The 56,440-nt window shown below is 74.1% G+C and carries 52 protein-coding genes, 2 pseudogenes and 1 riboswitch (1 of these 55 only partly in view); of the genes and pseudogenes, 34 read left to right on the forward strand and 20 right to left on the reverse strand.

Annotation, left to right across the window (positions count from 1 at the left end):
* The 4 genes and pseudogenes from L6E12_RS11785 to L6E12_RS11800 all read right to left on the reverse strand — a co-directional run.
* Positions 1 to 1,047, reverse strand: a pseudogene (locus L6E12_RS11785) (hypothetical protein); the annotation flags it as partial.
* 183 nt (positions 1,048 to 1,230) lie between these two features.
* Positions 1,231 to 3,648 carry a right-handed parallel beta-helix repeat-containing protein gene (locus L6E12_RS11790; protein WP_236227931.1) on the reverse strand — a complete coding sequence of 806 codons (2,418 nt, stop codon included), beginning with the start codon at positions 3,646 to 3,648 and terminating at the stop codon, positions 1,231 to 1,233.
* 223 nt (positions 3,649 to 3,871) lie between these two features.
* Positions 3,872 to 4,423 carry a type VII secretion system-associated protein gene (locus tag L6E12_RS11795; protein ID WP_236227932.1) on the reverse strand — a complete coding sequence of 184 codons (552 nt, stop codon included), beginning with the start codon at positions 4,421 to 4,423 and terminating at the stop codon, positions 3,872 to 3,874.
* A 23-nt stretch (positions 4,424 to 4,446) separates the two neighbouring features.
* Complete coding sequence (locus L6E12_RS11800) at positions 4,447 to 7,080, reverse strand: hypothetical protein (RefSeq protein ID WP_236227933.1); 2,634 nt, start codon at positions 7,078 to 7,080, stop codon at positions 4,447 to 4,449.
* Positions 7,081 to 7,294: 214 nt separating this feature from the next.
* Between L6E12_RS11800 and L6E12_RS11805 the strand changes: the two genes are divergently transcribed.
* The gene (locus L6E12_RS11805) at positions 7,295 to 9,256 is read left to right on the forward strand and encodes an Hsp70 family protein (RefSeq protein ID WP_236227934.1); all 1,962 of its coding nucleotides are present in this window, start codon (positions 7,295 to 7,297) and stop codon (positions 9,254 to 9,256) included.
* Positions 9,257 to 9,290: 34 nt separating this feature from the next.
* Here L6E12_RS11805 and L6E12_RS11810 read toward each other — a convergent pair whose 3' ends face one another.
* Positions 9,291 to 9,497, reverse strand: a complete 207-nt coding sequence (locus L6E12_RS11810; protein WP_236227935.1) for a hypothetical protein — start codon at positions 9,495 to 9,497, stop codon at positions 9,291 to 9,293.
* 303 nt (positions 9,498 to 9,800) lie between these two features.
* Between L6E12_RS11810 and L6E12_RS11815 the strand changes: the two genes are divergently transcribed.
* Positions 9,801 to 10,310 (forward strand): sigma-70 family RNA polymerase sigma factor, encoded by a 510-nt coding sequence (locus tag L6E12_RS11815; protein WP_236227936.1) that lies wholly within the window; start codon positions 9,801 to 9,803, stop codon positions 10,308 to 10,310.
* A 262-nt stretch (positions 10,311 to 10,572) separates the two neighbouring features.
* Here L6E12_RS11815 and L6E12_RS11820 read toward each other — a convergent pair whose 3' ends face one another.
* The 3 genes from L6E12_RS11820 to L6E12_RS11830 form a co-directional block, all read right to left on the reverse strand.
* A complete protein-coding gene (locus L6E12_RS11820) occupies positions 10,573 to 12,228 on the reverse strand; it encodes a DUF6461 domain-containing protein (RefSeq protein WP_236227937.1) in 1,656 nt (551 codons plus the stop codon).
* A gap of 91 nt (positions 12,229 to 12,319) precedes the next feature.
* Positions 12,320 to 12,931, reverse strand: a complete 612-nt coding sequence (locus L6E12_RS11825) for an AAA family ATPase (RefSeq protein WP_236227938.1) — start codon at positions 12,929 to 12,931, stop codon at positions 12,320 to 12,322.
* 582 nt (positions 12,932 to 13,513) lie between these two features.
* The gene (locus L6E12_RS11830; RefSeq protein WP_236227939.1) at positions 13,514 to 14,689 is read right to left on the reverse strand and encodes an alpha/beta hydrolase; all 1,176 of its coding nucleotides are present in this window, start codon (positions 14,687 to 14,689) and stop codon (positions 13,514 to 13,516) included.
* A gap of 187 nt (positions 14,690 to 14,876) precedes the next feature.
* Between L6E12_RS11830 and L6E12_RS35365 the strand changes: the two genes are divergently transcribed.
* The 5 genes from L6E12_RS35365 to L6E12_RS11855 all read left to right on the forward strand — a co-directional run bounded on the left by L6E12_RS35365 (position 14,877) and on the right by L6E12_RS11855 (position 20,584).
* Entirely contained in the window at positions 14,877 to 16,811 is a 1,935-nt protein-coding gene (locus L6E12_RS35365) for a histidine kinase (protein WP_236227940.1), read from the forward strand.
* Positions 16,804 to 17,487 (forward strand): response regulator transcription factor, encoded by a 684-nt coding sequence (locus L6E12_RS11840; protein WP_236227941.1) that lies wholly within the window; start codon positions 16,804 to 16,806, stop codon positions 17,485 to 17,487. Before L6E12_RS35365 ends, L6E12_RS11840 begins: the two co-directional genes overlap by 8 nt.
* A 59-nt stretch (positions 17,488 to 17,546) precedes the next feature.
* Positions 17,547 to 17,691, forward strand: a riboswitch (cobalamin riboswitch).
* A 195-nt stretch (positions 17,692 to 17,886) separates the two neighbouring features.
* Positions 17,887 to 18,768 (forward strand): ABC transporter substrate-binding protein, encoded by an 882-nt coding sequence (locus L6E12_RS11845; protein WP_236227942.1) that lies wholly within the window; start codon positions 17,887 to 17,889, stop codon positions 18,766 to 18,768.
* The gene (locus tag L6E12_RS11850) at positions 18,765 to 19,793 is read left to right on the forward strand and encodes an iron ABC transporter permease (protein WP_236227943.1); all 1,029 of its coding nucleotides are present in this window, start codon (positions 18,765 to 18,767) and stop codon (positions 19,791 to 19,793) included. Before L6E12_RS11845 ends, L6E12_RS11850 begins: the two co-directional genes overlap by 4 nt.
* Positions 19,790 to 20,584: an ABC transporter ATP-binding protein gene (locus L6E12_RS11855; protein ID WP_236227944.1), complete on the forward strand. Its 795-nt coding sequence runs from the start codon at positions 19,790 to 19,792 to the stop codon at positions 20,582 to 20,584. Before L6E12_RS11850 ends, L6E12_RS11855 begins: the two co-directional genes overlap by 4 nt.
* 41 nt (positions 20,585 to 20,625) lie before the next feature.
* On the opposite strand, the gene L6E12_RS11860 is transcribed toward L6E12_RS11855, so the two are convergent.
* A complete protein-coding gene (locus L6E12_RS11860; protein ID WP_236227945.1) occupies positions 20,626 to 20,781 on the reverse strand; it encodes a hypothetical protein in 156 nt (51 codons plus the stop codon).
* Positions 20,782 to 20,976: 195 nt separating this feature from the next.
* Between L6E12_RS11860 and L6E12_RS11865 the strand changes: the two genes are divergently transcribed.
* Positions 20,977 to 21,525: a DUF998 domain-containing protein gene (locus L6E12_RS11865; RefSeq protein ID WP_236227946.1), complete on the forward strand. Its 549-nt coding sequence runs from the start codon at positions 20,977 to 20,979 to the stop codon at positions 21,523 to 21,525.
* Between the two features lie 99 nt (positions 21,526 to 21,624).
* Here the strand turns inward: L6E12_RS11865 and L6E12_RS11870 are convergent, their stop codons facing one another.
* Both L6E12_RS11870 and L6E12_RS11875 read right to left on the reverse strand, forming a co-directional pair.
* Positions 21,625 to 22,983, reverse strand: a complete 1,359-nt coding sequence (locus L6E12_RS11870) for a hypothetical protein (protein ID WP_236227947.1) — start codon at positions 22,981 to 22,983, stop codon at positions 21,625 to 21,627.
* A gap of 453 nt (positions 22,984 to 23,436) precedes the next feature.
* Positions 23,437 to 24,762, reverse strand: coding sequence for a hypothetical protein (locus L6E12_RS11875; RefSeq protein WP_236227948.1), 1,326 nt, complete (start codon positions 24,760 to 24,762; stop codon positions 23,437 to 23,439).
* 101 nt (positions 24,763 to 24,863) lie between these two features.
* Here L6E12_RS11875 and L6E12_RS35080 point away from each other — a divergent pair, with 101 nt between their 5' ends.
* Both L6E12_RS35080 and L6E12_RS35085 read left to right on the forward strand, forming a co-directional pair.
* On the forward strand, positions 24,864 to 25,691 hold the full coding sequence (locus L6E12_RS35080) for an acetylxylan esterase (RefSeq protein WP_304523872.1): 828 nt from the start codon (positions 24,864 to 24,866) through the stop codon (positions 25,689 to 25,691).
* 49 nt (positions 25,692 to 25,740) lie between these two features.
* On the forward strand, positions 25,741 to 26,346 hold the full coding sequence (locus L6E12_RS35085) for a TetR/AcrR family transcriptional regulator (RefSeq protein WP_308074717.1): 606 nt from the start codon (positions 25,741 to 25,743) through the stop codon (positions 26,344 to 26,346).
* 38 nt (positions 26,347 to 26,384) lie between these two features.
* Here L6E12_RS35085 and L6E12_RS11895 read toward each other — a convergent pair whose 3' ends face one another.
* Positions 26,385 to 26,675, reverse strand: coding sequence for a barstar family protein (locus L6E12_RS11895; RefSeq protein WP_236227949.1), 291 nt, complete (start codon positions 26,673 to 26,675; stop codon positions 26,385 to 26,387).
* A gap of 96 nt (positions 26,676 to 26,771) precedes the next feature.
* Between L6E12_RS11895 and L6E12_RS11900 the strand changes: the two genes are divergently transcribed.
* The 4 genes from L6E12_RS11900 to L6E12_RS11915 all read left to right on the forward strand — a co-directional run bounded on the left by L6E12_RS11900 (position 26,772) and on the right by L6E12_RS11915 (position 29,473).
* A complete protein-coding gene (locus L6E12_RS11900) occupies positions 26,772 to 26,957 on the forward strand; it encodes a PspC domain-containing protein (protein WP_236227950.1) in 186 nt (61 codons plus the stop codon).
* 504 nt (positions 26,958 to 27,461) lie between these two features.
* Positions 27,462 to 27,818 (forward strand): hypothetical protein, encoded by a 357-nt coding sequence (locus L6E12_RS11905; protein ID WP_236227951.1) that lies wholly within the window; start codon positions 27,462 to 27,464, stop codon positions 27,816 to 27,818.
* A 181-nt stretch (positions 27,819 to 27,999) separates the two neighbouring features.
* Positions 28,000 to 28,830, forward strand: coding sequence for an SAM-dependent methyltransferase (locus L6E12_RS11910; protein ID WP_236227952.1), 831 nt, complete (start codon positions 28,000 to 28,002; stop codon positions 28,828 to 28,830).
* Between the two features lie 421 nt (positions 28,831 to 29,251).
* Positions 29,252 to 29,473: a three-helix bundle dimerization domain-containing protein gene (locus tag L6E12_RS11915; protein ID WP_236227953.1), complete on the forward strand. Its 222-nt coding sequence runs from the start codon at positions 29,252 to 29,254 to the stop codon at positions 29,471 to 29,473.
* Positions 29,474 to 29,542: 69 nt separating this feature from the next.
* Here L6E12_RS11915 and surE read toward each other — a convergent pair whose 3' ends face one another.
* Positions 29,543 to 30,310 carry a 5'/3'-nucleotidase SurE gene (gene surE / locus L6E12_RS11920; RefSeq protein ID WP_236227954.1) on the reverse strand — a complete coding sequence of 256 codons (768 nt, stop codon included), beginning with the start codon at positions 30,308 to 30,310 and terminating at the stop codon, positions 29,543 to 29,545.
* A 10-nt stretch (positions 30,311 to 30,320) separates the two neighbouring features.
* Positions 30,321 to 31,250: a PfkB family carbohydrate kinase gene (locus L6E12_RS11925; protein WP_236227955.1), complete on the reverse strand. Its 930-nt coding sequence runs from the start codon at positions 31,248 to 31,250 to the stop codon at positions 30,321 to 30,323.
* Positions 31,251 to 31,345: 95 nt separating this feature from the next.
* Between L6E12_RS11925 and L6E12_RS11930 the strand changes: the two genes are divergently transcribed.
* Positions 31,346 to 32,545 carry an amidohydrolase gene (locus L6E12_RS11930; RefSeq protein WP_236227956.1) on the forward strand — a complete coding sequence of 400 codons (1,200 nt, stop codon included), beginning with the start codon at positions 31,346 to 31,348 and terminating at the stop codon, positions 32,543 to 32,545.
* Positions 32,546 to 32,553: 8 nt separating this feature from the next.
* Here L6E12_RS11930 and L6E12_RS11935 read toward each other — a convergent pair whose 3' ends face one another.
* A complete protein-coding gene (locus tag L6E12_RS11935) occupies positions 32,554 to 33,711 on the reverse strand; it encodes a CdaR family transcriptional regulator (protein WP_236227957.1) in 1,158 nt (385 codons plus the stop codon).
* A 108-nt stretch (positions 33,712 to 33,819) separates the two neighbouring features.
* Here L6E12_RS11935 and L6E12_RS11940 point away from each other — a divergent pair, with 108 nt between their 5' ends.
* The 4 genes and pseudogenes from L6E12_RS11940 (at position 33,820) to L6E12_RS11955 (ending at position 37,142) form a co-directional block, all read left to right on the forward strand.
* The gene (locus L6E12_RS11940) at positions 33,820 to 34,908 is read left to right on the forward strand and encodes a ferredoxin reductase (protein ID WP_236227958.1); all 1,089 of its coding nucleotides are present in this window, start codon (positions 33,820 to 33,822) and stop codon (positions 34,906 to 34,908) included.
* Positions 34,909 to 34,936: 28 nt separating this feature from the next.
* Positions 34,937 to 36,130 (forward strand): acyl-CoA desaturase, encoded by a 1,194-nt coding sequence (locus tag L6E12_RS11945; protein WP_236227959.1) that lies wholly within the window; start codon positions 34,937 to 34,939, stop codon positions 36,128 to 36,130.
* 327 nt (positions 36,131 to 36,457) lie between these two features.
* A pseudogene (locus L6E12_RS11950) lies at positions 36,458 to 36,538 on the forward strand (polysaccharide lyase family 7 protein); the annotation flags it as partial.
* Positions 36,539 to 36,728: 190 nt separating this feature from the next.
* Positions 36,729 to 37,142, forward strand: coding sequence for a nuclear transport factor 2 family protein (locus L6E12_RS11955; RefSeq protein ID WP_236227960.1), 414 nt, complete (start codon positions 36,729 to 36,731; stop codon positions 37,140 to 37,142).
* 66 nt (positions 37,143 to 37,208) lie between these two features.
* Here L6E12_RS11955 and L6E12_RS11960 read toward each other — a convergent pair whose 3' ends face one another.
* Together L6E12_RS11960 and L6E12_RS11965 are read right to left on the reverse strand one after the other, a co-directional pair.
* Positions 37,209 to 39,932, reverse strand: a complete 2,724-nt coding sequence (locus L6E12_RS11960) for a PKD domain-containing protein (RefSeq protein WP_236227961.1) — start codon at positions 39,930 to 39,932, stop codon at positions 37,209 to 37,211.
* Between the two features lie 216 nt (positions 39,933 to 40,148).
* Complete coding sequence (locus L6E12_RS11965; protein WP_236227962.1) at positions 40,149 to 41,528, reverse strand: fibronectin type III domain-containing protein; 1,380 nt, start codon at positions 41,526 to 41,528, stop codon at positions 40,149 to 40,151.
* Positions 41,529 to 41,796: 268 nt separating this feature from the next.
* On the opposite strand from L6E12_RS11965, the gene L6E12_RS11970 reads away from it, so the two are divergent.
* The 4 genes from L6E12_RS11970 (at position 41,797) to L6E12_RS11985 (ending at position 43,953) form a co-directional block, all read left to right on the forward strand.
* Positions 41,797 to 42,693: a hypothetical protein gene (locus tag L6E12_RS11970; RefSeq protein WP_236227963.1), complete on the forward strand. Its 897-nt coding sequence runs from the start codon at positions 41,797 to 41,799 to the stop codon at positions 42,691 to 42,693.
* A gap of 257 nt (positions 42,694 to 42,950) precedes the next feature.
* Complete coding sequence (locus L6E12_RS11975) at positions 42,951 to 43,292, forward strand: helix-turn-helix transcriptional regulator (protein WP_236227964.1); 342 nt, start codon at positions 42,951 to 42,953, stop codon at positions 43,290 to 43,292.
* Positions 43,289 to 43,759, forward strand: coding sequence for an SRPBCC domain-containing protein (locus L6E12_RS11980; protein ID WP_236227965.1), 471 nt, complete (start codon positions 43,289 to 43,291; stop codon positions 43,757 to 43,759). Before L6E12_RS11975 ends, L6E12_RS11980 begins: the two co-directional genes overlap by 4 nt.
* Entirely contained in the window at positions 43,756 to 43,953 is a 198-nt protein-coding gene (locus tag L6E12_RS11985) for a hypothetical protein (protein WP_236227966.1), read from the forward strand. The genes L6E12_RS11980 and L6E12_RS11985 overlap by 4 nt, the downstream gene beginning before the upstream one ends.
* A gap of 57 nt (positions 43,954 to 44,010) precedes the next feature.
* On the opposite strand, the gene L6E12_RS11990 is transcribed toward L6E12_RS11985, so the two are convergent.
* Positions 44,011 to 44,226 (reverse strand): hypothetical protein, encoded by a 216-nt coding sequence (locus tag L6E12_RS11990; protein ID WP_236227967.1) that lies wholly within the window; start codon positions 44,224 to 44,226, stop codon positions 44,011 to 44,013.
* 189 nt (positions 44,227 to 44,415) lie between these two features.
* On the opposite strand from L6E12_RS11990, the gene L6E12_RS11995 reads away from it, so the two are divergent.
* The 3 genes from L6E12_RS11995 to L6E12_RS12005 all read left to right on the forward strand — a co-directional run bounded on the left by L6E12_RS11995 (position 44,416) and on the right by L6E12_RS12005 (position 46,109).
* Entirely contained in the window at positions 44,416 to 44,694 is a 279-nt protein-coding gene (locus tag L6E12_RS11995) for a hypothetical protein (RefSeq protein WP_236227968.1), read from the forward strand.
* A 186-nt stretch (positions 44,695 to 44,880) separates the two neighbouring features.
* A complete protein-coding gene (locus L6E12_RS12000) occupies positions 44,881 to 45,297 on the forward strand; it encodes a hypothetical protein (RefSeq protein WP_236227969.1) in 417 nt (138 codons plus the stop codon).
* Positions 45,294 to 46,109, forward strand: coding sequence for a pentapeptide repeat-containing protein (locus L6E12_RS12005; RefSeq protein ID WP_236227970.1), 816 nt, complete (start codon positions 45,294 to 45,296; stop codon positions 46,107 to 46,109). Before L6E12_RS12000 ends, L6E12_RS12005 begins: the two co-directional genes overlap by 4 nt.
* Before the next feature lie 118 nt (positions 46,110 to 46,227).
* Here L6E12_RS12005 and L6E12_RS12010 read toward each other — a convergent pair whose 3' ends face one another.
* Complete coding sequence (locus tag L6E12_RS12010; protein WP_236227971.1) at positions 46,228 to 47,085, reverse strand: SDR family oxidoreductase; 858 nt, start codon at positions 47,083 to 47,085, stop codon at positions 46,228 to 46,230.
* A 90-nt stretch (positions 47,086 to 47,175) separates the two neighbouring features.
* On the opposite strand from L6E12_RS12010, the gene L6E12_RS12015 reads away from it, so the two are divergent.
* On the forward strand, positions 47,176 to 47,748 hold the full coding sequence (locus L6E12_RS12015; protein ID WP_236227972.1) for a TetR/AcrR family transcriptional regulator: 573 nt from the start codon (positions 47,176 to 47,178) through the stop codon (positions 47,746 to 47,748).
* Positions 47,749 to 47,766: 18 nt separating this feature from the next.
* On the opposite strand, the gene L6E12_RS12020 is transcribed toward L6E12_RS12015, so the two are convergent.
* Positions 47,767 to 48,792, reverse strand: a complete 1,026-nt coding sequence (locus tag L6E12_RS12020; protein ID WP_236227973.1) for a GTP-binding protein — start codon at positions 48,790 to 48,792, stop codon at positions 47,767 to 47,769.
* Positions 48,793 to 48,972: 180 nt separating this feature from the next.
* On the opposite strand from L6E12_RS12020, the gene L6E12_RS12025 reads away from it, so the two are divergent.
* The 7 genes from L6E12_RS12025 to L6E12_RS12050 all read left to right on the forward strand — a co-directional run.
* Complete coding sequence (locus tag L6E12_RS12025; protein ID WP_236227974.1) at positions 48,973 to 49,521, forward strand: hypothetical protein; 549 nt, start codon at positions 48,973 to 48,975, stop codon at positions 49,519 to 49,521.
* Between the two features lie 225 nt (positions 49,522 to 49,746).
* On the forward strand, positions 49,747 to 50,325 hold the full coding sequence (locus L6E12_RS12030; RefSeq protein WP_236227975.1) for a DUF4232 domain-containing protein: 579 nt from the start codon (positions 49,747 to 49,749) through the stop codon (positions 50,323 to 50,325).
* A 55-nt stretch (positions 50,326 to 50,380) separates the two neighbouring features.
* On the forward strand, positions 50,381 to 50,512 hold the full coding sequence (locus L6E12_RS34735) for a hypothetical protein (protein ID WP_255683137.1): 132 nt from the start codon (positions 50,381 to 50,383) through the stop codon (positions 50,510 to 50,512).
* A gap of 104 nt (positions 50,513 to 50,616) precedes the next feature.
* The gene (locus tag L6E12_RS12035) at positions 50,617 to 51,795 is read left to right on the forward strand and encodes a hypothetical protein (RefSeq protein WP_236227976.1); all 1,179 of its coding nucleotides are present in this window, start codon (positions 50,617 to 50,619) and stop codon (positions 51,793 to 51,795) included.
* The gene (locus L6E12_RS12040; protein WP_236227977.1) at positions 51,789 to 53,267 is read left to right on the forward strand and encodes a vWA domain-containing protein; all 1,479 of its coding nucleotides are present in this window, start codon (positions 51,789 to 51,791) and stop codon (positions 53,265 to 53,267) included. Before L6E12_RS12035 ends, L6E12_RS12040 begins: the two co-directional genes overlap by 7 nt.
* A complete protein-coding gene (locus L6E12_RS12045) occupies positions 53,257 to 54,003 on the forward strand; it encodes a hypothetical protein (RefSeq protein WP_236227978.1) in 747 nt (248 codons plus the stop codon). The genes L6E12_RS12040 and L6E12_RS12045 overlap by 11 nt, the downstream gene beginning before the upstream one ends.
* 162 nt (positions 54,004 to 54,165) lie before the next feature.
* A protein-coding gene (locus L6E12_RS12050; protein ID WP_236227979.1) for a hypothetical protein crosses the window boundary here: on the forward strand, positions 54,166 to 56,440 show its 5' portion. Its footprint extends 356 nt past the window's final position; 2,275 of the gene's 2,631 nt are visible here — the first part of the coding sequence; the start codon lies at positions 54,166 to 54,168; its stop codon lies beyond the right edge, outside the window.

The raw sequence follows: 56,440 nt of genomic DNA on the forward strand, positions 1-56,440 counted from the left end.
GGGCAGCGGGCCGGGGGCGGCGCCCGCGGAAGACGAGTGCAGGACCAGGCCGGAGGGGACCACCTCGGCGACCACGCCCGCGGGCACGCCGTCGAGCGGGCGGTAGGCGCGAACCCCGTGGCGCACCCAGCCCCGGGGGGCGGGGGCGATTTCCACGACCTGCTGCCCGCCGCCGTTGGTGAGCTGGCGCAGCAGGGTGGGGAACGGGCGGAACACGGGGTCGCCGTCGGCGGCCGGGACGGCCGTGGAGGTGGCGTCGACCGGCATCCCGGTGGTGAACAGGACGTCCGCGCCCGCCTTGGCGGCCAGGTCGCGCTGCCAGGCGGACGCGCAGACCTCCGGCACGGCCGGGACCAGCACCGCCCGGACCGTGCCCAACCTGAGCAGCACCGACGCGACGGACGCGGGGGTGGGGACGGTGTCGCCGCCCCCGACGACCATCCTCGGGAAGCGGTGGTCGCCGACCACGGTGAAGGCGGGATCGGTCGCGTGGACCGGTTCGGGGTTCCCGGCGCGCACCAGGATGCCCGCGGGCACGGGTTCGACGACGAGGTCGGCAACGGTGACCGGGGTGGTGGGCAGCACCGACTCCCACGGTGCGGCGGGCCAGCGCGGGCCCGCGTACTCGGGGTCCGCGCCGGGGCGCACGCGCCACCAGCCGGAGGCGCCGGTGCCGTGGCCCGCGTACAGCACGGCGGGTCCGGTGGCCAGGGGGCCGTCCGGGGCGATGACGTCGACGCCGAGTTCGCGGGCCAGCCGCTGGGCCGCCGGGTGACCCGCGAGGCCGGGCAATCCGAGCCACAGCGACGTCGCCCGGACGTCGGCGAGGACCGAGCGCAGCAGGGTGGGGAGCAACCGGGCCAGGGTCTTCTCCTGGCGTGCCCGCTCGGAGACCACCACGAGCAGTTGGCCCGCCACGGCGGGTACCCGGTGCAGCACCGGGTCGTGGCCGCGGGCGCCCTCGTCGCGGTGGCGGAGCAGCACGTGCGCGCCGATCGGCTCGGCGACGAGCGCGTCGAGCGCCTCTTGTGCGAAAAGCCGGTGCATCATCACTCCCGCCGTTGGACTGTGTTTATTTCTCCCGCCACCCGCCCCCTCTTCCCCACCCGGCACCGTCCCCGACTTGGCAGGGCGGGTCCGGCACGGTCCCCGACTTGGCGGGGCGGGTCCGGCACCGTCCCCGACCTGGCAGGGCGGAACCGACGCGATCCCAGTGGCCACGTGCCGGTCCTAGGACGCGGGGGCCGGTCGGGCGACCGCTTCCAGGTCCTCGACCGTGAGCAGGGTGAGGTCCACCGAGTCGGCGGTGGTGCTCGTGGCCAGGCGGGAGGCCTGGCGGTCGGTCATCCGCTCGAACACCCGGCGGGCGGTGCGGCCGTTGCCGAACGTGCCGTCCTTCGGGATGTCCTCGAAGTACCGCAGCAGGGCGTCGACGGCCTCGTCGTCGAGCCGGTAGTCGTGCCGGGCGCACTGCGACTGGACGATGGTCACCAGTTCCTCCGCGGTGTAGTTGGCGAACTCGATGGTCCGGCTGAACCGCGACTCCATGCCGGGGTTGGCCGCCAGGAAGCCCGCCATCTCCTTGGAGTAGCCCGCCGCGATGACCACGATCTCGTCGCGGCGGTCCTCCATCAGCTTGACCAGGGTGTCGATCGCCTCGCGGCCGAAGTCCGGGCCGCTGCCGCCGCCTCCCTGGCTCAGCGTGTACGCCTCGTCGATGAACAGCACGCCGCCGAGGGCGCTGGTGAACGCCTCGGTGGTCTTGATCGCGGTGCCGCCGATGATCTGCGCGACCAGGTCTGCGCGGGCCACCTCGACCAGGTGCCCCTTGGCGAGCACACCGAGCTGGGCGAGGATCTGGCCGTAGAGGCGGGCGACGGTCGTCTTGCCGGTGCCGGGGGCGCCCGCGAACACCAGGTGCCGGGCCATCGGTGGGGCCGACAGGCCCGCGTCCTGGCGGCGCTTGGCCATCTTGTTGAGGTTGACCAGCGAGGTGACCTCGCCCTTGACCCCGGCCAGGCCGACGAGGTTCTGCAACTCCACCAGCGGGTCGGACCCGGAGGCCGCCCGCTGCCTCGGGGCGTCGGCCTCGGGCGGTGGCGCGTCGGCGGTGGCCGCGGTGCCGAAGGCGTCGGGGGTGCGGTTGCCGCCGCTGATCACGTCGAGGACCTCGATGGCCGAGCCGGGCCGGGTCTGGCGGACGCCGCTGCCGCGGTTGTCGCGCACCGTGCAGCCGGAGACCCGCACCGATTCCTCGGTGTCGACCCGGATGCCGTCGCCCGCGCCGGAGGAGAACTCGGAGTCCACGACGGACCCCGAGGAGCCCTCGGCGAACAGGCAGCCCGCGCCTTCGCTGCCGTGCACCCGGCACCGCAGCACGGAGACGTCCGCACCCGCGCCCGCGTGCACGCCCTCGGCGCCCGCTGCCTCCACCGCGGAGTCGACCAGCGCCAGCGCCGCCTCCACCACGCGGACGCCCGCGGCGGCGGTCCGGCGCACGCCGAGCCCGCTGACCGAGGGCCGGGCGCCGCCGGTGACCACCAGGCCCGCGCCGCGACCGCCGTCGACCTCGACGTTCTCCAGGGTGCCCCGGGCACCGCCCGCGATCTCGATGGCGTCGCCGTCGCAGCCGACGACGCGCAGGCGGCGCAGCAGCGGGTCGGCGCCGTCGTCGAGCAGGACCCCGGTGGAGGAGCAGCCGGAAACGGTGGTGCGGTCGAACTCGGTGACGCTGCGCCCGCTGACCACGACGCCGACACCGTCGACGTCGGCCACGGCGCAGTCGGAGACGCTGCCCGCGGCGCGACCGCCGAAGTACAGGCCGCGGCCTCGGGTGCCGCGCACGGTGCAGCCGCGCAGCACCGGCGCGCACGCCTCGGCGACGAACACGCCCTCGCCGCCCGCGCGGTCCACCGTGCAGTCCTCCAGCAGGACCTGGTCGCTGCTGGCCAGGTAGAAGCCGATGGCGGCGACGCCGGTCACCGACAGGCGCGACGCGGTGAGCACGGCCTGCTGCTCGACGGCGACGGCGGGTTTGCCCGTGCCGGAGACGGTGGTGTCCTCGACGGTGAGCCTGCCGCGGCCGTTGAGGCAGATGCCGTTGCCCGCGGCGGTGTCCACCGAGCACGCGCGCATCAGCAGGGCGCCGTCGTCGGCCACGACGACCGCGGAGGTGCCCAGTTCGACGAAGCGGCAGGTGTCGAGCACCCCACCGCGCGGGGAGGTGACCACGACCCCGGCGCCGACCGTGTTGCGGATCTCGCAGTCGCGCATGACCACGCTGCCGTCGTCGCGGGCGAACACGGTGGCCCAGCTCGACGCGGCCAGCGAGCACTCGGTGAGGTCGAGCTGCCCGCCGCCGACGAGCACCGCGGGGCTGTCGGCGTCGGCGGCGACCACGACCAGCCCGGACAGGGCGGCGGAGTCGGCGCCGAGCACGACGGCGACACCGGTGGTGGCCACCAGGCGCACCGTGCCGGGGCCGTCCTCGGCGGTGATGGTGACCGGCCGGGTGATGACCAGGTTCTCGCTGTAGCGACCGGGGCCGACGAGGATGACGGCGCCGTCGGGCGCGCTCGACACGGCATCACCGATGCTGCGGTGACCGCGACCGGGGGTCTGGGAGACCAGCACGACGTTCCGACTCACGATCGGTTCTCCTCCGCTCCGCTGTGGTGCCCGGGACTCGCGCGCTCCGGACTGCCTTCGGCCGCGCACCGGACCCGGCCGGGTGCGGTGCTCCTCGGTCTCGACGGGGAGGAACCCTCGCGGGTGGGCCTCCGTCACCGGGCCGACAACACCACCACGTGCCCCCGGTCCGGTTTGGTTCACCGGTCCGGCGAACGGCGTGCGCCTGCACACCGGCCTGCGGTCACTGCTCCTGGTCCGCTTCGCGGTCGACCGCCGCGATCGACCGGATGACCTCGGCGGGGACCCTCATGGCGGCGGGGCCGCCGGGGTTGAGCAGGACGTCGACCCCCCGCTCGGGCAGCGACGCGGCGAGCTGGTGCACGTCCACCGGGAACCAGTGGGGGGCGTCCACCCTCGGCCGGTGGCCGGGCGCGGTGGTCACCAGGACCGCGTGGGCGCCGTCGGGGGTGGGGCCCACCACCGCGCTGCCTTCCTCGTCCACGGCGATGCCGAGCACGGCGTCGCGCAGCAGGGCGGGCAGCTCGTCGGCGGGACCGCCCCGGGCGGCCTCGCGCAGCACCGCGTCCACCGGGTCGAGCGGGGAGTCCGGCGAGGAGGGCTGGTAGACGGGGTTGGGCTGGAACCTGCCCCGGGTGCCGTCGGTCACCGGCCAGGCGCCGAGCACGGCGGACACCGGGGGGTCGGGCTCGGCGGCCGTGGAGCGCCACTCGTCGTCGATGAGCAGCAGCAGCCCGTCTTCCACGGACTCGGCCTCGGCGGGTGTCGTCGTCATGGGATTCCCTTCGCGGTTCGGGGTCAGCCCAGGCCGGGCAGCAGGCGGAAGCGGTCCGCGGCGGTGGCCGGAACACGTTCGCACGGCTCCTGGCGGGCCCAGCGGTCGACCGCGCGCTCCAGCGAGGTGCGGGCGAAGCGGTCCAGCGACGACCGGTTCGACTCGGCCCCGCCGTCGGCGTCGACCTCGGCCGGGGAGAGTTCGCGCAGCACGATCCGACCGCGCTCCCCCGCCGCGGGTTCGCTGAGGTCGAGCACCTTGAACCGGGTTCCCGGCAGGAACAGCACCCGGTCGGTCACCGCGTCCTCCGCCGGTTCCAGCGGTGCGGTGCGCCTGCCGGTCATCGACCACACCAGCAGGTCGACCTCACCGCGCTGCGCGGCGCACGGGGCGGCCAGCAGGTGCAGGAAACCCTGCTCGACCACGACCTCCCGCTCGCGGTAGGACTCCCACTGCGCGGGCGTCGGGGACAGGGCCGTCACGGTGCCGCCCCGGTGGGCGGGCAGCCGGGCGGCGGCGGACGCGGCACAGCGGCCGAGGCGCAGGACCGGCGCGTTCGAGGCGGCGCGAAGCGCCGGGTCGAGGTCGACCGCGGCACCGGCCAGGTACAGCCGGAGCGCGACCGCGTCGGTGAGCGCGTCCTCGGGGGCGGCCGGGTCGGCGAGCTTGGGGTGGCGGGCCAGCACGGACGCGGTGGACTCGGCGGCGGCGAACTCCGCGGCCCAGGTGGCGCGGACCCACGCCCGCTCACCCTCCGGCCCGATCTCGGCACCCCCCGGTTCCACCACCGGCTCGACTCCGGCACCTCCTGGGCTCGCCACCGGCTCGACCCCAGCGCGCTCCGGGTCCGACACCTGCTCGACCCCGGTGCCCTCCGGGACCACCACCGATTCGACCTCGGCGCCCTCCGGGGCGACCACCGGCTTGGTCTCGACGCCCTCCGGGACCGCCACCGGCTCGATCTCGGCACTCTCCGGGGCGGCCACCAGTTCGACCCGGGCGGGGTCCGGGAACGTGGGCTCGGGGGCCTGCTCGGCGAGGTGTCCGGCGGCCGATTCCCAGACCTCGTCGGCGGCGGGGTCCAGCGGTTCGGCGGGCCGCTCGTCGTCCGCCTCGGGCAGGTGGATGGAGGCGGGCACGGGGGCGAGCGCGCCGCGGAGGATCTTGCCGATCAGCCCGTCGTCGGGCTCGGCCACCGGGTCGGCCACCGGGTCGGCGGGCGGGTCGAGGTCCGCGGGGCGGCGGGGGTGGGCCAGGACCACGGTCTGCGCGACCGCCGCCACAGCGGGTGTCGGGCCGACGGCGGCGCGGGCGAACCGACCCGCCTGTGCGGCGGTGACCGGGGGCGGCGGCGCGGTGAGCGCCGAGTCGGTCCGGATGAGCTGGGCGAGCCACGGCAGGTCGACCTCGGCGGGCGCCGCCGGGGCGCTCTCGTCGACCGGGCTCCCGGGTTCCGGCGCGGCGCGTTCGGTCGGGGCGGGGACCACGCGGTTGACCAAGCGGACCTGCACGTCGAGCTGCTCGGCGACCGCGCGGGCCACCTCGCGCAGCCGGTCGTCCGCGTCGTGGAAGAGCTGGTGCGTGGCGGGGTCGACCGGCGCCGCGCGGACCGCGGCGGCGTGCGCGGGTTCTTCCGGGGAACGCACCCAGAGCCCGGCGCGCACCACCTCCACCACCGCGTCCGGCTCCCACCGGTACACCCCGGGGGTGACCTCGTCGAGCCCGGCCACCGGCGCCCGGTGCCCGAGCAGCCGGGGTGCCGCGGGTTCGGCGCCCGGCTCGTGCGGGAGGTGGGTGAACAGTTGGGCGAAGGTGTCCCAGCACAGCGACCCGTTCGGCTGGACGGTGCGCACGCGCGGTGCGCCGGGGTCGCCCGCGGGCAGGCCGTTGTAGCAGGCGACTTCCTCGCCGAGGACGTCGGCGAGGGCCTGGCCGAGGTCGTGCCCGGTGGGCAGCCGCACCAGGCCGTAGCGGGCGAAGCGGGCCCTGGCGCGGTCGGCCGCGGTGAGGGTGGACCAGAACCGGGCGACCGCGTCGAGGGTGAGCGGGGGCAGGTGCTGACCGCCGAGGACCAGGGTGAGCGTCCCGGGGACCTCGGGCACGGTGCCGGTCAGCTCGGCGCGGTTGACCGCCAGCCAGCGGGGCTCCCCGTCGGGGCGCAGCCACACGCCCGCGGGCAGCGGTTCGGCCGTCTCGGGTTCGCCGGGGACGTGGCTGCGCGCCACGACCGACGCGAAGTCCGCCGACCGGGGGAAACCCGTCCACCCGCCGTCGCGGCCCGCCCCGACGAGCAGCACCGCGGTGGCCCCGCGCGGCAGCGGTTCCGCCGCGACCGCCACCGGGCGGTCGAGCCGCTCCGAGAACCAGCGCGCCGCGTCGGCCGGGGAACCCACGGGGGTCCCGGTGAGCACCAGGCGGATGCCGCGGGGACCGCGGGGCAGCGCGGCGACCAGCGCGGCCCTGGTCGCGGTCGCCGCGGAGGGCAGGTCGGCGACCACGAGGTCGCGGTCTACGTCGGCGGGCAGGGCCGGGGCCACCGCCCGCGCGGCGTCGCCGATGACCCCGGGCGCGTGCAGCACCAGCGCGTGCCCGACCGGGGTGGCGGCGAAGTCGACGTGCTCCTGGTGCCGGGTGCGCAGTCTGGCCAGCAGCGACATCGGATCCCTTCCGGTCGACCCCGGTGGGCGCGGGGCGGGGTTGCTCTACCCCCTCCACGGGCCGGGGAGCCCGCCAGGTTCACCTGCCTTCCCCGCAGGCAGGACAGCAGGATTACGATCCGGCCTGCGTGCCGATCGGAGCGGGACGCGGGGGCTCCCCGACGACGAGCCCGGGAACGGCCAGGCAGAGCGCAGACGCAAGGGGAATGCGGCAGTGGGCTACGGGCTCGGCATCGACCTCGGCACGACCTTCACCGCGGCCGCGGTCGCCCGGGAATCGGGCACGCGGGTCGTCCCGCTGGGCGAGGGGGGCATCAGCCCGTCGCTGGTGTACGCGCGAGCGGACGGCACCCTGGTCACCGGTGAGGCCGCCGAGGCCGAGGCGACCGACCCCGCGCGGCTCTCGCGCGGCCACAAGCGCAGGCTCGGTGACCCCACGCCCCTGGTCATCGGCGGCGCCGCCTACTCCCCCGCCGCGCTGCTGGCCGCGCAGCTACGCGACGTCGTCGCCGCCGTCACCGCCCAGGAGGGCGAGGCGCCCGAGTCGGTGGTGCTGACCTGCCCCGCCGTGTGGGGCCCGTACCGGCGCGAGCACTTCGACGAGGTGCCGCGCCTGGCCGGGCTGTCGGGGGCGCGGATCATCACCGAACCCGAGGCGGCGGCCACGCACTACTCGGTGGAGCGCAGGCTCGGCGAGGGGGAACTGGTCGCGGTCTACGACCTCGGCGGCGGCACCTTCGACACGACCGTCCTGCGGGCCGCGGCCGGTGGCATGGAAATCCTGGGCACCCCCGAGGGCATCGAACGGCTCGGCGGCATGGACTTCGACGAGGCACTGCTCGCCCACGTCGACACCCGCCTCGACGGCGCGGTCAGCGCACTCGACCCCGCCGACCCCGAGGCCGCGGCGGCGCTGGCCGCGATCCGCGCCCTGTGCGTGCGGGCCAAGGAGGAACTCTCCACCGAACCGGATGTCCTGCTCCAGGTCCCCCTGCCCGGCGGTGGGCGGGAACTGCTGGTGACGCGGATCGAGTTCAACGAGATGATCCGCCCCGCCATCGCGCTGACCACCGAGGCCCTGGAGCGCACCATCACCTCCGCCGGGCTCAAGGCCGACGACCTCGCCGCCGTCCTGCTCGCGGGTGGGTCGTCCCGCATCCCGCTGGTGACGCAGATGGTCTCGGAGGCCTTCGGCAGGCCGGTCCGGGTGGGCCTGCACCCGAAGTTCACCGTGGCCCTCGGCGCGGCCGCGGTTTCGCGCACCCCGGCGGTCGAGCAGCCCGCCGCGGTCGTCCCGCCGCCCGGCACCCCGCTCCCCGCTCCCCGGAGCGGCAGGCCGAAGTGGCTGGTGCCCGCGGCGGCAGCGGCGGCGGTGCTGCTGGTCGCGGCGGCCACCACCGCCACCCTGATCGGCGGCGGTGCGGACACCCCGGCCGCACCCCAGGGCGGCGCACTCGCCTCCCCCGTGCCGCCGACCACGACCACGTCCGCAGCCGCCGCGACCACCGCGCCGCAGGTCGCCACGGGCACCTCGCAGGTCATCGCCGGTCCCCCGCCGGTCGCCCCGACCACCGCGCGGGCCATCGCACCACCCACCTCGCGAGCCACCCCGGGCATCCCGGAGGTCAAGGTCTACGACGGGTCCGACGTCTCCCCGTTCCAGAGCATCATCGGCTCCGAGGAGAACTGGGACGGCACCTACCTCGGGGGGCGGCGGGCCGCCGAGCACACCGAGATCAGGGTGGGACCGGACCGGGTGGGCGGGGCGGACGGCCTGCGCGCCACCTGGACGGGCCGGGGCCCGGCCCAGCTCTACTTCCAGGACCCCGGCTTCCGGGACATGAGCGCGTACCTGGACGACGACGCCGCGCTGGTGTTCGACGCCGTGGTGCACCGCCCGCCCACCTCGTGGGCCTCCGTCGCGGTGCACTGCGAGTACCCGTGCGGGGGCCAGGTGGAGTTGACGTCGCTGCTCAACGTCCTGCCGCCGGGCCGGGTGACGACCGTGCGGATCCCGATCTCGTGCTTCGTCGCCGACGGGCTCGACCCGAAGCACGTGGACACGTTCATGCTGCTGTACTCCGAAGAGGCGCTGGACGTGTCGGTGGCGAACGTGCGGTGGACGCCGGGGGCGGCCGACGAGCCGGACGCGCTGGACTGCGGCGGTCGGGAGTAGCTCCCGAACCCCTCGCCGCGGGGCTCCCTGCCGGTCAGCTCGCCCGCCACAGGGGGTCCTGGTCCGCGAACGGGGTCACGCGGTGGTGGCCGAGGTGGGCGGGCTCCGCGCCGCCGAGGTAGTCCAGGAAGTGCTGCCGCTCGTCGACGTCGGCGAGCACCTCGGTCAGCGCGGTCAGCTGGTCGGTGTCGGCGGGCACCTCGCGGGCCGGAGTGGGCAGCCAGGTGTGCAGTGTGGACATCAGAACCCGTCCGTTCTCGTCGGGAGCGGTACGCCCGGCACACGGGTCACGGCCCGCCGCGGGTTCGCGCCCCCCGGACGGGCTCGACGGGCCTGCCGGTTGTCGACTGGAGGGGCGCACCCGGCCTGACCTGGTCTGATCGCCGTCGGAGTGGGGATTCCCCTACCCCGGGCCGGGGCAGCCCCGCCGGAAACCGGCGGGCTCACCCCCGGGGTCGGAGGGTTGGTCCCACCGATCTCCCCGGCGATTTCCGCGAGTCTTCTCCCAACGCCGAAACGGGCCGGACACCAGGGGAGACACACGATGACCACCACCGCCAGCACCCTGCTCGACGAGATCGTCCGCGCCCACGGTCCCGCCCTGCTCGCCTACACCACCCGCCTCACCGGCGGCGACCGCCACCGCGCCGAGGACGTCGTGCAGGAGACCTGGCTGCGCGCCTGGCGCAACCTCACCCGCCTCACCGACGACCAGGGCTCCGTCCGCGGCTGGCTCAAGCGCGTCGCCCACAACATCGCCGTCGACCAGCACCGCGCCCGCGCCGCCCGCCCCGCCGAGGTCGAGATGCCCGCCACCGACCCCACCGCCACCCCCGAGCGCGCCGACGAGGTCGTCGACCGCCTGTTCGTCGCGGACGTCCTGCGGGCCCTGCCCACCGCCCACCGGGCCACCCTGGCCGAGGTCTACCTGGCCGACCGCAGCACCGCGGCCGCCGCCGTCGCCCTCCAGGTCCCCGTGGGCACCGTCAAGAGCCGCGTCCACAACGCCCTGCGCACCCTGCGCACCACCGTTCCCGCCCTCGAAGCCGCCTGAGGGCACCCCGCCCGACCGTGCCGTCAGGCCCGGATGTCGACCAGACCGCCGTCGTCGTAGGCGGAGCCGAGGTGACCGGCTGGGGTGCGGCCCTACTGGACGCGCGGCAGGTTGAACGCCTCGCGCCGCAGCGGTCCGAGCTGCACTCAGGCGGCGACCATCACGACCACGGCGGTCATCACGACCACCCTGTCCACCAGGTTCATGGGCGCGTCCGGCTTCGACCCTGCACCGCCCGCCCAGCCCCGTGTTGCGGCAGCGCTCAGGGGGTGCGGAAGGCGACGTCGTCGTGGAGCAGGCGTTCCAGGTCGCGTTCGGTCGGGCCGCCCCCGGTGAAGCGGGCGACGGCGGCGACCCCCTTGGCTTCGAGGTGCCGGTAGTCGTCGAAGTCCAGGCCCGGCAACGCGCGCCGGACCTCGGGGGCTTGGCTCGTCGGCAGTTCGTCGAGCAGTTCCTCGGCCCACAGCACCTCGCCGCCGCGGGCGAAGGACAGGCAGGTGACCGCTTTGGCGTTCCAGAACATACTGGCCGCCCTGCCCGCACGGGACAGTTCGCGCAGCACCGCCTCGTCCGACCCGCGGAACCCGTTCACCTCAACCGCGACCACCACGTCCCCGCACTGCCGCACGGCGACCGCGGGCACCCACTCGACGCCGTTCTGGCACTCCTCCCACGACAACGGGACCCCGGGATCGGCGCCGAAGGCCAGCACGACCTCGTCCGGGGTCAGCCCGGTGACCGAGGTGATGGTGGCCGCCACGGACAACCGGCCCTGGTGCACCCAGCGGAACGCCGCGTCCGGCGCGGTCACGACCGGCGGTTCGGGCTCGCCGCGCAGGCGGTGCCCGAGCCTATCGGTTCGCTTGTGGACGATCGGGGGCGCGGCGGGCGCCGACCACACCACCAGGTGGTGCCCCTCCACATCGTCACCGTCCCGGCCGCGGGCGTGCACCCTGACCCGGTACGGCCCTGACCACGGCGGCGTGCGGCAGTCCTGCGGGCCGCCGGTGAGCGTGGCGAACCCGGCCTCCGCCGTCCAGCTCACCTCCACCACCTCGTCCCAGACCGCCAGGTCGACCTCGGACGGGGGTTCGGCGAGCACGTCCAGGCCGACCTGGACCTGGCCCGCCTCCACACCCGTGCGCACCGCCACCCCGCCGGGGATCGGCGCCACCAGGCCGTTCTCCGCGAAATCCGGGTCGGCGGCAACACCGTGCTCGACCAGTGCGAAGTGGCCGCCGGTGGCCACCGCGTGCACGGAAGCGCTCAGCGGCAGGCGGTAGTCGGCCCGGCGCTTGTCGAGCGCGGCAGCGGCGTAGGAGGGCGGCGCCCCGGCGTCGTGCAGCAACAGCGCAGCCACCCCCAGCGCCGTCGCCACCACAGCGACGGGATCGGCACCGACCTCCCGCAGCACCGCGCCGGCCGTCACCACCGCCAGGGCCAGGTGGGCCCGGCCGTGCTGGGCGATGATCTCCTCCTCCCCCACGACCTCGGCACCGACCGCGAGCAGCCGCCGGACCTCCGACTCGCGGGCCAGAGCGCGGGCCAGGTCGACGACCAGCGCCGTCGCACCGGGGTTGACGGCCTCCACCAAGGCCAGGGGCTTCCGCGTCGCGGGTTCGTGCCCGAAGGACATCAGGCCGAACGCACCCGAGGTCAGCGGCGCGAGCCCGGCGGTCAGGCCGCCGGGCGCCGCCACGCGTAGTTCCGCCACGGTCAACTCCAGCACGCCGAGCAACCGGCTCGCCAGCAGTGGCCCCAGCGCGTCATGCGCCGCCTGCACGGGCGTTTGATACGGGTGGTCCCGATCCAGGAGCCGGAACCGGCCGAGTTCCGCGGCAGGCGCGTCCGGAATCCTGGCTGACACCAGGGGAAGGGCTTCGGCAACGGACGCGATCAACTGCTCGGGCACGGACATGCCCCGATGCTGTCACAAGATCACCACCGGTGTCCGGCGATCGGGTGACGCCCGTTCAGCCACCGCGGGCGTCCCGTCGGCGGCTGTGGATTCACCCGGTACCGAGCTGATCGGGGAGGAGCACGCCGCCCGCGGTCGCCTTGTCCCGCAACCGGTCAAATGCCCGCGCGCGTGCGGGCTGCGCCAGGAAGTCTTTGATCTGCAACGCGCACGCACGAGGGCTGCGCGCCCCGCTGTCGCACTCGAGGTCGTAGAGGCCGTGCGCGTGCACTCGCGCGAGTTGCCCTTCAGCCTGCCCGATCTCCCGATCGCCCCTGGCCGCCTCGCGGCGACGCAATTCCTCAAGCCCGCAGTGCACCCCGACGAAAACGACATCCAATCCGTCCATCACGGCGAGGCAATCGATCAGCCGCCAGGGCTCGCTCAGCACGTGGTCCACCACGACGTCATTGCCCGCGTGTGCCATGCCCGCCACCGCGCGGTGGAAACCCGCCCGCGTCCGCATGAGCACCTCGCGGAGCGCGTCTTGGCCGAGCTCCCGGCTGCGTTCCTTCGCCCTGAGACCATTGATGACGTCGACACCGATGGAGAACCAGGGTGTGTCGAGCACCAGAAGCAATTGCTCCGCGATACTGCTCTTGCCCGAACTCGACACGCCGTTCAATAAAATGATGCGACCCGTTCGACCATTCGGAAAACCCACGAGATCATCCTAACAACGTCGATCACCTTGGCTTCCGCCCTGCCAGCGCCGAGGATGAACGCCGCTGCAGGTGGCGATCCCACCCTGCCACCCCGATGGGCGATGCACATCCCCGATGCCCTTCATGGGCTCACCGGGCGCGAGATCGATGACTTCCCACCACCACCCACGCAGCCATCAGGAGCGCCCGATGAAACTCCCTGGGTTATGTCGCGCCGCGACGATCACCCTGGCCGCCCCCGCCACGACGGGTGGCGCACTCGTCACCGCACCGACCGGCCAGGCCGTGACTGCCACTTGCTGCACCACCACACAGTCCCCCCACCACACAGTGGGCGGTGGCGGCGCTGGAGCAGGTGACGTCGGTGATCAGGCTGACGCCCAGCGCGGCCGCGGCGACCTTCAGGTGGTTGGCTAGGAGCGTTGGCCAGCTTCGAGTCCTCCGGTGGATGAGCAGCCCGGCCGCCGCCGAGTCTCCGAGTGCGACGTACCTCTCCCCACCCTGGGCGAACCTGTCGTCAAGCGGGGGAAAACGGTGGAGCGGTGGGGATCGTCCTTGTGGACATGGTTGTGCAGACAACGTCAGCAGCCCGTCCAGCGCGCGAGGAAACCGACGACGTGCCCGCGCAGCAGGGGCACGGACCGCCGCGGTGGCAGGCTGCCGACGAGGCGGTCCCGGTCGGCCGCTGTGACGAGCCCGCGGGCCTGCAGTTGCGGTACCAGGGCGCCGAGATCGGTCAGGCCCCAGTGCGCGACGCCGTCGACCTGCGTTCGGGTGGCCGGGCCGTGGTGGGCCAGCAGTGCCGACCAGGACCGGTCCAGTCGTTCGTCGCGGAAGCCCTCCGAGCCGACGAGCAGGAGTGGCTTGGTGACGCCGTCGCGGGCGGCGGGCAGCAGGTCGCCGGGGGTGCCCGCGGGGTCCGGCAGGTAGTCCAGGTAGCCATCAAGGTTCACCGCGGCGTCCAGGCGCGGATCTTCGTGGAGTGCCTCGGTGGCGGTGGTGCCGCCCAGGCCCTGTCCGTAGATGCTCAGGTGGCGGATGTCGAGGGCGCGGCCGAGGCCGGGCGGCAGCGGGTGGCCCTCGGCGTCCGGGTTGTGCCCTCGGGCGAGGGATTCGACCTGGTCGAGCACGAAGCGGGTGTCGGCGAGGCGCGTGTCGACCAGGCTCCGGTACAGCGCGGGGCTGGTGCGGGGGTCGCCCGGCAGGGCGATCGTGCGCACTCGGCCGTCGGGGAACTCCACGACGCTGGTTTCCCCCGGGTGGTCCACGGTCACCACCACCGATCCCTGGCCTGCCAACTCCTCCGCCACGGCCGTGCCGAGTGAGCGCGGATCGGCGAGGCCCGGGCTGTAGAGCACGACCGGTGCCCGCACGGCCCGCGCCGGGGCGTCGGTGTGGGCGTGGGTGCGCGTCGCCGCCCAGTCGACCCCGGACGCGGGGATGCCCGGCAGGTAGAAGGGTGCGACGGCGCCGAACCCGGCCGCGGTACCGGGACCCATGTGGGGTGCGGGCGGGTGATCGCGCACGGTGGTGGCCGGGTAGAACACGCTGACCACCAGCTCCCGGCGGCTGCCCACCGCGTCCGGCCACGGGTCGACCCTGGCGTGGTCGACCAGGTGCAGGGTGGTGACGCCGATGTGGTGGCGGCCGGTGGGTTCGGGCAGGCGCAGTGGGTCGACGGGGGCGGCCTGGGCCGGGGTCGCTCCCAGTATGAGAGCGGCGGCGAGTACCGCGGCTCCCAGGATGTGGCGTGGCATGGTGTGTCCTCTCGTTGCTGTAGCTCAACCGTGGCGTGTGCTCGCGCTTGTGGACACCGGGGTGGCTTGAGTGTCGACTGGAGGTTTTCTCCATATGAGGAGGGAGGAAGTCGGCTGGCCCGCCCGGTCCGCCGTGCGGGACGATTCGGTCATGGTTGGAGAACGCGGACGAGCGCCCTGGATGTGGGTGCCCGTTGTGGTGGGTGGGCTCGCCGTGCTGTGCGCGGTGGTCGTGGGGCGCTCCCTGGGGCCGCTGGCGGTGGCGATCGCGGTCGCCGGGCCGCTGCCGTGGCACGTGGTGGGGGTGTTCGTGTGGTGGCATGTCCCGGGGCACCCGGTGGCGCGGCGCCTGGTGGTCTCGGGGGCGCTGTTCGCGGTGGTGATCGCCTTCGCGTTCGCCGTGCCGGAGGTGGTCGGCGGTCCCGGTTCGGGGCCCGCGGCGCCGCGGGTCGTGTTCGGTGTGCTGATGGCGACCCTCGTGGTGCTGGTGGTGCGCCTGCTCGCGTTGCTGCCGGACGGTCGGCGGCGGTTCGCGCACGAGCGCGTGGTGCTGCCCGCGCTGTGGCTGCTGGTGCCGATCGACGCGGTGCTGGCGGCGACGGAGACGCGGCTGCCGCTCGGTCCCGTGCCGGCCGGGATGTGGGTGTTCCTGCTGGGGCCGGTGCTGTTGGGGGTGCGGTACCGGCTCCTGCCCACGGGTGAGCGCTCGGAGTTGCGGTGGATGCTGGGCGTGGTGCTGCTGACCGCTGTGGCGGTGGTGGCGCCGCTGGTGCTGGCGAGCTGGGTGCGGCCACAGGGCGTGGTGACGACCGTGGTGGTGGTCCTGGTCGACACCGCGGTGGTGCCCGCCGCGCTGGTGCTGGCGGTGGTCCGGTACCGGATGCTGGGTGCGGACGTGGTGGTGCGTCGGTCGACCAGGTACCGGTTGTCCTGGGTGTTCATCGCGCTCTGGTACGTCGGGGCGGTGGCCGGGTTGAGCCTGACCGCGAGCGCGTACCTGCCGGGTGGTCTGGTGGTGCTGGTCGCCGTGGCGGCCACCGTGGCGGCCGAGCCGGTCCGGGCTCGGTTGACCAGGGTCGCCGCGACCCGGGTGTACGGCCACCGGCCGAGCGGGCAGGAGTTGCTGGTCCGGTTCGGCGCCACCCTGGAGCGGGTGTTCCGCCCGTCCGCGCTCGCGGCCGAATTGGCGCGCACGGTGGCGGAGGCGTTCGACCTGCGGTGGGCGCGGGTCACCCTGGAGACGCCGGACCGGGCCGTCGACACGGCCGGGGTGCCCGGGAGGGCCGAGAAGGCGGTGCTGGCGGTGCCCCTGTGCCACCGGCACACCGTGGTCGGGTCGATCGAGTGCGGTCCGAAGGTGGAGGGCGCGCTGACGCCGTCGGACCGGGCGCTGGTGGAGACGCTGGCGCGGCAGACCGCGCTGGCCGTGCACAACCTGGGGTTGGCCGCGCAGCTTTCGGCCCACGTGGTTCGGGTCGAGGAGCAGGCCGGGGAGCTGGAGGCGTCCCGGGCGCGGATCGTGCAGGCGCAGAACGCCGAGCGGCGCCGGGTCCAGGGGCAACTGCACGACGGGGTGCAGCAGGACCTGGTCGCCATGGTCACGCGGCTGCGGTTGGTCCGCAATCACCTGCGGCGCGACCCCGACCGGGTGGACGCCATGCTCGACGAGGTGCAGGAGGACGTCTACCGGGTGATCACCGAGGTCCGGGAGCTGGCCCACGGCATCCACCCGTCGGAGCTGACCGACCAGGGCCTGGCCGCCGCGGTGCGCTCGCGGGCGCGGCGGGCGCCGATCCCGGTCACCGTCCACGCGGGACCGGAGGTGACCGGTGCCCGGTTCGTCCCGGACGTGGAAGAGGCCGCGTACTTCCTCGTCTCCGAAGCGCTCACCAACGTCCTCAAGCACGCCGAGGCGACCCGGGCGACGATCCGCCTCAGCAGCCGCGCCGACCTGCTCGACATCGAGGTCACCGACGACGGTGTCGGTTTCCCCGGCGAGGTGCGGCTCACCGGGCTCCGCGACCGGGTGGACGCGGTGGGCGGTGCGCTGGTGGCCACCAGCGCACCGGGCGCGGGCGCCACCGTGCGGGTCCGGCTGCCGGTCAGGAGGAGCGGTGCCTGAGCGGCCGACGACCCGGGTCGTCCTCGCCGAGGACCACTACCTGGTCCGCGAGGGCACCCGCCTGCTGCTGGAGGACTCCGGTGAGGTCGAGGTGGTGGCCGCCGTGGGCAACGCGGTGGAGTTGCTGCACGCGGTGGGCGAACTCCGCCCGGACGCGGTGATCACCGACATCCGGATGCCGCCGGGCCACCGCACCGAGGGCATCACCGCCGCGCACACCATCCGCGCCGACCACCCCGGCACCGGAGTGGTCGTCCTGTCCCAGCACGCCGACGAGTCCTACGTCTTCGCCCTCTTCCGCGACGGGACCGAAGGGCTCGCCTACCTGCTCAAGGAACGGGTCGGCGACCTCGACCACCTCCTGGGCGCCATCAGGGAGGTCCGCGCGGGCCGCTCCAGCATCGATCCCCGGGTGGTCGACATCCTCCTGCGCGGTCACACCCGCGCCGCCGACTCGCCCCTGTCCCGGTTGACCGCGAGGGAGTACGAGGTCCTGCGGCTCATGGCCCAGGGCCACAACAACCGGGCCATCGCCGCCACCCTGGTGATCAGCGAGTCCACAGTGGAGAAGCACGGGCACTCCACCTTCGCCAAGCTGGGACTCGGCGAGGAAGCCACCCTGCACCGCCGAGTGTCCGCTGTGCTCACCTACCTCCGCCACGACCCATCGGCCTGAGGTGCACCGGTGTGAGGTGCTTCACGACGCGGCGGGTGGATCGCGGCGGATGAGGGCTGTGTTAGCTTTCGCGGGCCAGCCGAGGCCGCGGAAGCGGGTTCGGGCGGGGGAACTCCGGTGCAAGACCGGGACTGACGCGCAGCGGTGAGGGACGGCTTCCGAGCGTTCCGAGTCCGATTACCCACTGGCACCCACTCCGGCTGACGGCCGGGGTGGGCGACCGTCCGGTTGGGCTCGCGTGGGGCCCTTGAGGGTGAAGGATTCGGCGTGCGCGGAGCGTGGCGGTTTCGGGTTCTGGTGGGTGTCGCGGTCTTGGCGGTCGCCGGGTGCGGTGGGGGCGGGGCGGACACCGCGGCGGGTCGGGGCACGGGGGTGGACAACTGCGGGCGGACTGTCCGGGTGGGCGAGCCGCCGAAGCGGGCGGTGGCGCTGAACCAGGGCAGTGCGGAGATCATGCTGGCGCTGGGGCTGGCCGACCGGATGGTGGGCACCGCGACCTGGACCGACCCGGTTCTGCCGGAACTGGCCGAGGCGAACGCGAAGGTGCCGCGGCTGGCGGACAACGCGCCGTCGTTCGAGCGGGTCCTGGCGGTCGAGCCGGACTTCGTCGCCGCCTCGTTCGAATCCGTGCTCGGGACCGGTGGGGTGGCGACCCGGGAGCGGTTCGAGGAACTGGGCGTGACCACCTACCTGTCCCCCACCGACTGCGGCACCAAGGACAACAGCGGCGACGGGGACGGGGTGCGGTCCACGGCGCTGACCATGGACGACGTGTTCCGCGAGATCCGGGAGTTGGCGGAGCTGTTCGACGTCACTGAGCGCGGGGAGCAGGTCGTGGCAGGGCTGCGCGAGCGGCTCGACACCGCGACCAGGGGGCTCGACGCGTCGCGGGTCAGCATCCTGTACTGGTTCGCCAACGCCGAATCGCCCTACCTGGCCGGGTGCTGCGGGGCACCGGGGGTGATCACCGGGGCGCTGGGGGCGAAGAACGTCTTCGACGACACCCGCGCGGAGTGGCCGCAGGTCAACTGGGAGACAGTGGCCGAGCGCGACCCGGCGGTGCTGGTGATCGGCGACCTGACCCGCAAGTCGCAGACCGCGGAGACCGCCGCGGCGAAGATCGCGTTCCTGGAGTCCAACCCGGTCACCTCGCGGATGCGGGCGGTGCAGGGCAAGCGGTACGTGGCGCTGAGCGGGCAGGCGCTCAACCCGACCATGCGCACCGTCGAGGGCGTGGAGAAGGTCGCGGCGGCGCTGCGGGGCTTCGGGCCGCTCGGGTGACCGCGGCGCCCACGCGCGCCCGGACCGGCCTGCGGTACGCCGCTGGTCTGGTGCTGCTGGTCGCCTCGACGGCGGTGGTGATCACCATCGGCCCGGCCGACATCGGGGTGGGTGAGGTCTGGCGCACCGTCCTGGCCCACCTCGGCGGTGGGGAGCGGGTGCTCTCGCCGATCCGCGACGGCATCATCTGGCACCTGCGGCTGCCCAGGACGCTGCTGGCCGCCGTCTGCGGGGCCGGGCTCGCGGTGTGCGGGGTCGTGCTCCAGTCGCTGCTGCGCAACCCGCTCGCCGACCCGTTCGTGCTCGGCGTGTCCTCCGGGGCATCGACCGGTGCGGTGGTGGTCGTCGTCCTCGGGGTGGGCGGCGGCGCGGTGTCGCTGTCGGCGGGGGCGTTCCTGGGCGCGGTCCTGGCGTTCACCCTGGTGCTGGTGCTGAGTCGGCTGCTGGGCGGGCAGTTGGACCGGGTGGTGCTCTGCGGGGTGGCGGCGATGCAGCTGTTCTCCGCGCTCACCTCGTTCATCGTGCTCACCTCCGCCGATGCCGAGACGACCAGGGGCGTGCTGTTCTGGCTGCTCGGGTCGCTGTCGAGCGCGACGTGGACCGAGGTCGGCGTCTGCGCGGCCGTGCTGGTGGTGGCGCTGGTGGTGTGCCTGGGCCACGGCCGCACCCTGGACGCGTTCGCCTTCGGCGAGGACGCCGCGGCGTCGCTGGGCATCCGGGTGGCCCGGGTGCGGGTGGTGCTGCTGTGCGCGACGGCCCTGCTCACGGCGGTGCTGGTGAGTTCGTCGGGGGCGATCGGGTTCGTCGGGCTGGTGCTGCCGCACGCCGCGCGGGCGCTGGCCGGGGCCGGGCACGCCCGCCTGCTGCCCACCTCGGCGCTGGGCGGGGCGATCTTCCTGGTGTGGGTGGACACCGCCGCCCGGTCCGCGCTCGACCCGCAGGAGATCCCCGTCGGCGTGCTCACCTCGCTGATCGGCGTCCCGGCCTTCGTGGTCATCCTCTACCGCACCAGGAGCAGGCGATGACCCTCGCCGCGGACCGCGTCGTGCGCACCGCCGGTGGCCACCTCGTGCTCGACGGGGTCACCGTGGACTGCCGGGCGGGGGCCACCATCGGCCTGCTCGGCCCGAACGGCGCCGGGAAGTCGACCCTGCTGCGGGTGCTGGCGGGGTTGCTGCCCACGGGCGGCGGCGTGGTCACCCTCGACGGCGCCCCCTTGGCCGACCTGCCGCGGCACGTGGTCGCGCGCAGGCTGGCCGTGGTCGAGCAGCAGGTCGACACGCAGGTGGACCTCAGCGTGCTCGACGTGGTGCGGCTCGGCCGCATCCCGCACCGGCGCGCGTGGGAGGGCGAGTCCGCGGCGGACACCGCGGCGGTGCGCTCGGCGCTGGCGGCCACCGGCCTCACCGACCGCGGCGGGCAGTCCTGGCACACGCTCTCCGGCGGCGAGCGGCAGCGGGTCCAGCTCGCCAGGGCGCTGGCCCAGGAGCCCCGCGAGCTGCTGCTGGACGAGCCGACCAACCACCTCGACATCGCCCACCAGCTCGACCTGCTGCACCTGGTCACCACGCTGCCGGTGACAACAGTGGTGGCCCTGCACGACCTGAACCTGGCGGCGATGTTCTGCGACCACGTGGTGGTCCTGCGGGCGGGGCGGGTCGTGGCGGCGGGGACGCCGGTCGACGTGCTCACCGAGGACCTGATCGCGGACGTCTACGGCGTCCGCGCGGTGGTCTCCACCGAGGACGGGCAGTTGCACGTCCGCTTCCGCCGCGCCACGGCGGAGTTGATGCGGGGAACGCCCTCTGCCGGCTGAGGCAACCGCCAGCGCAGGGCTTGTGCGCTCCGCGTTGGGGGCTACTTCCGTGAACGGTCCTGCCCCTGTCTCGGGACCGTCACCCAGAACGCGCGGCACTGCGTGCAGGGCAGGTCGCCTTCCAGCACGCGGCTGCGCGTGGGCAGCAACAACCGCACCTCCGGCGGCGCACTGGTCTCGGTGACGTCGGTGGCCACGCACCCGACTCCGGTGGCCCGCAGGTCAAGACGGTCGGCGGCGCGTGGCAGCCAGTCGGGGCCACCAGCCGCTCCGGTGACGGGTCCACCTGGCAGCTTCCGGGGCTCGTCATGTGCGGCCCTCTTCGGACAAGGGAGGTCGACCGGGGGTTGTCCCGCACGGCCGCCGCCGGGGTTCCGCGAGAGCATGGGCGGATGACCGTGCGCAGGTGGGCTGTCCTGTCGTCCTCGCTCGCCCCGGTGGCGCTGATCGGGGGCTGGACCGCGGCCGCCGCCGCGCACCCCGACTTCGACCAGGTGCGCGACACGATCAGCGCGCTGGCCGCGGTGGACGCGCCGAACCGGTGGATCATGACCACCGGGCTCGCGGTGGTCGGCGCCTGCCACGTGGTGACCGCCGCCGGGCTGACCGGCGCCCGCCCGGCGGGGCGGGTGCTGCTGGCGGTGGCCGGGGTGGCCAGCGCCGCGGTCGCCGCGCTCCCCCAGCCCGCGGCGGGGCACCAGGTCGCGGCCGCCGTCGCGTTCGGCGCGCTGTCGATCTGGCCCGCGGCCGCCGCCGCACCGGGGGCCCGGTCCGCGTGGGCGGCGACGGCGGTGTTCCTGGTCTGCCTGGCCGGGTTCGGGCTGTCGCTGCGCGCCGATCACCTGGTCGGGCTCGCCGAACGGGTGCTCGCGGGCGCCCAGGTCTTCTGGCCCGCCGTCGCCGTGTTGGCCCACCGCCGCACCGGGACCGGTGCAAGATAATCCACAGTGGACGAAACCGGGTGTCCACGGCCCGCCTTCTCGCCGCTGTGGGTGAAAGCGGTCACGCCGTGGCCGCGTTCCACCCGGAGGTCCTGCCGGTCACGCGCCCGCACGCGCCGCCGGGCCGGTGGCCACCCTGGTCCACAGCGCCCGCGCCGCCGGGACGGACAGGTGGGCGCGGAGGTGGGTGCGCAGCGCGTCGAAGGCGGCGTCGGCGCGGGCGGAGGTCAGGGCGGGGTGGTCGTCGAGGAACCGGCCCCAGGCGCGGCACGCGTCCTCGACCTGGCCCTCGGCCAGGTGCAGTTCGCCGAGCCGGGCCAGGGTGAGCGCCCGGGCGCGGCGCTCGGGGGTCGGCCGGTGCCGCAACGACGCCCGCAGGGCGTTGATCGCCGCGGGCCGGTCGGCCGCGCAGGCGGCCACCTCCGCCCGGTGCTGGGCGAGCACCGCCCAGTGGTGACCGCGGGTGCCCGGGAGCAGGAGGTCCGACAGCGGGGCGTCCGGGTCGTCGTCCGGCTCGGTGTCGCGTTCCAGTGCCCGGTGGGCCGCGGTGAGGTGGCGGGCGGCGCGCTGCCCCCGGTCGGCGGCGGCGGCCGACGCGGCGAGTTCGCCGTGCAGGGACGCCGCGAGGCGCGGGTGGGCGTTGTCCCCGGCGGTGCGCACGGCGGCCTCGGCGAGTCGGTCGGCGTGGTGGGCGTGGCCGAGCAGCCGGGCCTGTTCGGCGAGGCCGCGCAGCGCCACGGCGTGGGCGGGGGCGTTCCCGGCTTCGGCGCTGAGCCGCAGGGCGGCCAGGTAGTGGCGTTGGGCGCAGGCGTTGGCCCGGTCGTCGACGGCCATCGCCCCGCACAGGGTGGCCAGCCCGGCCGCGGTGGACAGCAGGTCCAGCCGCACCGCCGGGGCCGCGTCCGCGCGCAGCCAGGGGGCCACGGTGGCGCTGAGGTAGGAGGCGAGGGTGTGCCGGGAGTGGCCGCCGCCGAAGGCGGTGTCCGCGTCGGCGAACAGGCGGGCCATCAGCCTGGCCGCCGCGACCTCCCCCGCCCCGACCCGGGGGCCGGTGCGCGGGTCGGCCGCCGGGTGCTCGACCGGGTGCGCGGTCCACGGCGGCACGGCGAGCGCGGCCACGCTGTAGGCGCCCACGCCCGCGTCGAACAGCGCGCCCACGGGCACGACCTGCCACCAGTGCGGTGAGCGGGCGCCGGTCTCCGCGGCGACGAGTCCCGCCTCCTGCGCGGTGACGTGGCGACCGGCCCGGCGGGACAGCACCTCGGCGACCAGGTCGGGCACCGGTGGCCGGGGACGCATCCCGGCCAGCCACCGCGACACCGCGTCCCGCCGGTAGCGCAGCCGCAGCCCGGTCTCGCGGCCCGCGGTGTTGACGGCCCGCGCCAGTGCTTCGCCGGTCCAGCCGCTCTCGGCCATCAGGGCGCGCAGCCTGCCGTTGGGGTGGTGTCCAGACGTCATGCCATCTCCACATCGGGTCCACAGTGGAGTTCGGGTTCGCCTTGCTCCACAAGCGAGTGACCCTCATCGTGCGGCACGCCCACCCGCGATGGCTAGCGCCGGAAGGGGTTGCACCGCGCGGGCCGCGTCACCCGGTTGCCGAGCACCGACCACTGTGCGCACGAGCGGGGCTCACGATCAGGTGAACGGGGTGCCCGTGTTCTCCACTCCCGGCAGCACCTCGCCGTAGACCTCCAGGTCGACGGCGACCGACACGATGGCGTGCCGGGTGGGGTGGCGCAGTCGCGCCAGACCCGCTGCGCCGGGCCGGGCAGCCAGCGGCGTGCCCGGGTCCGCGCACGTCGTCCGTTGCCCCCGGCACCGCCGGGTGACCGGGTAAACCGTCTGCGGAACGGCCGGAACAGCGGCGACGAGGGCGAAGATGTTGCACGCCCTCCCCGGCGGTGGGGCCGCTCAGCCCGACGGGCGGCGCGACCGGGCGATGGCGATGGCCAGGCGTGCCGCCGCGACCGCCTTCGCCACCACGCCACCGGGCCGGACCTGCCCGAAGTCCGCCGAGGCGGTGTCGTCCAGGCGGGCCAAGACGCGGCGGAAGCTGTCGACCTGCCGGTGCAGCAGGTCGGTGTCGACGTGGTCGCCGGGCCGGGTCGACAGCAGGTCGATCGGGGAGCTGACCAGCGAGATGGCGGGTATGCCGTGGTGCAGCAGGGGTTCGCCCTCGCCGAAGTGGATCAGCGGGCTCGGCCTGGACACCCGGGTGCCGGGCCACTCGGCGGCGGCGAGGTCGCGCAGTCGCGGGGTGGTGGCGTAGAGGAGTTCGGGGGCGCGGGCACCCAGGTGTTCCACACCCAGGCCCGCGACCGCGCGCCGCGGCCCCGACCAGAGGTCCGGGTGGTCGCGCAGCCACCGGGTGGCCGCCTGACCGGACCGGGTCACCGCCGGGATGCGCAGGTGGCCCGCGACAAACGCGAACACGACCGTGCGCCGGGGCGGGGTGGTCACCGCGTCGCGGGCGAGGGCCAGCAGCCCGATGTGGCCGTTCTCCTCCACGACGTTGGTCCCGTCGGTGTGGGTCACGACCAGGACCGTCTCCTCGGGGTGTTCCGAGCCCTCGACGGCTGTCCACAGCGTGCGCATGGACGCCTTCGGGGTCAGGGTGGCGGGCACGTCCAGGTCTCCGGGCTTCCCCCGCGCGGCGGCGTCGAGCACCGCGTCGGCCGCCTCGCCCGCGACGAACGCGGCGGGGATGTCCTGGTACGGCAGGGTGAACGGCACGTACTGGCCGCGCGCGTCCTCGGCGGCGAGCCCGCGCCAGGCGAAGACCACGCCGCGCACCCCCGCCCGCCGGGCGCGGTGCAACCCGAGTCCCGCGATCGTGGCCGGGATGAGCGGGTGCGCCAGGGGTTCCCACGGCTGCTGCGACCCCCACACCCGGACGATCTCGGCCAGCGGCAGCTCCCGGTTGCGCACCTCGACGACCGCGATCCCGCCCCGGGCCCTCGACCACCGGGGCACCGGCCCGCGCAGCCGGACCAGGGGCCCGGTCACCCGCCCGGTGCCCGAGTAGGGGAACACGGAGGCCACCTCGACCGGCTCCCCGCCCACCGACAGCCCGGCCGCGGCGGTGAGGTCCCACCGGGTGAACCGGTGCCGGTCCTCGGACACCGGCAGCCCGAGCGCCCGGACCTGCTCGGCGACGCGGTCGACCAGCCGGTGGTGCTGCGGGGAGCCGGTCAGCCGGGGGCCGAGGTCGCGGAGGAAGTCCAGTTCGGCGTCCACCCAATCGTGGTCCAGCGGTAGCACGTGCCCTCCCGATCCGGTTGACACCCTGACGGGTCGCTGTCACGATACCCTAACAGTCGTTAGGGGAGGGTTCACCGATGAAACTCCGCCGTCCACTGGTGGCCGCGCTCGCGGTCACCGCAACGCTCGTCTTCGTCACCCCGAGCGGGGAGGCCGCCCAGGTGGCGCCTGCCGCCGCCGCTGCCACCACGGACTGGGCAGCGCCCGGCCCGTACGCCGTGAGCGTCGAGGTGAGGCCGAACAGCACCTACTACCGACCGTCCCGGCTCGACGGCAAGCACCCGGTCATCATCTGGGGCAACGGCACCGGCGCCGTTCCCGAGGTCTACAGCGGACTGCTGCGCCACCTGGCCTCGCACGGGTTCATCGTCGCCGCCGCCAACACCAAGCAGTCCAACAGCGGCCAGGAGATGCTGGTGGGCGCCGCGTGGCTGAAGTGGGAGAACAGCAGGCCCGGCAGCCCGTACTACCAGAAGGTCGACGTCGAGCACGTGGGCGCGATCGGGCACTCCCAGGGTGGGGCGGGCGCGATCAACGCGGGCGCCAACCCGGTGGTCGACGCCACGCTCGCGCTGGAACCGGGTCCGCTGGCCAACCCGGGGGCACTGCGCGGCCCCGTGCTGTTCCTGGCCGGGGAGAACGACAAGATCGTCAACCCGGACCTGCTGGTGAAGCCGCTGTACGCGCGGGCGACGCAGGTCCCCGCCTGGTACGCCGAACTCGGCGGGGCCAACCACTTCACCCCCGTCCCGGACGGCGGCGGGTTCCGCGGCACCATCACCGCGTGGTTCCGGTACAACTTGTCGGGTGACCAACAAGCGGCAGCCGAGTTCACCGGTGCTTGCGGCATCTGCACCGACCCGGCGTACGTCGACGTCCGACGGAACTCGCGGGCAGGCGGCTGACCCGCCGCCGCCCGCCCGCGACTTCACCGCGCTGACCAGGGTCCGCGCGGTGGAGCCGCGCCTGCCCCCCGGCAACGGGACGGGCACCGAGCTGCGCATCCTGCTGGAGTCGCTGCGGCTGTTCGCCCACCAGGGCTACCCCGGCACCAGCACCCGCCAGATCGCCGCCGCCGTCGGGATCAAGGCCCCCAGCCTCTACGAGCACTTCCCGTCCAAGCAGCACATCCTGGAGCGGCTGGTGCTCATCGGCCACCGCGACCTGCTCCAGGCGTTCGAGCGGACCCTGGCCGAGTGCCCGCCGGACCCGGTGGCCAGGGTCCGCGCCCTGGTGCGCACCCACGTCCTGAGCCACGTGACCTACCCCCTGCTCGCCATCGTCACCAACGACGAACTGCACCACCTGACCACCGAGCGCTCCGCCGAGGCGCTGGAGATGCGCAAGCGCACCGAGCAACTGGCCACCGAACCCGGTATGCGGGGCGTCCGCGACGGCCTGTTCGAAGCGACGGAGCTGATCACCACCACCGCCGCCATCTCCAGCATGGGCGTCCGGGCCCCCTACTGGTTCGTCCCCACCCCCACCCTGGGCCCGGAAGACCTGGCCGACGCCTACGCCGAACTGGCCATCAGGATGCTCCGCCCCAGGTCCACCTGACCCCCGCCCCCGGCGGGCGACCGGCATCAACGCGGCACTCATTCGGACAGCGAGAACTCCAGTTGCGGCCGCGAGAACTGCCTGTCCCGCTCAGCCGCGTCCCGGAGCAACCGGACGAGCAGCTCGAACTGCTCGTCCCCCATCCCCGCCCTGCTCAGCCCGGCGTTGATCCACACGATGTGCACCGGGCGCCCGATCGACCCCGTCAACGCGTCCCAGAACGCGTTCGGGTTCGCCCCGTAGTACGGGTGCAGGTCGAAGACGTCGGCGACGAAGTCGTGGAACGCCCGCACCGAATCGATCGATGCACCGTCAATGGTGACGTCCACTGCTCACCGCCGATTCCGAGATCCCTGCCGTGGGCGTGGTCCACCCGACCGCCGCGTCGAGATGTCGGGAATGCCCGGGAGGAGGAGGATAGTGGCATGACGACCACAGCATTGAGCAGGCCCCGCGGCAACCGCAGGATCGCGGGGGTGTGCGCCGGACTCGCCGAGCAGTGGAACATGCGCCCGGGGAAGGTCCGGCTGCTGTTCGTGGTGTCCTGCATCCTGCCCGGGCCGCAGTTCATCATCTACCTCGCCCTGTGGGCGATCATGCCCTCCCGCTAGCAGGCGACCGGGGCGAGGACACCGCCCGCGTGTCGCACCGCTCGCGGACGCCACCTGTCCGCCGGGGCGGTTCCCGAGTGTCACCCCGACCACCACGGTGCCTTCGTGCTGAACCCCCACCGGGTCAGCCTCAAAGCCGTCTGCCACCCGCAATCGCTCTGACCCCCGAGGTGCCCCCGGGCAGTGGTGATTCCGGCCCGCTGCCCAGGTTCACCGCAGCATCGCCATTGCAGCACGGTGCCCGACAATGTGGCAGTTGGTGGCCGCCCGGGCGCCGCAGGGGCTGGGGGCGCCCGCCGCGCCGGCGCTGCTGACGCTGACCCAGCGCGCGGGCCCGGAGCGGGGGGAAGGCGCTGGGCGTCTACGCGGCGGTGGAGCTGCTGACCGCATTCGTGGTGTGGGAAGGGCGGACCTCGGCGGACGCCCCGCTGTACCTGCAGCAGGTGTTGCGGCTGCCGACGGCGCAGGCGGGCCTGGCCTTCCTGCCGATGTGCGGACATCGTGGTGGTCGGCATCTTCGCCTCGACCCGGCTGCTGCGCCGGTTCGGCGTGCGGGAGGGGACCGATGTCGGGCGAGGATGCGGCGCCCCGCAGGGCCGGTCGGCCCGCGCGGCTGTCCGGGAGGCCACCGTGGCCGCCGCGGCTGCCATCGTCGAGGCCTGCGGCGCCGAGCAGCTCTCCATGCGCCGCTTGGCCAAGGACCTGGCCTCCACCCCGATGGCGCTGTACCACCACACTTCACCCGGTCCCGGCGGCGCGCGGAGGCGGGGGCGCCCACGCACCGCGATCGGGCGTCGGCCGCGCTGGACTCCGCGGCGCACCCCCGGCTGGCCTGGCTGTCCGGTCGGTGGGTGGAGCTGACGACCGGCCACAGCCACCACGAGGGCTTGGCGGCCATCGTCACCGGCCTGCTGTCCACTGGCACCACCCGCTGAGGACCTCGACCGCCTCGGTGCCCGGGCGGTGAGACCCGCCCCACGTCCCGGCTGGGGTCGGTCCACTACTGTGGGTGCCCCCCGATCGATCCCCCGCGAGGTCCCCCATGGTTGATGTGTCCCCCGAGCCAGCCCCGTCGACCGCGATCGACGAGACGGTGCCCAGTGTGGCGCGCGCCTACGACGCCGCTCTCGGGGGCAAGGACAACTACGCGGTCGACCGCGCGCTGCTCGCGCAGCTCGACGCGGCGGTGCCCGAGGTGCGCTCCATCGCCCTGACCAACCGGGCGTTCCTCATCCGGGCGGTGCGGTTCCTGTGCTACCACGCGCACATCGACCAGTTCCTCGACTGCGGGTCCGGGTTGCCGACCGCGGAGAACACCCACCAGATCGCGCAGCGGCTCAACCCGGAGGCCGAGGTCGTCTACGTCGACAACGACCCGGTGGTCCTGGCGCACGGTCGGGCGCTGCTGGAGGAGAACGACTACACCCACTTCATCGCCGCGGACATCTTCCGGCCGGAGCAGGTGCTGGAGAACGCGGTGGTGCGCTCGCGGCTCGACTTCGACCGCCCCTTGGCCCTGTTGCAGGTGGCCACGCTGCACCACCACGGCGCCGACGAGGGACTGCACCCGGCGGAGATCATGCGGCGCTACATCGATGCCCTGCCCTCGGGGTCCTACGTCGTGTTCAGCCACTTCCTCGACCCGGAGAACGAGGACAGCGCGCTCGCCCAGCGCGTGCAGGGCATCCTCAACGCGGGCATCAGCCGGGGGTACTTCCGCACCCGGGCCGAGATCGAGGAGATGCTGGTCGGCCTCGACCTGGTCGACCCGGGCATCGTCGTGGCCGACGACTGGTGGTCCGACGGCCCCCGGCTCGGGGAGCTGCCCGCCGCGGCGCGCTGCATCGTGGCCGCGGTCGGCCGCAAGCCCTGATCCCGGACCCCGGCGCTACGGCCCGGGTCTGACAGCACCCAGGCGGTGCCGCACCCACCGGGTCCGGCACCGCCCCGGCACTCCTGTCAGCCATCCCGGGGTCTTGCCTGCGCGCACGCTCCGGCTGCGCCAGGCGGCGATCACCCACGTCTACGAGGTGCGCGCGCTGGTGGAGGTCGCGGCGGCGGAGCCTGCCCGGCGCCGCGGCGCCACGGGAGGGACCGCCACGCGGAGCTGGTCGCCGCCATCGCCAGGGGTGACGCCGAGGCGGCCGGACGCACCCTGCGGGACGAGCTGGAGCGGACCCTCGCCCAGCTCCACGCCCGGTGATCGACCACCCCTCGGGACTGTTCACCCTTCGTTCACTTCCACGATGTCCCATGGACAGCCGAAGCGGGCAGGTCACCAGCAGGAGGTTCACATGAGCGCATCGCATTCCATGGACGACCTTGCCGAGCAGGTCAGCACGCAGCTCCACCAGATGGAGGCCCGCCTGGTCGACGACTACGGCTCGGCCCGCGAGGCCGACATCCACGCCGCCGTGCAGGAAGAGCACGACCGCTTCCGGGAGGCCAAGGTGACCACCTTCGTGCCCATCCTGATCGAGCGCCACGTCCGGTCCCGGCTCGGCCGGACCGCCTGACCGAAACCGGAACCGGGCCGGGCGCACCCACGGGTACGCCCGGCCCGGTCCGATCGGAGCGCCCGGGTCTCAGCCCGGGAGTTCGCCGTCCATCAGGGCGTCGTCCTCGTGGACCGAGCGCAGCGCGGTCACCGTCACGTGCCCGCGGCCGAGGAGGTCGGCGTCGGTGCCGGGTTCGAGGTCGCCGTCCACCACCACGTTGCCGACCTCGATCGTGCCGTCGTCGACCTGCGTGACCTTGCTGCGCACCCGGCCGTAGGAGGCCAGCCGGGCCCACCGGGCGGGCAGGAGGCGGTCGGCGGGCACGTCCGGCACGTTCACGTTCAGCACCGCCCCCACCTCCAGCGAGGCCAGCAGCGGCAGCAGACCGGCCACGACCGACGCGGCGGTGTCCCAGTTCGGCGGGGCGGTCGGGTCCAGCGGCACGTCCAGGGAGACGGCGAGCGCGCGGGCGCCGTTGATGGAGCCGGTCAGCGCCGCCCCCACGGTGCCGGAGTGCAGGACCGCGCGGCCGATGTTGGCGCCCCGGTTGATCCCGGACAGCACCAGGTCCGGCGGGTCGCCGAAGCCGCCGTGGCAGGCGGTGAGGGCGATCAGGCCGGGGTGCGCGGCGACCGCGTGCGCGGGCACGTCGGGGAGCCCGTCGAGGGTCCGGCGCTCGACCGCGAAGGTGCGGTCGTCCGTGGCCGCGGTGAGGCCCGCGCTGGTGCCGCTGGCCTCGGCGGCGGGCGCGGCCACCAGGGTCGTCCAGCCGAGGTCCACCGCGCACCGCGCCAGCGCCAGGAGACCGGGTGAGTCGATGCCGTCGTCGTTGGTCACGAGCACTCGGGGAGACATGTCGTAGGTGCTACCCCACCCGCGCGATCTCTACCCGTTCGACCAGCGACCGGACCGCGTCGCCGCTGCCGCTGCCCAGGCCGTGGCGGGTGATGTTGAGGGCGCCCGCCGCCGCGCCGAGCCGCAGCGCCGCCTCCAGGTCCGCGCCCTGGGCGAAGGCGGCGGCCAGTCCGGCCGTCATCGAGTCGCCGCCGCCGCGGGTGTCCACCGGGTCCAGCGCGGGGGCGGTGACGAGCAGTTCGTCGGCGGCGGTCACCGCCAGCGTGGGTTCCGCGGCCCGCGACACCACGACCAGTTCGACGCCGGAGGCCACCAGTTCGCGCGCCGCGCCGGTCAGGTCCGCGAGGTCGTCGGACTTCGCCCGGCCGTCCTCGATCAGCTCCTCGTGGCTGACCTTCACCACCGCGGGCGTGCCCTCCAGCGCCGCCGCCAGCCGCGCGCCTGCCAGGTCGACGACCACCCGGCAGCCGTTGCGCCCGAGGTCGGCCGCCAGCCGCTCGTAGACCGACACCGGGATGACCTCCTCGGTGGCGACGTCGACCGAACCGCCGAGCACGGCCACCCCGGCCGAGAGGCCCGCCACCACGGCGAGTTCGTACAGGTCGTCGACCTCGTGCCGGGTGAGCCGCCCGGGGTACTGCTCCACCAGTTCCTCGCGCTCCCCCTCGCGCCGGTCGTGGATGTAGGCGCCGTTGCGCGCGGCCACCTGCCGGGCGCGCACCTCGAGGTCGGGGCCGGTCAGCAGGTGCCCCAGCACCGAGCCGGTCTCCCCGCCCAGCGCGCAGCAGAACACCACCGGCGACCCCAGCGCGGTGATCATCCGCGCCTGCCAGTACCCCTGCCCGCCCGCGTGCAGGTGCAGGTCCGGTCTGCCGTCGAGGTCTTCCACCGTCACCGTGAGCTGCGGCGACGGCGCGAACACGCACACCTGGTTGTCCATGATCGGACTAATACCCCAAATCACCCGGAAGTAGTCGCGCCACCGGTGATCGCCCGGCGCGGTTGCCACCCGGCGCGGCGGGTATGTCGATCTCCATGACGGACACGATGACGAGCGAGGAGGCGCACCGGCTGGTCGACGCGGCCGTGCACGGGTCGGCGGAGCGGGTCTGGGGTGTCGCGTGCGCGCTGCACGCCGACCCGGAACTGGCGTTCGCCGAGCACCGCGCGGCCGAGCGGCTCGGGTCGGCGCTGGCGGACGGCGGGTTCGAGGTGGAGCGCGGGGTGGCCGGGCTGCCGACCGCGTTCGTCGGGCGGGCCGGGTCGGCCGGGCCGGCGGTGGCGCTGCTGCTGGAGTACGACGCGCTGCCGGGCCTGGGGCACGCCTGCGGGCACAACCTCATCGCCGCCGCGGGGCTGGGCGCCGCCCTGGCCGTCCGACCGCTGCTGGGCGGCATCCCCGGTCAGGTGCTCGCGGTGGGCTCACCCGCGGAGGAAGGCGGCGGCGGGAAGGTCACCGAGGTCGCGGCGGGGGTCTTCGCCGGGGTCGACGCCGCGCTGATGGTGCACCCCGGTGTGCACGACTGGACCTGGGCGCCGCTCACCGCCCAGGTCGAGGTCGAGGTGACGATCCGGGGCCGCGCCGCGCACCCCACCGGCAACCCCACCGAGGGCCGCGACGCGCTGGCCGCGCTGGTGCAGCTCTACACGACCCTGGCCGCGCTGCGCCCCCGGCTGGCCCCCGGCAGCGACATCCAGGGCATCATCACCGAGGGCGGCACCGCCACCAACATCGTCCCGGAGCGGGCCACCGCCAGGTTCGGCCTCCGCGCCCTGACCACCACCGCGCTCGACGCCCTCGTGCACCGGGTCACCGACGCCGCACACGCGCTGGCCGCCGCCACCGAGACCACCGCCGAGGTCAGCACCCCGCGCGAGCCCTACGCGCACTTCCGCCCCAACAACACCCTGGCCGAGACCTTCGCCGCCCACTTCCCCACCCCGCTGAGCCCGCCCACCCCCGGCGTGTACCTGGGTTCCTCCGACATCGGCAACGTCAGCGTGGAGTGCCCCGCCATCCACCCGTTCCTGGCCATCACCACCGCCGACCAGTCCGACCACACCCCGCACTTCGCCGCCGCGGCGGCGAGCCCGCGCGCCGAGGAGGTCCTGCGGGCGGCCACCGCCGCCTTGGCGCACACGGCGGTCGACGTCCTCACCGACCCCGCGCTCCGCGACCGGGCCTGGCAGGAGTTCCACCGCCGCCGCGCAGGCGAGACGGCCACCGCGAGCTGACCCCGGTCTCACCCCGAGCCCAGCGCGACGGTCAGTTCCAGGACCGTCCTGGGGTCGTCGAGGCGGGAGCCGTACAGCTCGCGGAGCTGCCCCATGCGGTAGCGGACGGTCTGCGGGTGCACGAACAGCTCGGCGGCGATCTCCTCGCGCCGCCCGTGGTGCAGCAGCCAGGAGCGGAGGGTCTCCTCCAGCTTGGCCCGCTGCGGGGCGCGCAGGCCGTCGAGCGGGGCGAGGACCTGGGCGCGCAGGTCGTCGAGGGCGTCGGGGTCCGAGCGCAGGACGAGGTCGGCCAGGCACTGCTCGGTGTCCAGGGTGGTCTCGGCCGTGGGGCGCAGGTCGAGCCGGGCGGCCTGCTGGGCCCGCAGGTAGGAGGCGCGCACCCCGGTCCACGGCCGGGCCGGGCCGAGGACGGCGCCCAACCCCGCGAGGCCCGCCACCAGGGAGGCGCGGAATGGGCCCTCGGCGTCGGGCACCAGGAGCACGGCCGTCCGGCCGTCGGGGAGGTCCGGGGCGCCCTCGAAGGTCTGCAGGGTGCGCGGGTCGAGGCGGGCCAGGACCCCGCGGGCGCGGGCCTCGGGGATGATCACCGCGGTCAGCGAGCGCGGCGGTTCCCAGCCCGCCCGGTCCGCCGCGACCACCAGCTCGTCCGGGCCGCTGCCGGTGAGCAGGCCGTACGCCAGGCGGTCGAGGTACTGCTGCCGGGCGCGGCCCGTGGTGGCCAGCCCGTCGGCGTGGCCCGCCACGCTGATGGCGGAGAGCTGGTCGATGTAGGCGAAGAGGAGTCCGGCGAACCGGGCCATCCCGTCGGGTGAGAGGTCGCCGGAGGTGGCGATGGTGCTCAGCTCGCGCCAGGCGATCCGCGCGCCCACGCGGTAGGCGGCCTGCAACGCGTCCATCGACCGGCCGCTGCGGGCCTCGCCGACGCCGAGTTCGTAGGCGCCGTCGAGCGAGGGCACCATGGGGGTGCTGGCCACCACTCCCCCGGCGCCCGAGGTCAGCTCCAGGAAGCCGCCGAGGGCCAGCCGCACGGCCGTCTCCAGCTTGCGACCGGTGCCGCCGGTGAAGACCTCGGTGTAGGCGGGCACCTCGACCACGATCGCCGCCACGGTGCGCTCGGCGACCGAGGGCAGCACCGACCGCATCGCCGCCGCCAAGCCCTCGGGCAAGCGGAATTGTTCCGATTCGAGTGAACTGTTCTCCGCGAACAAGAGCCACTCCTCGATTCACGTCCCGGACACAGGAACTTACACCCCCGGTGCAGTCATGCTGAGGACATGGCGACGACGCAGACCCCGGCCCCCCTCCGCGACACGCTGCGCGCCCGCGCACGCCGGTTGGCCCGGTTGGTCACCACGCCGCTGGTGCCCGGCGACTACTGGTCGATCCTGGACCCCCTGGGGTCGAGCACCGACCTGCGCGGACGCGTGGAGGCGGTGCTGCCGGAGACCGCCGACGCCGCCACCCTGGTCATCCGACCCGGCCGCGGCTGGGCGGGCCACACGGCGGGCCAGTACCTGCGCCTCGGGGTCGACGTGGACGGGGTCCGGCAGTGGCGCTCGTACTCGCTGACCTCGCCGCCGCGCCCGGACGGCACCGTGACGATCACGGTCAAGGCGCTGCCCGGCGGCACCGTGTCCCGGTTCCTGGTGCACCGCCTCCAGGCCGGGACGGTCGTGCAGCTCGACCAGGCGGCGGGCGAGTTCACCCTGCCCGCCACCCGCCCGGCGAAGGCGCTGTTCGTGACCGCGGGCAGCGGCATCACCCCGGTGATGGGGATGCTCCGCGACGGCGCCGACCAGCTCGACGACGTGGTGCTGGTGCACTCCGCGCCCCGGCCGGAGGACGTCATCTTCGGCGCCGAGCTGCGCGGCCTCGCCGCCCGCGGCGGCCTGCGGCTGGTCGAGCGGCACACCGACGTCGACGGGGTGCTCGACCCGCAGCAGTTGGCGGCGCTCGTGCCCGACCTGACCGAGCGGGAGACCTGGGCCTGCGGTCCCAACGGGATGCTCGACGCCCTCCAGGACGCCTACGACGCCGCGGGCAGCGGGGAGCGGCTGCACACCGAGCGGTTCCGCCCGGCGCTGATCGCCGTCGGCGACGGCGGCACCGTCACGTTCACCGGCTCGGCGGTCACCACCGAGGCCGACGGCGCCACCTCGCTGCTCGACACCGGCGAGTCCCGCGGCGTGCTGATGCCGTCGGGCTGCCGCATGGGCATCTGCTTCGGCTGCGTCGTCCCGCTGCGCGAGGGCTCGGTGCGCGACCTGCGCGACGGGAAGGTGACCAGCGCCGCCCCCGGCGACGGCGTCCTCGTGCAGACCTGCGTGTCCGCCGCCGCGGGTCCCTGCCAGCTCGACATCTGATCCCCACCAGCGATCCGAGGAACCCAGCATGACCACGATCCAGAAGCAGGCGAACAACCCGATCGCCCACCTGTCCGCCGAGGACATCGAGCGCATCGGCGTCGAACTCGACGCGATCCGCGAGCAGGTGATCACCAGCCGCGGCGCCGACGACGCCGCCTACATCCGCCGGGTGATCACCACCCAGCGGGTGCTGGAGATGGGTGGGCGCACCGTCCTGCTCGGCTCCCTGTTCCCGCCCGCCTGGTTCCTCGGCACCGCCGCGCTGACGGTGGCGAAGATCCTTGAGAACATGGAGATCGGCCACAACGTCCTGCACGGGCAGTGGGACTGGATGCGCGACCCGAAGATCCACTCCACCACCTGGGAGTGGGACCACGCCACCCCCGCGGAGCAGTGGAAGCACTCGCACAACCAGCTACACCACACCTACACCAACGTCCTGGGCAAGGACAACGACCTCGGCTACGGCATCATGCGCGTCGACGAGGGCCAGCGGTGGCACCCGTTCCACCTGGGGCAGCCGCTGTGGAACTTCGTCAACGCCTGCATCTTCCAGTACGGGATCGCCGCCTACGACCTGGAGCTGGGCAAGAACCTGGCGAAGTCCCGGCGCAGCGCCCCGGAGTTCCGCGCCCGCGTGAAGCAGACCCTGCGCAAGATCCGGCAGCAGGTCACCAAGGACTACGTCGTGCACCCGCTGCTGTCGGGCCCGTCGGCCGCCACGACGATCACGGCCAACCTCACCGCGAACTTCATCCGCAACCTGTGGTCGCACTCGGTGATCATGTGCGGCCACTTCCCCGAGGGCGTGGAGACCTTCGAGCGCACCAGCATCGAGGGCGAGACCCGCGGCGAGTGGTACCTGCGGCAGATGCTCGGCTCGGCCAACATCAGCGGCAGCAGGCTCATGCACATCATGACCGGCAACCTGTCCTACCAGATCGAGCACCACCTGTTCCCGGACCTGCCCAGCAACCGGTACCAGGAGATCGCCCCGAAGGTGCGGGACCTGTTCCAGCGCTACGGGCTCAGCTACACCACCGGCAGCCTCCCCCGCCAGGTCGCCTCCGCCTGGAAGAAGGTCATCCGCCTGTCCCTGCCCAACAACTTCTTCGGCCACTCCGAACCCGCCCGGCCGCGCGGGGCCGCACCGGCCCCCGTCGTCACCCGGGTGCCGAACACCCCCGAGATGGAACTGGTGTCCGCCTCCTCCCGGTGAGGCACGGGGCAGGCCGAAACCCGTTCCACACCGGCACGGCAACCGGCAGCCCCGACCCCCACCGGCGCAGCGCGATCGCCTCCTGCGTGCCCTTTCCAGCGTCAGGTCACCGGCGCAGCCGAGCCCACCATGGGTCGGCGCGGTACGTGCGGGTGGTGGGGCACGGCAACCCGGTGAACGAGTGGACCAGCACCACCGGGACCGCCGTGCTGGGTGCAGGCGGCGGGGCGGGTGCACGCACCCCGCTGACGTGCTCGACCTGCGCGACTGGTACCCCGGACTGCCGATCGGCGCCGCCGAGAGCCGCAGAACGTCTACCAGCCCGAACTGGCGACCTACTCCGCGGACCCCTGGTTCACCAGCACCGCCGACTGCCGCGGTGTCCGGTTCCGCGCGGCCGTCAACGGGGTCACGACCAGCGGATCCGGCTACCCGCGCGCCGAGCTGCGCGAGATGACCGAGGGCGGTTCGGTGTTCCGCCTGGAGGGCAGCAAGCTGTACGTGACCAAGGGCGATGACCCCCACCACAAGCTCGTCACGGACGACTACGCGCCGCAGAATCATGCGTGAGCCGCCCTCGTGCGGGTAGCCCACGTCCATGGAGGACAACCAGTTCGAGGACAACCACATCGACACCCCCCTGGTCCGGTCGTTCGTCGCGGCGCTGCGCCGATTCGAGCAGAACTCCGAACCGGCGGACCTGGTCGAGCTGTTCGCCGACGGCGCGACCGCCACCCGGCTCGACTCCCGCGGTGACCGCACCGACGTGGAGGCCTTCTGGCGGGAGTACCGGGACCAGTTCCAGGACCTGTCGACCACGTTCGTCAACGCCGTCGAGGGCTCCGGCCAGTGCGCCCTGGAGTGGACGAGCAAGGCGACGATGCCGGACGGGCGGCCGGTGGAGTACCGCGGCGTCACCGTCCTCGACCTCGACGGTGAGCGGATCGCCCGCCTGCGGACCTATTACGACTCGGCTGTGTTCGTCACCACCCCGGCGGGGGTGGGCCGGTGAGGACCGCGTGCGGGTCCCCGCAGGACCGCCCCTGGACCCGCGTCCTCCGGGGTGCCGTGCCGCGGGTCAGTCGGTGAAGTAGCCGAACACGTCGACGACCAGGTCGAGTGAGCCGTCGCTGCCGTTGTGGAACGTCTGCCGGTAACCGCCGACGACGGTCAGGTTCGGCACCGTCCGACCGGGGCCGAAGTTGACCGTCGAGGACAGCGGGCGGGGTTGGGTCGCCGGGTGGACCGTCAGGTAGCCGCCCGTCTGCGGGTTGGTGACCGTCGAGTTCGCCACGACGGCGAACGGGAGGATGGGCCCGGAGTACTCCACGGTGGCGAAGGTGCGGTCGCCGCGGGCCGGGATCGCCTGCGGGGTCCCGTCTTGGCCCAGGCCGGTGCGGGTGTCGACCCGGCGGGTCGGGGTCCACGGCACGTAGCGGCCCGCGCCTGCGGTGAAGTAGCCGGTGACGTCGACCACGACGTCGGTGGTGGCGTTGGCGAACAGGGAGACCTTCCCGTCCGCGCCCACCGGCGCGATGACCGCGTTCGACACGGTCTGGCCCGGCGCGAAGTTCAGGTTCGACGCGGCCGGGCGGGGGGTGCCCGTTGGCCACGCCGTGAGGAAGCCGCCCGCCCTCGGGTCTGCGACCGTCACGTTGAGCGCCACCGCCACGGCCCCCGCCGGGATGTCACCACCGGCCCCCACGACCGCCACCTCGCGCGCGGTGCCCGCGGTGATCGCACCGCCGCTGCCCGCTTCGCGCGAGTCGAACACGCGCGGCATGGCGGCCGGGTTCACGACCGCGAACCCGGTGCCCGCCGCGCGGGTGAAGTAGCCGTTCACGTCGGCGACCACGTCGGTCGTGCCGCCGCTGCCGTTGTAGAGCGCGACGTGGCCGTCCTCGGAGACCGGGACGACAGCCAGGTTCGGCACGGTCTGGCCCGCCTCGAAGTTCACGTTGGACACGGGGGGCCGTGCGGTGCCGTCGGCGTGGGCGGTCAGGTACCCGCCCAGGGTGGGGTTGGTGACGGTCAGGTTGAGCACCACCGCGGTCGCTCCCACCGGGACGCCCGCCCTGCCGCCGACCTTCAACCGGGTGGTGGCGAAGGGAGCCGGCTTGACGGTGTCGCGGGTGTCCAGGACGCGGGCGGGTTGCAGCGGGGTGTACTCCGAACCCGCTGTGGTGAACACGGTCTGCACCGTGCCCGTCGCCCCGCTCGCGTCGGTGATGGACGCGGTGATCGTGTACCTGCCCGCGGTGCGGTAGCGGTGCAGGTGGGTGTTGCCGATGACCCGGGTCTCGGCTTGGCCGTCGCCGAAGTCGTAGACGACCTGGGCGACGTTCCAGGAACCCGCCGAGGACTCGACCATGACCCCCGCGCCACCGTGGGCGACGGTGCGGACGGCGGGCGCGAAGGGGGTGACCGGGACAATGGTGATGGTCGAGGTGAACGTGCTCGTCAACCCGCTCGACGCGGTGGTGGTCACGGTGATGCGGTACTCGCCGACCGCGGAGTAGATGTGCCCCGGGGTGCAGTCGGTGGCCACCGTGCCGTCGCCCAGGTCGACGACGCAGCTCACCGGTGCGGACCAGGCGGACTTCCTGGTGCTGGTGACGACAACCGTCCCGCCGACCGGGGCCCGGGTGGCCGAGACCTGCGTGCTCCCGGAGACCCACTGGTCCTGACGCTCGACGGCGCCGCGGTCGTCGTGGGTGCGCGGACCGGTCCCGGTGTCGGCGACCAGCAGGTCGTCGGTGCGCTTGCCGTTGCGCAGCGCGTCGACGGTGAGCACGCCGGGGGCCGAGGAATCCGCGGAGTCGATGGCGGGTGACCCCTCCGCGGGCACGAAGGACGAGTTCCAGGCGACCGGGATCTTCGGGTCGACGTTCAGGTCGTGTGCGCCCTGGCCCGTGGCGGCAAGCAGCGCACCGGCCGTCACGTAGTCCTGCCCCGCCCAGCGGTACAGCGGTACCGCACGGGGATTCGGGGTGGCGACGATGTTGTGGTGGACCGACAGCCCGGCCGCCGCGGCCTGGTCCACCTCGACCTCGCGGGTCGGCCCGGACGGGCAGCGCGTGGAGGCCGAGGAATCGGTGGTCCACCAGACGACGTTGTTGGCCAGGGTCGATCCGGTCGCGTCGCCGGTCACGAGGGCACCGGCCCGGCACGCCTGCGACACCGTGTTCCCGATGACGGCGGTCCGCGGCGACCCGGCGACGCGGACACCCTCGCTCACGAGGGCGTGCAGGACGTTGCCCGCGACGACGTTGTCGGACCCGCCCTCGATCGCGATGCCGTTGTGGATGTTCTCGGTCATCCAGGCCCGGGTGATCGAGACGTCGGTGGAGCCCACGACGCGGACGCCCTCGGGCTGGGTGCGGTCGACGACCACGTGGGCGGCGTCCTCGACGACGACGCCGTTCGCCAGGCTGCGCAACTTGAGCTGGGTGACCCGGACGTGCTGGGCGCCGCGCACGGTGAACGCGGCGCGGTCGCCGCCGTTGATCGTGGCGCTGCCCTCGAAGACGATGGGCGCCTCCGCCGTGCCCGACCTGCTCAGCACAACCGACCCGGTGTGGGTGGAGCCCGCGGTGATGACGACCCGCTGCCCGGGTTCGACGACGTCGGCCGCCCGCTGCGGGGTGCAGAAGGGCACCGCCTGCGACCCGGGTCCGGTGTCCGAGCAGGACGAGGTGCCCGGGTGGACGTACAGCACCGCGGGGGCGGCCTGCGCCACCGGGCCGGTGATCAACCCGGCCGCCACAACGGCAGCCGACACCGCGACGCGCTTGCGCGACATGCGTTCCTCCGAGAGCCCCAGTAGCCCCCCGGAACGGGCGGCGGCGCCAGCGTAACCGGTCGCATTTCGGGACCAGAATCGAAATGCGAGGTGAATGTCCGCCGTTTTCCCCGCGATTCCGGGGGGTTGGGAACCGACGAAATGGGCCGGTTGCCGGAACCGTTGTTTCCGGCGGCGTCGCCCGGCCTCCCGGAGCCGGGCGACGCCGCCGGTGGGTCAGGCGCGCGGGGTCAGGGTCAGGCTGGCGGTGTTGCCGGAACCCGACACGAAGGCGCTGAGCAACGGGGTGGCGGAGCCGCAGCCGGTCAGCTCGGGGATGGCGAAGGTGCCGGTGAGGGTGCCGCCCGCGGCCGGGGTGAAGGCCGCCGCGGTCAGGTTGACCTCCGCGGGGCGGTGGGTGTGGCAGGTGGTGCCGGTGGTGAGGGGGAAGCCCGCGAAGGTGACCTTCGACAGGCCGATGTCGACCGCGGCGGACGCGGTGAGGGCACCGTCGGCGAGGCTGCCGGTGACCGGGCCGGTGGGGGTGAGGGTGACGTTCGCGGTGATCGGGATGACGCCCGCGATCGTGGCCTTCACGGTGGTGGGGTCGAGCGCGAGGGTGGTGGTGTGGGCCCCGGTGCCCGCCGTCAGCACGCTGTCGGCCGTGCCGGAGAGGGTGACGCCTGCACCGATCTTCTTGACCTTGGCGGTGCCGGTCGCGGTGTAGTGCAGTTCGGTGTCGGCGGAGGGGGCGGGTGCGGTGCGGATGCGCACCGGCTTGCCGCGGCTGGTGCCCGGGTAGGTGCCGATGAGGGCCTGGACGGTCACCCAGTAGTCGGTGTCGGGCTGGAGGCCGGTGAGCGTCCCGGTCAACTGCGGGCCGGTGGTGACCAGCGCGGGGGTGGCGCCCTCGTCGACGGTGACCTGGTAGCCGGAGGTGTCGCCCCAGATGGAGCCGGACTTGGTCCAGGTCAGGGTGATGCTGTCGCTGGTGACCTGGGCGTCGGTGACCGCGGAGCCGACCCACGTGTCGGACGACCCGCCCTGGAGCCCGTCCCACTGCGCCCAGCGGTCGGTGCCGCCGGTGCAGTCCACCTCCGTCCGGGGCAGCGGGCTGCCGTCGGCGCGCTTGGCGTCGATGCGCACCGCGATGTCGGCCACGTCGAAGGTCAGCGGACTGGCGGTGGTCAGGGTGTCGGGCATGTCCGGGGTGTAGGCGAGCAGGTCGGTGGCGGTGATGTCCTGCCCCGCGGTCACCGGCAGGTTCCGCGCGAGCAGCGACACCACGCCGTGCGACACGGTCGGCCCGTTGGTGATGGTGACACCGACGTCCACCGCGGCGTCGACGGTGGCGGCCCCGGCCGCGGCCAGACCCGCCGACGGCAGCGCGATGCCACCGCGCACGGGCAGCCACCCCGTCCGCGGGTAGACCCACACCATGTCCCACAGCGCCCCCGTCAGGTCGGCGTGCACGCTCCCCACGACCGGCGACCCGCAGGCCCGGTCAGCGGAGACGGCGGTCTCCGCCGCCGACGCCTGCCCCTGCACCACGACGGTCACCCCGGCGGCGACCGCCACCGCGGCGACCCCAGCCCCGATCCTGGTCACTAATCGCATGTCCCAACCTCTCCGATACCCGTGGCGAAATGATCGCAGCGCCAGAGCGTAGAGAGGTTTTCCCAAGCGACACAACAATTTCCGCGCACCAACCGGCGGGATCTGGGAACCGCGCGTCCCGCACAGCGAAATCCCGGGGCATTGTCACCACGCGCCAACCCGCGCCGTCGCGCGGCGCTTTTCGGACGCCCCCTCTCCCCGGCACCGGAATACGCGTTTCGTGCGGGTTTTGTCGAGGCGGCGGGCTCCGGGCGTCGTGGAGAGCGTGGTGAAGATCCGCGTGCCTCTGCCCGCGGCGGTCGGTCCGCACCCGGAGGCCTGCGACTGGGTGTCGTACCTGCGCCGGCGCAGCGCGGCCGGTCCGGCGGATTCGGCCGCGGCGGACCGGGTGCTCATCGCCCAGCCGGGCATCTTCGATGGCGCGGGCGCGTTCGACGGGGTGGCCCGCAACACGATCACCCAGGCGGTCGGGCAGGGCGCGCACGTCGAGTTCTGGGCGCTGGACCGGCGGTCGAACTGCCCGACCCGGCGGTGCGCAAGCGGAGGCTGTTCTGCGGCGGGCACTCCCTCGGCGGCATCATCACCGGCTACCTCGCCACCTGGGACTTCGACGGCAACCCGGCCACCACCGACGACGCGGGGTACAACCAGTGCGCCGGGTGGTTCGCGCTGGACTCACAGATCCGCCCCGGCCTGGCGGGCCTGGCCGCGGTCAACGACCCGAGCCGTTCCTGGCCGACCTCAAGGGCCTGCTCGGCCCGGACCGCAAGGCCATCCCCACCCATGCCGGGTTCCCCCTGGGCACCGGCCGACCTACACCTGGCGCAACTACGACCGGATCGACGCACCCGGTGCCCCGGTCCACAAATCCCGCGACGGCAAGCCGTTCACCACTGCCGCCCAGGAGGTCACCGACGTCCAGCAGCTCGCCCGCAGCCTGGGCGAGGCGCCGCTGGACTTCACCGAGTGGTACTTCCCGACCAAGCTCTCCGGTGACAGCGGCAAGCCGGACGCGGAGGTGACCGCCCACTCCCTGCACCCCGGGGGCATCAACGCCCGCCCGGTCCTCACCGTCAGGGCGGGTTCCGGGGTGGACTTCGGCGCGATGGACCCGAACCACTCCGCCCCGGTCGTGGCCCCGGCCACCACCACCTCGACGTCCTGACCGCCGCCGCTGAGCAGAACGGCGGCCGCGAAGAGGTGGTCTCGGTCAACCTCGCGCGGTTCGTCCTGGGGAACTGACCGCAGGCGCCGCTCCGACCACCGCTCGCGGTGGTCGGAGCGGCGCTTTCGCGTGCCGGGGCGCCCGGCTGCACCATCCGGCGCTCCACGTGGCGACCACGAGCACAACGCCCGGTGGGGTGTCGACTTCGGAACACTGTGCCCTTGCGCTAAGTTTCACGGCGATGGATACTTAGCCTCATGGCACAGTGTCTGGCTGAACTCGACGGGGTCTTCCTCGCCCTCGCGGACCCGACCCGGCGGGCGGTGATCCACCGGCTCGGGCGCGGGCCCGCGAGCGTCGGCGACCTGGCAGGCGAGGCCACGATGACGCTGCCCTCGTTCATGAAGCACCTGCGGGTGCTCGAGTCGAACGGCCTGATCCACACGGCGAAGTCCGGCCGCGTGCGCACCTGCAGGCTCAACCAGGAGCGGTTCGCGGTGGTGGAGGACTGGTTGGCGCGACAGCGGCGCCTCTGGGACGAGCGCACCGACCGGCTGGAGCAGTTCGCCACCAACCCCGAGAAGGAGAACACCGAGTGAACCCCGAACTCGACCTCGGCATCGACCGGGTCATCCGCGCGCCCCGCAAGGTCTTGTGGGACGCGTGGACCGACCCGGACAACCTGGCGCGGTGGTGGATCCCCGCCCCGACCGTGTGCCGCGTCGACCGGTTGGAGGTCCGGCCCGGCGGCGGGTTCGTCACGCGGATGAGCGACGACGGTGTCGCGTTCGCCCCGCACGTCGACGCGTGCTTCCTGGTGGTGGAGGAGTTCGAGCGGCTCGTGTTCACCAACACCGTGGACAGCCGGTGGCGGCCTGCGAACCCCGAACCGGTCGCGATGACCGCCGAGGTCGTGTTCGCCGACCACGCGGACGGCACCGACTACCGGATCGTCGTGCGCCACGGCGACCCGGCCGCCAGGGCCCTCCACGCCGAACTGGGGTTCGCCGACGGGTGGGGCAGCGTCACCGACCAGCTCGCCCGGTTCGTCGAGAGCGGGCGGTGAAGATCACCCCGGCGCGGTCCCCCACCCGCGGCGGGGTGGGCCAGGGGCCCGGTTCCCGCACCGAGGACACCAGCGGCGGCTTCACCGGGAGGGGCAAGCCGGTCCCGTTCCTCGACGGGGTGTTCGTCCGGCGCCCGTCCGAGTGGCTCGACCGCGCCGACAGCCCGTTGCTCGGGCGCCGCCCGCACCGGTGACCGCGAAGGGACACCGACCTGCGGTGTCCCTTCGCGGCTGCGGACGAGCAGGCGCTGTCAGCGGTCGACGGCGTCCAGGAGGGTCGGGTCCGGGTTGGTGATGGCGGCGGTGGTGAAGCCCGCGGCCAGTTCGCCCTCCGCCCTCGGGTCGAGGTCGTGGTGCAGGGCGTGACGGGCCGCGCGGGCGGCGGCGAGCAGCTCGTCGTCGGTGGGCCGGGCACCGGGGCTGCGCCTGCGGCGGGTCGACCGGCCCTGACCTGCGGGCTCGCTCATGGGCGGGAACTCCACGATCCCCTCCGCCCCGCCCGTGGGCGAAGTTCGCTCCGGCCGACCTCCCCCGGCGGGACCGCGCGGCACCCGCCGCGGCCGAGCCCGCGGCCGGTCATTCCCGCCCGTCCTGTCGTTCGGTGTCGTTATCGTGGTCGCAGACGTTGACGGTCCAACTCGTTCGGGGATGTGCTCGTGGTCATCTTGCTCGCGCTGTTGCTGGTGCTCGGCGGGATCGCCGCACTGATCGTGGTGCTGGTGTCGCACTTCAAGAAGCAGACGACGGCGCGCATCCAGCACCAACTGCGCCAGCAGCAGTACCCCGGCGGCCCCCACCCGGGTCAGCAGTACCCGGGGCCGCAGTACCCCGCGCAGCCCCACCCGGGTCAGCCGCATCCCGGCCACCCCGCCCCGGGGCACGGCTGGCAGCCACCGAGTGGCCAGTTCCCGGGGCAGGAGCCGCCGCGCGGCTGACCCACCACCGGGTCACCCACGCCGGGCGCCCCTGCTTCGACCCGCTCCCGACCGAGCGCGGGGTGCGGTCACCCGACCGCACGCCGGGGTTTACCCTCGGCGCCGGACATCCGCCCCGGTGGCGCCCGTCGTCGACGGTGCCGCCCCGGCGGCCCACCGATGCGAGAGGCGTCCCCCGAGCACCGCATGGCCGGACCGATCCGCACCGCCGCCCCCCGGGCCCGGTGCTCCCACCCCGCCCCCGAGGCCGCCGCCCGCGTGGCCTGCGGCCCGCCCGTCGGCGGCGCCGAGCCGCTCGCGCAGGCCCGCACGGCACCGCGGCTCGACGATTCGGGCGCCGCCCACCGGCCCTCCGACGACGAGCTGGTGGGTGAGCTGCGCGAGCTCGGCGGCACCACGGCGGGGCCGCTGGACGGACCCGCCCCGCGCCGCGTGGTCCTGCCCGCCACCCGCGCGGACCACCTCGACGGCAGGCGGGAGCACACCACCGCGGCGGTCCGGGCGGTCGAGCTGCCCGGTGGCCACTTCCACCCGGTGGAGCGGCAGGAGGCGGTGCGGGGCGTGCTCCCGGGAACCCTTCGGCGGCTGGAGGTGGGCCGGTGACCGCGCCCGAGGACCCGAACCGGCTGCGCGCCGACTGCGGCTCGTGCTTCGCGCTGTGCTGCGTGGCGCTGCCGTTCCAGAAGTCCACGGACTTCGCCATCACCAAGCGCGCGGGCAAGCCGTGCGTGAACCTGCTCGCCGACTTCCGCTGCGGTGTGCACACCCGGCTGCCGCAGGAGGGTTTCCGCGGCTGCACGGTGTTCGACTGCTTCGGCGCGGGGCAGCAGGTCGCCCAGGTCACCTTCGGCGGTGTGGACTGGCGGGAGGCGCCGGGCACCGCCGAGGGCATGTTCGAGGTGTTCGGCGTGATGCGGCACCTGCACGAGCTGCTGTGGTACCTGACCGAGGCCGTTTCGCTGCCGTGCACCCGCCCGCTGCACGAGGACCTGCGGCGGGCGCTGGACAGGGTGCGGCGGCTCACCGGGGGCAGCGCCGAGGCGGTCGCCCGGGTGGACGTGGACGCGGTCCGCGGCGAGGTCGACGCGCTGCTGACGCGCACGAGCGAGCTGGTGCGCGGCGAGGTGAGGGGTCCGACCAAGAACCACCGCGGGGCGAACCTGATGGGCGCGAAGCTGCGCGGCGCCGACCTGCGCGGCGCGCACCTGCGCGGCGCGCTGCTCATCGCCGCCGACCTGCGCGGGGCAAACCTGCGCAACAGCGACCTGATCGGTGCCGACCTGCGTGACGCCGACCTGCGCGGAGCGGACCTGACCGGGTGCGTCTTCCTGACCCAGTCCCAGGTCAACGCCGCCCGCGGCGACGCGGCCACCCGGATCCCGCCCTCGGTGGACCGCCCGCCGCACTGGACCTGAGTCGCCCACCTCCCGCCCCGGCACGGCGGCGCGACTCGGACAGGCCGCGACGTGACCGGACCGCGCACCGCCGGTGCGCGCGGGCTGACCACAGTGGACCGGTCGATGCCGGGCGGGGTCAGCCGCCCACGGGGATGACGTCGTCGGCGTCGGTGGAGTGGGCCAGGTCCCGGCCCGCTTCGAGGGCCCGCAGGCGGTCGCGCAGCGCGTCGGTGGCCAGCGCGTGGGCGTCGGAGCCCAGCGTGAGGCGCAGCGGCACCTCGGGCCGGTCGGCCGCGGCGATGATGGCCGCGGCGATCTTGACGGGGTCGCCGGGCGCGGGCAGGGGCGGCAGTTCACCGGAGGCCACCCGGCGCAGCCGCCCCGACGGCCCGTCGGCGTACTCGGGCAGCGGTGCGCCGAAGACCGAGCCGCCTGCGGCGAAGTTCGTGCGCGCCATGCCCGGCTCGACGATCACCACGTCGATGCCGAACGGGGCGAGTTCGGCGGCGGCGGACTCCCAGAAGCCCTCGATGCCCCACTTGGTGGCGTGGTAGAGGCTCATGGCGGGGAAGGCGATCTGGCCGCCGACGCTGGCGACCTGGACGAAGCGCCCACCGCCCTGGCGGCGCAGGTGCGGGGTGGCGGCGCGGGCGAGCTGGATGGAGGCGGTGAGGTTGGTCGCGAGCTGGTGGTCGATCTGCTCGTCGGTGAGTTCCTCGGCCGCGCCGAACAGCCCGTAGCCCGCGTTGGACACGACGACGTCGATCCGGCCGAGGTCGGCGAAGGCGCGGTCGACGACCCCGCGCAGCGCGGTGGTGTCGGTGACGTCGAGGTCGGCCCGCCAGAGCCGCCTGCCGTGGCGGGCCGCGAGGTCGTCGAGGACCTGCGGGCGCCGGGCGGTGGCGGCGACGCGGTCACCTCGGTCCAGCAGTTGCTCGGTGAGGCTGCGGCCGAAGCCGGAGGACGTGCCGGTGATGAACCAGGTGCGGGTCATGCGCTCTCCTCGGTAGGTAACTAACCAGATACATTCCTACCTGACCTCTCCACGTGTGTAAATACCTGGATGGTTATGTACGGTGGGCACATGCCACCCGACGCCACCGAGACCAAGCGACGACTCCTGGGCGCGGCGGTCGAGGAGTTCGCCGCGCACGGCCTGGCGGGCGCCCGCGTCGACCGCATCGCCGAGGCCGCCGCCGCCAACAAGCGGTCGATCTACATGCACTTCGGCACCAAGGAGGAGCTGTTCGACCGGGTCGTGGCCGACAGCATGGCCGAACTGGCGCAGGCGGTCTCCATCGATGCGGGCCACCTGCCCGACTACGCGGGCGCCCTGTTCGACCGGCTGCGGCAGCGACCGCACATCAAGCGGCTCTACCTGTGGGCGGGACTGGAGCGGCAGCAGGCCATCGACGCCGAGGTGCGGGAGTACCGGCGCAACGTCGCCGCCGTGGAGGCCGCCCAGGAAGCGGGCCGGGTCCGCGCCGACATCCCGGCGGTGGAGCTGATGGCCATGGTGATCGCGCTGGTGATCAGCTGGGACACCGCTTCCTGGTCGTTGAAGGCGCTGACCGACCAGGACTCCCCCGCAGAGCACAGGGCCGCGGTGACCGCCGCCGTGGCCGGACTCGTCCGCCCGCCCGAGCCCCACCCCTGAGAGCCGGGGCCACCGCGGCTAGCAGCTCTCCGCTTCGTCGCACCACTCGGCGAACGGGTCGACGAACTCCAGTTCGTCCGCGAGGGCCAACTCCTCGTCGGTGGCGAGGGCGCCGCGCAGGGCACCCGCGACGCGCTCGGCGGCGGACACCGTGGTCGTGATGGCGAAGACCTCCTGCGCCCGGTCTCCCGGCGCGGGCCACGGCCCCAGGTCGTGCACGACCAGCCCACCGCCCGCCGATTCCACCCACAGCGCCGCCTCCGGCCTGCTCACCACCCACACCCGCCCCTTGACCCGCACGACGTCCTCCAGCAGGCAGTCGAACGCGAGGTGCAGCCGCATCGGGTGGAAGGGCCTGCTCTCGGCGACGCGCACGACGCACACCCCGTGGGCGGACCCCAGCGGCGGCTGACCGCACACCAGGGGGTCGAACCCGTCGTCGACCCGACCGCGCCGCGCGTCCGCGGGCACGGCGGCCAGCAGCTCGGCGACGTCCAGCCCGCTCCGGGCCCGCCGCGGCGCGAGCGGGTTGAGGCGGTCGAGCACCGCGTCCAGCACCGGGTCGGCGGTCCCGTCCACCACTACCGCGTCGGCGAACTCGGCCTGGCCGACCACGACCTGGGCCACCGTGCGCTCGTCGGTGTCCGCGGCGGCCAGGCCGCGTTCGGCCATCGTTTCGTCGCCGGTGGCATCCGCCAGCCAGGTCCGCGCGTCGACCACGGCGACCACGCCCGCCACCGCGATGCCCGCCTCGTCCAGGGTGAGGCAGACGTGTTCGAGGTCCAGGGCCGGGTCCAGGGCGACCACGGCCCGACCGCCGATCCGCTCCAGCAGCGGGACCAGGTCCAGCCGCAGGGTGCACGACACGCAGCCGTGGGCCAGCTCGACGGTCTCCACCTCCGCGTCGACCCAGCGGCGGACCGCGCCGTCGGCCAGGCCGCGCAGGTCGTGGCGCACCAGGACCGACCCGGGCCACGCCTGCCACACCTCCTCGGCCACACCGCACTCGTCCACACCGGCCACCAGCAGCACCTCGGTTCGCATGCCGACAGCTTAACGGAAACGATTTTCATTTCAATTCAGCCCCCGAGGTGGTCGTGCGAACCACTCCCCCGACCCGAGCCATCCCCTAGGCTTCCCGGTCGTGGACCCAGCGCCGAGGAGCGGAACCGGCAGCCACCGCCGCGACGAGCACCTCCGCCCCGGCCGACCGATCGGGGAACGGTGACGAGGTCGACGCGCTCCGGTGGCGCAGCACTGATCGCCGTGGTGGTGGGCCTGGTGCTGCCGGGTGCCCAGGGCTGCGGCCCCGTGTTCGGCCGCTCCGACCCCGAGTCCTGCAGCACCGAGCGGGAGGCGGCCCTCACCGCCCGGCTGTCCGCGGACCCCCTCCTGGACCTGGCTCCACGAGCCGCCGAACTGGGTGCCGAGTTCGCGGTCCCGTCCTGCGCGGACGAGGACGACCGGGGCCAGATCGGCAGGCCGATCCTGCACGAGGGCACCGAACCCGAGGTCCGCGACCACTACCGGGCGGAACTGGCCGCCAGGGGCTGGCACCTGGCGGCGGAGGAGCCGACGACCCGCCGGGGCGGCGGCCTGGACGTCTCCGGGGCGGGCATGTGCTTCGAGCACCCGGCCGTCCCCGACGCCAAGCTCAAGGTCTACTTCGACCCCTCGTCGGACGACTTCGGCACGTGGCCCCAGTTGTCCGCCCCCACCCACTACTTCCTCACCTTCGAAACCGGAACGACGGGCAACGCCTGCGACAACTGACCGCCGAACCGCCGTCCACACCACCGACCCGGGACGGACGGGCACGAAGCCGCCGGTGCGCGCCCAGCACCGGTCGCCGCCGCGCGGCACCACTACGATCGCGCACATGACCCGCTTCGAGGACGACCCGGCGCCGGTCCCGAGCCCGCGGCGCGTGGCGGGCTCGGGGTTCCCGGGTCCGGCTGGGCGGGAAACGCCGTGCGCCCACGGCACCGCCGCCGACTGATGGCTGCCGCACCCCGCGAACACCCGGTCCCGGTGGCGACGAGCCGCCGCCTCGGTCCACTGCTCAGCGCCGCCGCGCTGCTCGCCGCCTGCGGCGGCCCCGCGCCGACCCCTCCCCCACCACCGCCGACCAGCACGGCAGCCGCGTGCCCGGAGTCGGGGATCGCGATCACGGCGGGCGAGGTGGACAGCGCCTCGGGCCTGCGCGCACTCGGCATCCTCCTGACCAACTGCGGTACCCGCGACTACACCGCGAACGGCTACCCGGTGGTCCGGGTGCTGGACGAGAACCGGGAACCGCTCGACATCACCGTCGGCAACGGATCAGCCCCGGTCAGCGCGCCGGACGCCTACGACGTCCCACCCCGACCGGTGACCTTGCGCCCCGGCCAGCGGGTGACGGCGCGAGTCCTGTGGCGCAACACGGTCACCGACTCCACGGTGACCGCCACCGAGGGCCACTACCTGGAGGTCACCCCGGCGCCCGGGGAGCCCGCCCAGCTCGTCGCCCCGAACGGCGGGATCGACCTCGGGAACACCGGGCGGCTGGCCGTGAACGCCTGGGCCGCCCGCCCCTGACCACGACCGCTCCCGTGGTGCCGCCGCCGTTCATCAGCGAGCCGTCGTCCGGGCGGTGGTACCGGGAGCGGCGCAGGGAGGCGACGGCGTCCTGTCCCGCGACGTGGTGTGCCAGGCGTTCGAGGACTTCGTCCTGAGCGAGAACGCGCCCGCGCCCGGCCACTGGTCCTTCGGCCCCCTCACCTGACCCCCGCCCCGCGGGGATCGGTGCGAGCCCTTCCGCAACCCGAGGTCGCGTCGATAAGGTCGCGTCCGGGGGACGGCACGGCTGCCGAGGGGGAAGGGGAGGTCGTGGCCGAGGAACCGACACTGCTGGTGGTGCGCCCGCGCTCGGTGCTGCGCCGCAAGCGGTTCACCTGGGTGCTCGTGCCCGCGGTGCTGGTCGCCGTAACCGGGGCGATCACGCTGTCGGCGAGCGGGGGCATCACCGCGCCGATCCCCGACGTTGTCGTGGTCGAGGCGAAGATGGCCTCCAAGGAGGACTTCTTCAACGACGCCGTGGTGCGCGAGGTGTTGATGGAGAACGGCATCCAGGTGCACCTGACCGCGACGGGTTCGCGCGAGGTCGCCACCGGTGACCTCGGCGGCTACGACTTCGTCTTCCCGTCCGGCCAGCCCGCGGCGCTGCTGATCAAGCAGCAGCGCAAGGCCGAGCGCAGGTTCGTCAAGCCGCACAAGCCGTTCTTCTCCCCCGTGGTGCTGGGCACCTACCGCGCCTACGCCGACGCGCTGGTCCAGGCCGGGGTGGCGACGCCCCAGCCGGGCGTCGAGCCGCCGATGTACTACAACCTGAACCTCTCCGGGTTCCTCGACCTGACCAGGGCGGGCAAGACCTGGCAGGGCCTGGGCGGGGACGCGCCCCTGGGCAACGGCAACCGGGTGCTCGCCCAGACGTCGGACGTCTGCTACTCCAACTCCGCGGGCACGTACATGGGGATGGCCGCCTTCGCCGCGAACGACCGCAGGCCGCCCGCCGACGAGACGGAGGCGGTCGCGCTGGCCGAGGAGATCAGGCCGCTGCTGACCGCGCAGGGGTTCCCCGGTGACGACATGGCCCAGGCGTACCTGGCGCCGGAGGGCCGGGGGCTGGCCCCGGTGTCGGTGTTCTACGAGCACCAGTTCCTCGCCCACCAGGTGCGCACCAAGGACGTGCACGGCGGGCCGGACTCCGACCGGGTGCTGCTCTACCCGGAGGACCAGGTGCAGGCGGTGCCGGAGCTGATCGCGCTGACGCCGAACGGGGAGCGGGTCGGCGAGCTGGTCACCGACGACCCGCGGCTGCGCCGTCGAGCGCTGGAGCTGGGGTTCCGGGTGTTCGAGACCGACGACGTCAGCACCAGCGGCGAGTTCGGCGCGTTCCTGCGGGAGAAGGGGCTGCCGATGCCGGTCTCCGGGATCGGCGACACCGAGACGTTCCTGCCGCCGCTGGACCTGATGGAGAAAATGATCAAGACGGTGGGGCGGTGCTGACCCGGTGGGCGCTGTGCGCGCTGCTCGTGGCCTCGACCCTGGCCGGGTGCACGGCGGGCGCCGACGACCCGGTGCGGCTGACCGTGCTCGCCGACCGCGAGCTGGGCGACCTGGCTCCGCTGCTGGCCGACCTGCGCCGCGACACCGGGATCGACCTCGCACTCGACCTGCGCGACAGCCGGGACGTCGAGGTCGAATCGGCCGCGGGGGCACCTGGGCACGACTTGGCCTGGGTGGGGTCGGAGGCGCTGTTCCGGCTGCGGGCGGGCCGCGGCGGGCCGGGTCCGCTGTCCACCAGCACGATGGTCTCCCCCGTGGTCGTCGGGCTGCGCCCGGCGGCGGCGCGGCGGCTGCGGGCGGTGTCCGCGCGCCCGGGCTGGGCCGACGTCGCCGACCGGGTCGCGGCGGGAGAGCTGCGGCTGGCGGTGCCGGACCCGCACCGGTCCGACGTCGGGTTGACCGCCCTGCTCGGCCTGGCGACGGCCGCGGCGGGCACCGGGCAGGCGCTGCGCGCCGAGGACGTGACCTGCGACCGCCTGGCCGGTCTGCGGTCCGGGCAGGAGCCGACCGGCCCCGACCCGGCCGCGGAGTTCGCCGCGAGCGCGGACCGGCTCGACGGGGTGGTCGACCACGAGTCGGCGCTGCTCATGCTCAACGCGTCGGGTTCGCTGGGTGAACCGCTGGAGCTGGTCTACCCGCGCGACGGCGTGGTGCTGTCGGACTTCCCGCTGCTGCTGCTCGACCCGGGCGAGCGCGCCGCCTACGACCGGGTGGTGGCGTGGCTGCTCGACCCTGCGCACCAGCGGCGGATCATGTCCACCACCGCGCGCAGACCCGTGGACCCGGCGGTGCCGCGCGAGCGGCGGTTGAGCGCCGACGTCGGCACGGGCATGTTCCTGCCGGGGAGCGCGGACGTGCTGGACCGGCTGCTGGCGGTCTGGGACCAGCCCACCACCGCGCACGTGGTGTTCGTGCTGGACTTCTCGCTGTCGATGGCGGGCGAGCGCGCGGCCGGTCTGCGGTCGGTGTTCAGCGCGCTGAGCGGCACCGGCACCGGCGGCTTCGCCCGGTTCCACCCCGGCGAGACGCTGACCGTGGTGCGGTTCGCCGGTCAGCCGCTCGACGAGCGGTCCGTGACCGTGCGCGGGCAGCCGGACCTCGACCGGCTCGCCGCTGCCGTCGCGCCGGACGACTTCGGGCGGAACACGGCGATCTGGTCGGCGGTGCGGCAGGCCTACGACCGGAACCCGACCTCGGTGGTGCTGGTGACCGACGGGGAGAACAACGCGGGCATCAGCGCCGACGACCTGCTGGCCGGGCTGCCCCGACCGGCGCCGCCGCTGTTCGCGGTGCGGATCGGCGCGGCGGACCCGGTGGAGCTGCGCCGGGTCGCCGAGGCCACCGGCGGCGCGCTGGTGGACGCCACCGGCGGGTCGCTGCTCAACGCGGTGAGGGGGATCCGTGGCTGTTGACTGGTCGCTGTGGTGGTCCATCTGGCTGTTCCGGGTGCTGGTGTGGGGGGTGACCGCGCTGGCCCTGGTGGTGGCGCTGGTGACCGCCTGGGTGATGTGGCGGGCCCGCCACCGCTACGCCGAGTCGTCCAACAGCCCGGGCATCATGCTCTACCTGCGCGACGAGTCGGTGTTGGAGATCGCGCGCGCCAACGGGTTCAGCGAGGCGGTGGACAAGGAGGTGCAGGACATCGTCGGCAGCGCCTCCGAGGGCAGGATGTCGTTGGACGCGGTCAGGTTCGGCGCCGCGGGCGGCCACACCCGCAGCCGGGAGCGCACCGAGGTCTACATCAAGTCCGCCGACCCGGTCGAGTTGATCGGCGTCGTGCTGCGCAGCCTCACCACCGGCAACGGCATGGTCCGGGTGGACCTCACCACGGGCACGATCACCCGCAGCGACGCGCTGGCGCAGGCGCTGGGCCCGGACCACCCGCACCGGGTGCGCCTGCAGGACGTCGACACCTACGTCCTGCTCAAGGGCCGCTTCCGCCTGGTGGGCACCGAGGACGGCCGCACCACCCTCGTCGCCCCGTACGGGTCGGCGGGCGCCCACGTGCGCCTGGACTGCCGCACCGAGAGCCTGCGCCGCGAGGACATCCCACCCGACGCGTTCAAGGCCCAGGCGCTGGGCCGGGTGCAGTCGTGGAACGCCGAGCGCGGCGAACTCCTGGTGCGCCCGATCGCCCTGTTCCAGTGAGCGGCAGGCCCGGCGGCTCGTGGAGTACAGCGGGACCACTCCCCCGCACGGGTGAACTGACAGCGGTCTCGGCACCCGGTTTCCTTTGGCCGTAACGGTACCGCCGAGCTGTCGATCACCATTTCATTCGACGGGCGTCGCGCCCGCGGCGGAGGGGACCAGATGGCGGAGGACGGGCAACCGGTGCGCCGAGAGGTGGTCACCGCGGCCTTGGCCGTGCTCATCGCGGAGTTGCGCACGCGGGCCGATCGGAGCACCCCCGGCCCGCCCCCGCTGCTGGGCTTCACCCTGACCGGGAACGCCGAGGACCTGCGCGCCGCCATCGCGCACGGCCTGGGGGCGGACGGGGCGCGGCAGGTCCCGCACGCGCTGATCGACGTCGGGGGAACGGCCCCGGCGACCACGGACGACCTGCGGGCCCTGCTCAAGGCCATCACCGACGCGTTCGCCACCGGGGCATTCGGCAGGGGCCAGCAACCGCGGTTCCCCCGTTTCTGGCTGCTGGACTTCGTCTTCGACCAGAGCCTCGGCCCCGACAGCCGCAAACACCGGGTCGAGATGGCCAAACGGGTGCGCGACGACTCCCGGCTGCTGGCCAAGCGACCGGAGATCGCAGGCGAGTTCACGGCCACGGCGACGTGGTCCGACCTCCCGCTGGGCCTGTCGGCGGCGCTGCCGCTCGCGGTGTTCCGGCTGATCACGGCGTGGCGGCTGCCCGGAACCGGCCGGGTGCTGCGCTGGGTCATGCGGCGCGCCTACGTGGCACGCCGCGAGGCGTCGATCTGGGCGCTCGCGGTCGGCCTGAGCAGGTCGGGCACGCGCCGGGAGTCCCCGGAGGCGCGGCGGCTGCTGGTCCACGCGGTCCTGCGCGACCTGGCCGACGAGTTCCACCGGGTGCCGTGGCGGGTCCGGCCGTGGCGGGCCACCACCCTGCCCGTCCTCGTGCTCTTCGGGCCGACGGCGACCAACGCGGGCGGGGTGCTGCTGGAGTTGGTGGACCGCGTGCGCGAGGAGCAGCGCGACCCCCTCGTCATCGCCACGGTGGGGGTCGCCGACCACGGCGCGGACCTGTTCGGCCGGGATGCCGTGACCGCGGACGAGGTCACCGTCGCCCTGGACCGCTGGCGGGCCGATCCGCGCGGCAAGGGTTTTGTCGTCGACGTCGGCGCGGTCGGCGCCCCGGTGCGAGCCGCGGTCACCACGCTGGTCCCGCGCCGGGAACCGCCGCGGCCACCGTGGTTCACCCACTGGCTGGTGCTCCTGCTGGTCCCGCTGGTGCTCGTGGCGGGCCTGGCGGTGGTGGGCCTGCGCGCGCTGGTCCTGGAGTGCGCGCCGCTGCACCTGGGTGCAGGCCGGGTCGACGTGTCGCGGGAGTCCGGTGAGTGCGTCGGCTACAGCGACCACGCCGACCGGGTGTTCGGCTCCGACGAGCGGCTGCGGCAGGTGCAGTTGGGGATCTTCGCCGAGAACCGGCGCGTCGAGGCGGCCAAGGCGGCGACCCCGAGCCACCCGGTGATGACGCTGGTCTACTTCGGCACGCTCACCAAACCCGACTCGGGGGCGGGCGACCAGACCTTCGCCGCGGAGCGGGAGGAGTTGCAGGGCTTCGCCGTGGCCCAGCACCGGGCCAACGCGACGGCGGCCACCAGCGCGGACGCGCCGTACCTGTCGATCGTCGTGGCCAACGGCGGGCAGAACATGGGGGCGGCCCGCGCGGTCGCGGAGAAGCTGCGGGAGTTGCGCGCCGAGGACTCGTCGGTGCTGGGCGTCGTCGGGCTGGTGGAGAGCAGGGAGACGACCAAGCAGGCGATCGCCGACCTGGGCGTGACCGACCTGCCGATCATCGCACCGACCCTGTCCGCCGACGGCATCGGCGGGCTGTCCGGGCACTTCCTGCAGATCGCGGCGCCGAACGCCGACCAGTCCCGACTCGTCGTCGACTACGTGGCCAACGTCCTGCGCAGGCAGCGGATCTTCAACTACTTCACCTTCGGCCCGATCCGCGACGGCCAGCGCCGCGAGGACGTCGAGCGCGGCGACCTCTACGTCAACACCCTGCGCGAGGACCTGGGCCGGGATTCCGCGGCTGCGGACCTCGGGTACGAGGAGCAGTCGTGGACCGGGCAGTCCCTGCGCCCCGTCTGCTCCGACCGGTTCCCCGACGGCGTGGTGTTCTTCGGCGGCCGGTACTCGGAGTTCGCCCAGTTCATCGACACCCTGTACCGCGACTGCTCCGGCAAGCTGCCGGTCGTCATCGGCGACGACTCCGTCAACCGCTACCTGGCCAACGCCGAGGCCCGCGACAGCGCCCCGCCGACCCTGCCGCTGACGTACGTGTCCAAGGGCTCCCTGGCGTTCTGCGGCAACCTCGTCACGTCCGGGGATTCCGAGCGCCGGTACTTCCTGGAGGACGTCCGCACCACCCTGGGCGCCTGCC

The organism is Actinokineospora sp. PR83, assembly GCF_021056305.1.
GTDB lineage: Bacteria > Actinomycetota > Actinomycetes > Mycobacteriales > Pseudonocardiaceae > Actinokineospora > Actinokineospora spheciospongiae.

Excerpts from the sequence above, each read along its gene's own strand:
- L6E12_RS12020 (WP_236227973.1), bottom strand. The coding sequence starts at position 48,792 with ATGCGAACCGAGGTGCTGCTGGTGGCCGGTGTGGACGAGTGCGGTGTG.
- L6E12_RS11975 (WP_236227964.1), top strand. The coding sequence starts at position 42,951 with ATGGCACAGTGTCTGGCTGAACTCGACGGGGTCTTCCTCGCCCTCGCG.
- L6E12_RS11940 (WP_236227958.1), top strand. The coding sequence starts at position 33,820 with ATGGCGACGACGCAGACCCCGGCCCCCCTCCGCGACACGCTGCGCGCC.
- L6E12_RS11865 (WP_236227946.1), top strand. The coding sequence starts at position 20,977 with ATGACCGTGCGCAGGTGGGCTGTCCTGTCGTCCTCGCTCGCCCCGGTG.
- L6E12_RS11965 (WP_236227962.1), bottom strand. The coding sequence starts at position 41,528 with ATGCGATTAGTGACCAGGATCGGGGCTGGGGTCGCCGCGGTGGCGGTC.
- L6E12_RS11915 (WP_236227953.1), top strand. The coding sequence starts at position 29,252 with ATGAGCGCATCGCATTCCATGGACGACCTTGCCGAGCAGGTCAGCACG.
- L6E12_RS11930 (WP_236227956.1), top strand. The coding sequence starts at position 31,346 with ATGACGGACACGATGACGAGCGAGGAGGCGCACCGGCTGGTCGACGCG.
- L6E12_RS11955 (WP_236227960.1), top strand. The coding sequence starts at position 36,729 with ATGGAGGACAACCAGTTCGAGGACAACCACATCGACACCCCCCTGGTC.
- L6E12_RS12030 (WP_236227975.1), top strand. The coding sequence starts at position 49,747 with ATGGCTGCCGCACCCCGCGAACACCCGGTCCCGGTGGCGACGAGCCGC.
- L6E12_RS11945 (WP_236227959.1), top strand. The coding sequence starts at position 34,937 with ATGACCACGATCCAGAAGCAGGCGAACAACCCGATCGCCCACCTGTCC.
- L6E12_RS11815 (WP_236227936.1), top strand. The coding sequence starts at position 9,801 with ATGACCACCACCGCCAGCACCCTGCTCGACGAGATCGTCCGCGCCCAC.
- L6E12_RS12010 (WP_236227971.1), bottom strand. The coding sequence starts at position 47,085 with ATGACCCGCACCTGGTTCATCACCGGCACGTCCTCCGGCTTCGGCCGC.
- L6E12_RS12015 (WP_236227972.1), top strand. The coding sequence starts at position 47,176 with ATGCCACCCGACGCCACCGAGACCAAGCGACGACTCCTGGGCGCGGCG.
- L6E12_RS11960 (WP_236227961.1), bottom strand. The coding sequence starts at position 39,932 with ATGTCGCGCAAGCGCGTCGCGGTGTCGGCTGCCGTTGTGGCGGCCGGG.
- surE (WP_236227954.1), bottom strand. The coding sequence starts at position 30,310 with ATGTCTCCCCGAGTGCTCGTGACCAACGACGACGGCATCGACTCACCC.
- L6E12_RS11820 (WP_236227937.1), bottom strand. The coding sequence starts at position 12,228 with ATGTCCGTGCCCGAGCAGTTGATCGCGTCCGTTGCCGAAGCCCTTCCC.
- L6E12_RS11800 (WP_236227933.1), bottom strand. The coding sequence starts at position 7,080 with ATGTCGCTGCTGGCCAGACTGCGCACCCGGCACCAGGAGCACGTCGAC.
- L6E12_RS11810 (WP_236227935.1), bottom strand. The coding sequence starts at position 9,497 with ATGTCCACACTGCACACCTGGCTGCCCACTCCGGCCCGCGAGGTGCCC.
- L6E12_RS35080 (WP_304523872.1), top strand. The coding sequence starts at position 24,864 with ATGAAACTCCGCCGTCCACTGGTGGCCGCGCTCGCGGTCACCGCAACG.
- L6E12_RS11910 (WP_236227952.1), top strand. The coding sequence starts at position 28,000 with ATGGTTGATGTGTCCCCCGAGCCAGCCCCGTCGACCGCGATCGACGAG.
- L6E12_RS11870 (WP_236227947.1), bottom strand. The coding sequence starts at position 22,983 with ATGACGTCTGGACACCACCCCAACGGCAGGCTGCGCGCCCTGATGGCC.
- L6E12_RS11830 (WP_236227939.1), bottom strand. The coding sequence starts at position 14,689 with ATGCCACGCCACATCCTGGGAGCCGCGGTACTCGCCGCCGCTCTCATA.
- L6E12_RS11900 (WP_236227950.1), top strand. The coding sequence starts at position 26,772 with ATGACGACCACAGCATTGAGCAGGCCCCGCGGCAACCGCAGGATCGCG.
- L6E12_RS11990 (WP_236227967.1), bottom strand. The coding sequence starts at position 44,226 with ATGAGCGAGCCCGCAGGTCAGGGCCGGTCGACCCGCCGCAGGCGCAGC.
- L6E12_RS12000 (WP_236227969.1), top strand. The coding sequence starts at position 44,881 with ATGGCCGGACCGATCCGCACCGCCGCCCCCCGGGCCCGGTGCTCCCAC.
- L6E12_RS11855 (WP_236227944.1), top strand. The coding sequence starts at position 19,790 with ATGACCCTCGCCGCGGACCGCGTCGTGCGCACCGCCGGTGGCCACCTC.
- L6E12_RS11795 (WP_236227932.1), bottom strand. The coding sequence starts at position 4,423 with ATGACGACGACACCCGCCGAGGCCGAGTCCGTGGAAGACGGGCTGCTG.
- L6E12_RS11925 (WP_236227955.1), bottom strand. The coding sequence starts at position 31,250 with ATGGACAACCAGGTGTGCGTGTTCGCGCCGTCGCCGCAGCTCACGGTG.